The organism is Niastella soli (assembly GCF_017742245.1).
GTDB classification, from domain to species: Bacteria; Bacteroidota; Bacteroidia; order Chitinophagales; family Chitinophagaceae; genus Niastella; species Niastella soli.
The window spans coordinates 1-57671 of the sequence record NZ_JAGHKO010000005.1; the positions used below are offsets into that span (position 1 = coordinate 1).

Annotated in this window: 41 protein-coding genes (1 of these 41 running past the window's edge); 28 read left to right on the plus strand and 13 right to left on the minus strand. The window is 43.9% G+C overall.

Annotated features, from left to right (window positions below):
* Positions 1-481: 481 nt before the first annotated feature.
* The gene (locus J7I42_RS20520; protein WP_209140738.1) at positions 482-1081 is read right to left on the minus strand and encodes a hypothetical protein; all 600 of its coding nucleotides are present in this window, start codon (positions 1079-1081) and stop codon (positions 482-484) included.
* Positions 1082-1638: 557 nt separating this feature from the next.
* Between J7I42_RS20520 and J7I42_RS20525 the strand changes: the two genes are divergently transcribed.
* The 6 genes from J7I42_RS20525 to J7I42_RS20550 all read left to right on the plus strand — a co-directional run bounded on the left by J7I42_RS20525 (position 1639) and on the right by J7I42_RS20550 (position 9602).
* A complete protein-coding gene (locus tag J7I42_RS20525; protein WP_209140739.1) occupies positions 1639-2997 on the plus strand; it encodes a UDP-N-acetylmuramate--L-alanine ligase in 1359 nt (452 codons plus the stop codon).
* A gap of 129 nt (positions 2998-3126) precedes the next feature.
* Positions 3127-3897, plus strand: a complete 771-nt coding sequence (locus J7I42_RS20530; RefSeq protein ID WP_209140740.1) for a 3'-5' exonuclease — start codon at positions 3127-3129, stop codon at positions 3895-3897.
* A gap of 91 nt (positions 3898-3988) precedes the next feature.
* Complete coding sequence (locus J7I42_RS20535) at positions 3989-4789, plus strand: polyprenol monophosphomannose synthase (protein ID WP_209140741.1); 801 nt, start codon at positions 3989-3991, stop codon at positions 4787-4789.
* Between the two features lie 248 nt (positions 4790-5037).
* Positions 5038-5913: a DMT family transporter gene (locus J7I42_RS20540; RefSeq protein WP_209140742.1), complete on the plus strand. Its 876-nt coding sequence runs from the start codon at positions 5038-5040 to the stop codon at positions 5911-5913.
* Positions 5914-5965: 52 nt separating this feature from the next.
* Positions 5966-6433, plus strand: coding sequence for a hypothetical protein (locus J7I42_RS20545; RefSeq protein ID WP_209140743.1), 468 nt, complete (start codon positions 5966-5968; stop codon positions 6431-6433).
* Between the two features lie 154 nt (positions 6434-6587).
* Positions 6588-9602 (plus strand): alpha/beta hydrolase family protein, encoded by a 3015-nt coding sequence (locus J7I42_RS20550; protein ID WP_209140744.1) that lies wholly within the window; start codon positions 6588-6590, stop codon positions 9600-9602.
* Positions 9603-9762: 160 nt separating this feature from the next.
* On the opposite strand, the gene J7I42_RS20555 is transcribed toward J7I42_RS20550, so the two are convergent.
* The 3 genes from J7I42_RS20555 to J7I42_RS20565 form a co-directional block, all read right to left on the minus strand.
* Positions 9763-10479 (minus strand): hypothetical protein, encoded by a 717-nt coding sequence (locus J7I42_RS20555; protein WP_209140745.1) that lies wholly within the window; start codon positions 10477-10479, stop codon positions 9763-9765.
* Between the two features lie 564 nt (positions 10480-11043).
* Positions 11044-12411 carry a dihydrolipoamide acetyltransferase family protein gene (locus J7I42_RS20560; RefSeq protein WP_209140746.1) on the minus strand — a complete coding sequence of 456 codons (1368 nt, stop codon included), beginning with the start codon at positions 12409-12411 and terminating at the stop codon, positions 11044-11046.
* 297 nt (positions 12412-12708) lie between these two features.
* Positions 12709-13965 carry a competence/damage-inducible protein A gene (locus J7I42_RS20565; RefSeq protein ID WP_209140747.1) on the minus strand — a complete coding sequence of 419 codons (1257 nt, stop codon included), beginning with the start codon at positions 13963-13965 and terminating at the stop codon, positions 12709-12711.
* A gap of 354 nt (positions 13966-14319) precedes the next feature.
* Between J7I42_RS20565 and dacB the strand changes: the two genes are divergently transcribed.
* A complete protein-coding gene (gene dacB / locus J7I42_RS20570; RefSeq protein ID WP_209140748.1) occupies positions 14320-15732 on the plus strand; it encodes a D-alanyl-D-alanine carboxypeptidase/D-alanyl-D-alanine endopeptidase in 1413 nt (470 codons plus the stop codon).
* A gap of 79 nt (positions 15733-15811) precedes the next feature.
* On the opposite strand, the gene J7I42_RS20575 is transcribed toward dacB, so the two are convergent.
* Positions 15812-16225, minus strand: coding sequence for an acyl-CoA thioesterase (locus tag J7I42_RS20575; protein ID WP_209140749.1), 414 nt, complete (start codon positions 16223-16225; stop codon positions 15812-15814).
* A 145-nt stretch (positions 16226-16370) separates the two neighbouring features.
* Positions 16371-16778 (minus strand): DoxX family protein, encoded by a 408-nt coding sequence (locus tag J7I42_RS20580; RefSeq protein ID WP_209140750.1) that lies wholly within the window; start codon positions 16776-16778, stop codon positions 16371-16373.
* Between the two features lie 167 nt (positions 16779-16945).
* Between J7I42_RS20580 and J7I42_RS20585 the strand changes: the two genes are divergently transcribed.
* From J7I42_RS20585 to J7I42_RS20600, 4 genes are all read left to right on the plus strand, one after another.
* Positions 16946-19972, plus strand: coding sequence for a tetratricopeptide repeat protein (locus J7I42_RS20585; RefSeq protein ID WP_209140751.1), 3027 nt, complete (start codon positions 16946-16948; stop codon positions 19970-19972).
* Positions 19973-20034: 62 nt separating this feature from the next.
* Positions 20035-21702: a TonB-dependent receptor gene (locus J7I42_RS20590; protein WP_209140752.1), complete on the plus strand. Its 1668-nt coding sequence runs from the start codon at positions 20035-20037 to the stop codon at positions 21700-21702.
* A 172-nt stretch (positions 21703-21874) separates the two neighbouring features.
* Positions 21875-22570, plus strand: a complete 696-nt coding sequence (locus J7I42_RS20595; protein ID WP_209140753.1) for a hypothetical protein — start codon at positions 21875-21877, stop codon at positions 22568-22570.
* Positions 22571-22624: 54 nt separating this feature from the next.
* Positions 22625-23524, plus strand: coding sequence for a class I SAM-dependent methyltransferase (locus J7I42_RS20600; RefSeq protein ID WP_209140754.1), 900 nt, complete (start codon positions 22625-22627; stop codon positions 23522-23524).
* 242 nt (positions 23525-23766) lie between these two features.
* On the opposite strand, the gene J7I42_RS20605 is transcribed toward J7I42_RS20600, so the two are convergent.
* Positions 23767-24597: a glutaminyl-peptide cyclotransferase gene (locus tag J7I42_RS20605; protein ID WP_209140755.1), complete on the minus strand. Its 831-nt coding sequence runs from the start codon at positions 24595-24597 to the stop codon at positions 23767-23769.
* 140 nt (positions 24598-24737) lie between these two features.
* Here J7I42_RS20605 and J7I42_RS20610 point away from each other — a divergent pair, with 140 nt between their 5' ends.
* The 7 genes from J7I42_RS20610 to J7I42_RS20640 all read left to right on the plus strand — a co-directional run bounded on the left by J7I42_RS20610 (position 24738) and on the right by J7I42_RS20640 (position 35872).
* A complete protein-coding gene (locus J7I42_RS20610) occupies positions 24738-24983 on the plus strand; it encodes a hypothetical protein (protein WP_209140756.1) in 246 nt (81 codons plus the stop codon).
* Between the two features lie 289 nt (positions 24984-25272).
* Positions 25273-25857 carry an RNA polymerase sigma-70 factor gene (locus tag J7I42_RS20615; RefSeq protein ID WP_209140757.1) on the plus strand — a complete coding sequence of 195 codons (585 nt, stop codon included), beginning with the start codon at positions 25273-25275 and terminating at the stop codon, positions 25855-25857.
* Positions 25858-26097: 240 nt separating this feature from the next.
* Complete coding sequence (locus J7I42_RS20620) at positions 26098-27234, plus strand: FecR family protein (protein ID WP_209140758.1); 1137 nt, start codon at positions 26098-26100, stop codon at positions 27232-27234.
* Positions 27235-27481: 247 nt separating this feature from the next.
* Positions 27482-30748, plus strand: coding sequence for a TonB-dependent receptor (locus tag J7I42_RS20625; protein WP_209140759.1), 3267 nt, complete (start codon positions 27482-27484; stop codon positions 30746-30748).
* A 25-nt stretch (positions 30749-30773) separates the two neighbouring features.
* A complete protein-coding gene (locus J7I42_RS20630) occupies positions 30774-32390 on the plus strand; it encodes a RagB/SusD family nutrient uptake outer membrane protein (protein ID WP_209140760.1) in 1617 nt (538 codons plus the stop codon).
* A 288-nt stretch (positions 32391-32678) separates the two neighbouring features.
* A complete protein-coding gene (locus J7I42_RS20635; RefSeq protein ID WP_209140761.1) occupies positions 32679-33893 on the plus strand; it encodes a glycoside hydrolase family 88 protein in 1215 nt (404 codons plus the stop codon).
* Positions 33894-34033: 140 nt separating this feature from the next.
* Entirely contained in the window at positions 34034-35872 is a 1839-nt protein-coding gene (locus tag J7I42_RS20640; RefSeq protein ID WP_209140762.1) for a glycoside hydrolase family 2 protein, read from the plus strand.
* A 624-nt stretch (positions 35873-36496) separates the two neighbouring features.
* On the opposite strand, the gene J7I42_RS20645 is transcribed toward J7I42_RS20640, so the two are convergent.
* Positions 36497-37201, minus strand: coding sequence for an NUDIX hydrolase (locus J7I42_RS20645; protein WP_209140763.1), 705 nt, complete (start codon positions 37199-37201; stop codon positions 36497-36499).
* Positions 37202-37453: 252 nt separating this feature from the next.
* A complete protein-coding gene (locus J7I42_RS20650) occupies positions 37454-38332 on the minus strand; it encodes a helix-turn-helix domain-containing protein (protein ID WP_209140764.1) in 879 nt (292 codons plus the stop codon).
* A 230-nt stretch (positions 38333-38562) separates the two neighbouring features.
* On the opposite strand from J7I42_RS20650, the gene J7I42_RS20655 reads away from it, so the two are divergent.
* From J7I42_RS20655 to J7I42_RS20685, 7 genes are all read left to right on the plus strand, one after another.
* Positions 38563-41703 carry a SusC/RagA family TonB-linked outer membrane protein gene (locus tag J7I42_RS20655; RefSeq protein ID WP_209140765.1) on the plus strand — a complete coding sequence of 1047 codons (3141 nt, stop codon included), beginning with the start codon at positions 38563-38565 and terminating at the stop codon, positions 41701-41703.
* Positions 41704-41714: 11 nt separating this feature from the next.
* Entirely contained in the window at positions 41715-43280 is a 1566-nt protein-coding gene (locus J7I42_RS20660; RefSeq protein WP_209140766.1) for a RagB/SusD family nutrient uptake outer membrane protein, read from the plus strand.
* Between the two features lie 23 nt (positions 43281-43303).
* Positions 43304-44404, plus strand: a complete 1101-nt coding sequence (locus J7I42_RS20665; protein ID WP_209140767.1) for an IPT/TIG domain-containing protein — start codon at positions 43304-43306, stop codon at positions 44402-44404.
* The gene (locus tag J7I42_RS20670) at positions 44382-45533 is read left to right on the plus strand and encodes a glycoside hydrolase family 26 protein (protein ID WP_209140768.1); all 1152 of its coding nucleotides are present in this window, start codon (positions 44382-44384) and stop codon (positions 45531-45533) included. Before J7I42_RS20665 ends, J7I42_RS20670 begins: the two co-directional genes overlap by 23 nt.
* A 231-nt stretch (positions 45534-45764) precedes the next feature.
* Positions 45765-47597: a sodium:solute symporter family protein gene (locus tag J7I42_RS20675; protein ID WP_209140769.1), complete on the plus strand. Its 1833-nt coding sequence runs from the start codon at positions 45765-45767 to the stop codon at positions 47595-47597.
* A gap of 23 nt (positions 47598-47620) precedes the next feature.
* A complete protein-coding gene (locus tag J7I42_RS20680) occupies positions 47621-48808 on the plus strand; it encodes a glycoside hydrolase family 130 protein (protein ID WP_209140770.1) in 1188 nt (395 codons plus the stop codon).
* Between the two features lie 36 nt (positions 48809-48844).
* On the plus strand, positions 48845-50038 hold the full coding sequence (locus tag J7I42_RS20685; protein WP_209140771.1) for an AGE family epimerase/isomerase: 1194 nt from the start codon (positions 48845-48847) through the stop codon (positions 50036-50038).
* Between the two features lie 155 nt (positions 50039-50193).
* On the opposite strand, the gene J7I42_RS20690 is transcribed toward J7I42_RS20685, so the two are convergent.
* Together J7I42_RS20690 and J7I42_RS20695 are read right to left on the minus strand one after the other, a co-directional pair.
* Entirely contained in the window at positions 50194-50862 is a 669-nt protein-coding gene (locus tag J7I42_RS20690) for an HAD family hydrolase (RefSeq protein ID WP_209140772.1), read from the minus strand.
* A gap of 177 nt (positions 50863-51039) precedes the next feature.
* On the minus strand, positions 51040-52881 hold the full coding sequence (locus tag J7I42_RS20695; protein WP_209140773.1) for a sensor histidine kinase: 1842 nt from the start codon (positions 52879-52881) through the stop codon (positions 51040-51042).
* Between the two features lie 379 nt (positions 52882-53260).
* On the opposite strand from J7I42_RS20695, the gene J7I42_RS20700 reads away from it, so the two are divergent.
* Together J7I42_RS20700 and J7I42_RS20705 are read left to right on the plus strand one after the other, a co-directional pair.
* On the plus strand, positions 53261-54415 hold the full coding sequence (locus tag J7I42_RS20700; RefSeq protein WP_209140774.1) for an MFS transporter: 1155 nt from the start codon (positions 53261-53263) through the stop codon (positions 54413-54415).
* Positions 54416-54528: 113 nt separating this feature from the next.
* A complete protein-coding gene (locus tag J7I42_RS20705) occupies positions 54529-54933 on the plus strand; it encodes a four helix bundle protein (RefSeq protein WP_209140775.1) in 405 nt (134 codons plus the stop codon).
* 149 nt (positions 54934-55082) lie between these two features.
* On the opposite strand, the gene J7I42_RS20710 is transcribed toward J7I42_RS20705, so the two are convergent.
* Positions 55083-56222, minus strand: coding sequence for an NAD(P)/FAD-dependent oxidoreductase (locus J7I42_RS20710; protein WP_317196257.1), 1140 nt, complete (start codon positions 56220-56222; stop codon positions 55083-55085).
* A 44-nt stretch (positions 56223-56266) separates the two neighbouring features.
* Here J7I42_RS20710 and J7I42_RS20715 point away from each other — a divergent pair, with 44 nt between their 5' ends.
* Positions 56267-57010 carry a DUF4197 domain-containing protein gene (locus J7I42_RS20715; protein WP_209140777.1) on the plus strand — a complete coding sequence of 248 codons (744 nt, stop codon included), beginning with the start codon at positions 56267-56269 and terminating at the stop codon, positions 57008-57010.
* A gap of 381 nt (positions 57011-57391) precedes the next feature.
* On the opposite strand, the gene lpdA is transcribed toward J7I42_RS20715, so the two are convergent.
* Positions 57392-57671, minus strand: partial view of a dihydrolipoyl dehydrogenase gene (lpdA, locus tag J7I42_RS20720; protein ID WP_209140778.1) — the end only. The gene runs 1124 nt beyond the window's last position; only the last 280 of its 1404 coding nucleotides appear in the window; the start codon falls outside the window, past its right edge — the gene reads right to left on this strand; its stop codon occupies positions 57392-57394.

Here is a 57671-nt window from a genome sequence, read left to right on the forward strand (position 1 = left end):
ACCGCCTCTCCAATTAAGCTGCAGCATCTTACTGATTGGCAAGACGTGAAACGTGAAAGGTGAAACATGATACGGCAAACCGGCCTTCGCTGCGCTCAGGTCCGTCAATCGGCAATCGTGAATCGGCAATGGTAATGCGGGATTCGGCTGCGCCTTATGCCCGGAATAAGGATTACGATATTCGGCTTATGCCTCATATTTCCGAACCTGGATTGATTACCTCTTTATCTCTATTACAACATTCGGCTGGCGCCTCATGGCTGAAAGCTGGAACCCGGAACCCGGCTATACTTCCTTCATCTCTACTTGGTAATTGGGCTGGCGACTCATCCTCTGATCTTTATCCCCTCATCTTCTTATTCTCTCCCCCAAGAACGTAATAACCTAATAACTTAATTTATAGTCCAGCATATACAACTCATTGTATAACAAACTTTCCAATCTGGAACCTGCAACCTAAAACCTAAAACCTGTAACCTCCCTACCACTCCTCATCTATGTCATAATATCTCACCAGGCCATTCTCCTCAGGATGATCAATCAGGGATTTCAACCAGGCGGGTAGTACATACTTTCCAAAATAATACTTATATAAAGCAAACCCCGTACGGGTTAACCAGCAATACATTTTACCTTCATACTCTGTAACAATGATGTTTGTAACGTTGCCATAAAAATCTATAGTCAGGTCATAATTATCCGTGGCGTTTTTTTTAATGATCAGTTTGTTGCCAAACCATCCGCAACCTTCCAGTAGTTCTTTGAATTCATTATCCAGCTCTTGTGGGTATTCGCTTTCAGGAAAACTTACCAGCATATTCTTTAATGGCATTATATCCTTTACCTTAAATAAGATGATCCGTTCAGTACTCTGTACCCCTGATACTGGCCCTGATTCTATTACATCGCCCTGATAGAGATAACCTTCAAAAGTGTAAACAGATTTAAACGTAAACCATATATCCTGGTGAAGTCCTTCATCGAGTTCAGAAGTGGTTGTTATACGGTAGGCGGCTCCTTTGATTGGTACAATGTTACCTTCCCAATGGCCTTCATATGCTTCAATACCTGTCATTTGCATAGGCCGAAATTATACAAATAAATAGAGTTTACATACGTATTGGGTATAACGTTTATGTGTATTGTCCAGGCACTTAAAACAACATACAGTAGAAAGTGAAATAGTATGCAAAAAAAAATAGGTTACCGATAAAGTAACCTATTACTCAATATCAGGGTTTAATTAAATGTTAGCGTCCACCATATCCCACATATCCTTGTGTCCCTTTGCATCCTCCACGAGCGCCCCTTGATGCTGCGCAAGAGGTAATAGTTGCGCAAGCGAAAATAACCAGTGCTACGATAACGATAGTCCGTTTCATTTTTGTGATATTTAAAGTTTACAATTGCCTGATGAATAAATAAGGGCGATAACGATCATCAGGTCATTCAAAGGTTAACGGACTTAAGGGAGAGGAAAATTTCGAGAGGATTGGATAATATTTACTGTAAGATGCTCAAAATAACAAATAATATTCGTTAACTGCAAGGGGACGACCAAAATTTATTTGTATGTATATAAAAAGTTTTTGGTAATCGTTTCACCTTAAATACATTTAGCCGTAAATAAGTTGTTGAATGAAAGTACACTTTATAGCAATTGGTGGAAGCGTAATGCATCAATTGGCGCTTGCCTTGCACAAAAAAGGCTACCGGGTTACCGGTAGCGACGATGAAATATTTGAGCCTGCCCAATCGAACCTGCAGAAGGAAGGACTACTACCTGAAACCATTGGCTGGCATCCGGAAAAGATCACCGCGGACCTGGATGCCGTTATCCTGGGTATGCATGCAAAAAACGACAATCCTGAACTGCAACGGGCCCGTGAGCTGGGGTTAAAGATCTATTCCTTCCCCGAATACATATATCAGGAAAGCCAGGATAAAACCCGCGTGGTGGTTGGTGGCAGCCATGGCAAAACCACCACTACCTCCATGATCATGCATGCCCTGCGGAAAGCCGGGAAAGAGTTTGACTACCTGGTGGGCGCCCGCCTCGAAGGGTTCGATCAATCGGTACAGGTTACCCATGCTCCTGTTATAGTTTGCGAAGGCGATGAATATCCCGCGAGTGCCATTGAAAAGCGGCCCAAGTTCCATTTTCTTTTTCCTCATATCGCTATTCTTACCGGCATTGCCTGGGACCATATTAATGTATTTCCCACATTTGATTTTTACCTGGAACAGTTCACCATCTTTATCCAAAAGATTGAACCGGGTGGCCTGTTAATATACAATGAAACCGATGCGGTCTTAAAAAAGCTGGTGATCGAAAACAAACGAAAGGACATTCGTTATCAACCTTACCAGGTTCCTTTTCACACGATTGCCAATGGAAAGACCACCCTCACAATTGACGATCAAACCGGTGAGTTGCAGGTCTTTGGCAATCATAACCTGTTGAATTTGCATGCTGCCTGGTATGTTTGTCGCGACCTGGGTATGAATGCCGCCACTTTTGTAAAAGCCATTTCTTCCTTTACAGGTGCCGCCAAACGGTTGGAACTGCTGGCCCGCAATGAAGAGACCATTGTTTACCGCGATTTTGCGCATGCTCCCTCAAAGGTAAAAGCCACCATAGAGGCAGTGAAACAACAGTTTCCGAATCGTACACTTATTGCGGTGCTGGAACTGCACACCTACAGCAGCCTGAATGAACAGTTTATGAATGAATACAGAGGTGCCATGGACCGGGCCGATAAAGCCGTTGTGTTTTACAGCCGGCATGCCCTGGAATTGAAACGCATGCCCGAACTGCCTGCTGAAAAAGTAAAAGCCGGTTTTGGAAAACCTGGATTACAGGTGATCAATGATAAAGAAAATTTGATGCAATGGCTTCAACAGCAGAATTATAAAAATGCCTGTTTGTTATTAATGAGTTCTGGTAATTATGATGGGGCAGATATACTTACTTTTGCAAAGCAAGTGACCGGCTAATAATAAATTAGCCCTAAATTGTTACCTCTTTATTAGAAAATCTACATTCCGGAAGGGAAAAGTATGAGCATTTTATAATTTTTTACCTATACGCCTAATTTTATAACCATTATCAATTATCATTGTTGAATGTTGCAGTTAAAGAAGCCGCTGGCAATTATTGATCTTGAAACCACCGGGGTGAACCTGAGCTCAGATCGTATCGTTGAAATAGCCATTGTAAAAATTCAAACCGATGGCACCCGTCAGATTAAGCGTAAGCTACTCAATCCTGAAATACCTATCTCCGTCGTTTCGCGCGATTTGCATGGTATAACCAATGAAATGGTTAAGGATGCGCCCACATTTAAACAAGTGGCCAATGAGATCAAGCAGTTCCTTGATAACTGCGACCTGGCGGGGTACAACTCCAACCGTTTTGATATTCCCCTGCTGGCAGAGGAGTTCCTAAGAGTTGGGCTGGAATTCGATTTTAACCACCGCAGACTGCTTGATGTGCAAAAAATCTTCCATATGATGGAGCAACGCACGTTAAGCGCGGCATATAAATTTTATTGTAATAAAAACCTGGAAGGGGCCCATGGCGCTGAAGTAGACGCTGTAGCTACCTGGGAGATATTACAGGCCCAGATTGAGAAATATCCGCAACTGGGAACCAGCGTGGATGCTATAATTACCTGTATTGGCGATGATAATATTGTAGATTTTGCCCGTCGCATGATCATGGAGAATGGGGTAGAAGTATTCAATTTCGGCAAACATAAAGGCCGTTCCGTGGTAGATGTGTTAAAAGCTGAACCTCAGTATTATGATTGGATGATGAAGGGCGATTTCCCCATGCATACCAAGGCCAAACTGACCGAAATATTTAACAGAACCTTGTTAAAGAAGGGATTGTGATTTGCGTTCAATTTATTTACTTGCAAATGTGTATTTTATAATTACACATTTTGAATTATTGTACTTTCGTACTCCAATATCAATTTGAATTTTGGAAAATATCGTTATCATACCGACTTACAACGAAAAGGATAATATTGGTCATTTGATTGATATCATTTTTGCCCAATACAACAATTTTCACGTCCTTGTAATTGATGATGGCTCACCAGATGGCACAGCTGTGTTGGTAAAAGACCGCCAGGCGAAATACGCCGGCAAATTATTCCTTGAAGAACGGAAAGGCAAGCTCGGTTTAGGTACCGCCTATATTCATGGCTTTAAATGGGCCCTGAAAAGAGGCTATTCCTACATATTTGAGATGGATGCCGATTTTTCACATAACCCCAAAGACCTGCAACGTTTATACGAAGCTTGTTCAACAGGTGGCGCAGACCTGGCTGTGGGATCCCGGTATGTGAAGGGTGGCGGCACCATTAACTGGCCCCGGAACCGGATCATGCTGTCAAAGGGCGGGTCTTTATATACGCGCCTTATTACCTGGATGCCTGTAAGGGATACCACCGCGGGGTTTGTATGTTATTCGCGGGAAGTGCTGGAATCTATCAACCTCGACCAGATCCGTTTTCTTGGCTATGCATTCCAGATCGAAATGAAATTTGCAGCCTGGAAACTGGGCTTTAAAATAAAAGAGGTGCCCATTATTTTTGAAGACCGCAAATACGGCGTTTCAAAAATGCACAAAGGCATCGTAAAAGAAGGCATTTTGGGGGTACTTAAATTGCGCTGGCACAGCCTCTTTAAAGATTATCATAACCGGGTTAAAAATACGGGTTCCGCAAACTATTCGACAGTAAGCCAATCAGAAAAAGTGCTGGCAAAAACAAAATAAGATAATAATTTATATTAGTAGGTAGCCTCTTTAAAAATAAAAGTCATCCATTATAAAGTTTTATGAAGTAAGAAGTATGAAGTAGGAGGTGAGAGTTACGAATTATGAGGTAAGAAATTTGAAATTTATTAGGGAGCCCGATTATCGGGCTCTTCTTATTTCTTACTTCCTGCTTCTTACTCCTACTTCGTATTTTGAACTCTCTACCTCGCTTATATTTAATCTCTTTGTAATCTTCATTCTATCCTATGCGTAAAGCTTTTTTACAACTGCACATGGCTGTATTTCTGGCTGGTTTTACCGGAGTGCTGGGCCGGCTGATCACCCTGAATGAAGCCCTGTTGGTATGGTATCGGTTGTTGATAGCTGTAATAGTCCTGTGGGTGATCTTTTTATTGAAACGAAACGCCTCCCGCATTTCAATGGCTGGGATGGCGCGTATAGCAGGCGTAGGCGTTATTGTAGCGTTGCACTGGGTAAGTTTTTATGCCAGTATCAAGTATGCAAATGTATCAGTAGCGCTGGTTACTTTTTCGGCCCTCGGATTTTTTACCGCTATCCTGGAACCACTTATACACCGAAAACCTTTTAATAAGAATGAATTATTGCTGGGTTTGTTAGTGATTGCTGGTATCTATCTCATTTTTCATTTCGACCCGCAATATAAAACAGGGATCATTATTGGGTTATTCTCAGCACTGCTGGCCAGTTTGTTCACGGTGTGCAACGGGTTGCTTGTAAAGCGTTACAAACCTGAAACAGTTACGCTATATCAGTTAAACGGTGGTTTTCTGTTCCTCACTATACTCTTGCCTTTCTATTTGCATTTTGCCCCGGCAGGCCATCTGGTACCAACCCTGGCAGATACCGGCTATCTATTAGTGTTAGCTTTGTTTTGTACCGTGTGGGCATTTAACTTATCAATGAATGCATTGAAAAAGATCTCAGCCTTTACGGTAAATCTTACTTATAATCTGGAACCTGTGTATGGAATAGCACTGGCTTTTCTTCTCTTCAGAGAGGATAAATACTTATCCAGTACTTTTTATATTGGATTGTTTTTAATTATCCTGTCTGTTTTTCTGCAAACCTGGCTGGTATACAAAAGCAGAAAAAAAGGGTAGCATGCAACGATGGGGTTTAATACCATGTCAGTGGTTTAAAATACCTAAGCGTATGAAAACCACCTATAGCTACTTGATAGTTGCTTTAATGGTAACAGCATCGATTGCCTGTAAAAAAGACAAGGACGAAAAGAATTCTAAAGAAGATTTAATAAGTACCTGGGAGCTGGCTCAAATTCAGGCCGGCATGATTGCGGGGAAAACATATGAACCGGGTAATGGGAACCTGTTGACAATTAATGCTGACACCTATGCCTATTACAAAGATGGGCAGGTTATAGAAAAGGGAAATTATACCACGGCAGCAGATAATTCTGTTGAAGAAAACGTTTGTTTAGTTAACGTTAAAGACAGGTACAAAAGAAGCATTGTGTTTACAAACGTTACTCCTGCAAGAACAACCAATAAAACTTTCTATTACATAGAGAACGATAAGTTGTATTTGTTAAGTGGTTGCTTTGCTCTCGATGGAGGAGTTGACGCTGTTTACCGGCGCTCGAATCCGATCCCTGTAGACTAGTAATCAAAAATAATATGGTAGCAAGGACTGTTTCTTATTGTGAGGCAGTCCTTTTTTATATTAAATAAACATATTTAAGAACGGTTAAACGGCGGGATGACATTTTAGAAAAAAGCAGGGTTTGTATTAATTTTATTTTTCAACCGAACAACTCATGAGAAAATTACCCTGCATTTTCTTTTTGCTGCTGGCAGGCTTAGTCGCTACCGCACAAAAAAAGCCCCTTACCCATGCCGTATACGATGGCTGGCAAAGCATCAATGAACGCTACATCAGCAACAATGGTAAATGGGTGGTGTATACTATTACTCCCCAGGAAGGCGATGCCACGCTGGTTATTCAGGCTACTGATAATTCTTACCGTAAAGAAATTCCCCGTGGTTACGCTGCTGAAATAACCGACGACAACCGGTTTGTGATCTGTAAAATAAGACCGCTTTTTGCTGCTACCCGCGAAGCTAAGATCAAAAAGAAAAAGGCCGATGAGATGCCCAAGGACAGTCTGGCCATTGTTGCTGTAGGAAAAGACAGTGTGTTGCGCATTCCCCGTATAAAATCGTTTAAAACGCCTGAAAAGGGCACGGGGCAATGGCTGGCCTATTTACAGGAAAAAGCCCTGCCGGTGCCGCCCATAGTACCACAAGCTGATTCAACTGCCCAACTGAATAATTTGCTGCATATGGCCGACAGCCTTTCCCGCGTGGCCGATAGCCTTCGCAACAAGGCCAATGAAGCAAAAACAAAAGGACTGGCCACGTTAAAAGCGCCAAAGAAAGATGCCAAACCAAAGGCTGGCGACCCCATTGAAGAAGGCACCGAACTGGTACTGCGGAATTTATACACCGGAGAAGAAAAAAAATATCCTCTGGTAAGCGATTATTACTTCAGTGGTCCCGGTAATACCCTCATCATTGAAACAACCCGCAGCAATGCTGATACACTGAAAAAAGCGGCTATAGTGTGGCTCAATACGGCCACCGGAAAAATTGATACCGTCTTCCGTGGCTTCAACGACGCCAAAAGTTTTGGTCTCGATGAGGCCGGCACCCAACTGGCGTTTATTGCCGAACGCGACAGCAGTACCAAAGCCTTGCAGAAGTTCTATAAACTATATTATTACCGCACAGGCATGGACAGTGCCCGGATGCGGGTTGACAGAAAATCGACCGGTATTCGAAATGGATTTACGGTAAGCGAAACAGCGGTGCCTGAGTTTAGTAAGAACGGTCAGAAATTGTTTTTTGGGTTGATGCCGGTACGCAAACCCAAAGACACCACCCTGGTTGATTTTGAAACGGCCCGGCTCGACATCTGGCATTACAACGATGATTACCTGCAACCACAACAGCTGGTACAATTAAATACTGAATTACAAAGAAGTTATAAGGCGGTGTTGAATGGCAATGATGATAAGGTGATTCAATTAGGATCAGAAGATGCCGAGAACATAACGCTGCCAGATGATAACAATGTGGAGTACCTATTGGCCACCTCTACAAAAGGTAATCGGGTAGAAAGCCAGTGGCAGGGGTATGCAAGGACCAACGCTTATCTCATTTCCACCACCGATGGAAGCCGCAAACTGGTGAAAGAAAAACAACGCGGGTTCTTCACCATGTCACCAGCAGGAAAATATGTGATCTGGTACGATGGGGCGCAGAAAAACTATTTCACTTATTCAGTAAGTACCGGCGCAATTATCAATATTACCAAAAACATAAAAGTGCCTTTGTTCGATGAAGATGATGACCATCCGGATGATCCCCCGCCACATGGTATTATGAAATGGCACGAGAATGATAAATACGTGTATCTATACGACAAGTACGATATCTGGCAATGTGATCCTGAAGGGAAAAAAGCGCCTTCTAATTTCACCAAAGGAGAGGGCCGTTTACATAAGAACATATACCGGTATATTCAAACTGATAAAGAAGAAAAATTTATCAGCGATACACAGACCGTAGTGTTTAAAGAGTTGAATGAAGTGAGCAAACAAACCGGATTGAAAATTCATTCAATGGAAGGTGTGTTTTTTGATAATGGGATCTTTGGACCTTATCAAATAGGTTTGAATATTATAAAGGCCAAAAACGGGAATCAATTTGTTTATACAAAGGAAAGCTTTAACCAATCCCCGGTTTTGACAACATTATATGTTGCGACTGAAGAAGATACTGCATATGAGGCGAAAAAGGGAGTAGAACGGGGGACAGTTTTTAGGGATATTAGATCGGAAGTAGCATTATATGCTTCCAATCCGCAGCAAAAAGACTATAACTGGTTAACCTGTGAGCTCGTAAAATGGAAGATGTTCGATGGGAAAATGTCGGAAGGCTTGTTGTTCAAACCCGAAGATTTTGATGCAAAGAAGAAATATCCCATGATATTTTACTTCTATGAAAAATATTCCGACGATCTGTATCTATATCGCCAGCCTGCGCCCAGTGCCTCCACTATAAATATTCCGCTTTTTGTAAGCAATGGGTACCTGGTGTTTGTGCCCGATATCAGCTATAAAAAAGGCGAGCCCGGTGAAAGTGCCTATAATTCAGTAGTATCAGCTGCCAAATACTTTACCCAAAAGCCCTGGGTAGATTCAACAAAAATGGCCATACAAGGGCAAAGCTGGGGTGGTTACCAGGTGGCTTATCTGGTTACCCGCACCAATATGTTTGCTGCCGCTGAAGCTGGCGCCCCCGTATCGAATATGACAAGTGCCTATGGCGGCATTCGCTGGGGAACCGGTATAAACCGCCAGTTCCAGTATGAGCGTACACAAAGCCGTATTGGTTATACTTTGTGGCAACGTCCTGATCTTTACATCAAGAACTCCCCGCTGTTCAATGCCGATAAAGTAAAAACGCCATTGCTCATTACGCACAACGATGCAGATGGTGCTGTACCCTGGTACCAGGGCATTGAATACTTTACTGCTTTGCGCCGACTGGGTAAGAAAGTGTGGTTGTTGCAATACAATGGCGAAGATCATAACCTGGTGGAAAGAAGGAACCGTAAAGACCTGAGTATTCGCCTTTCTCAATACTTCGATCACTTTTTAAAAGGAGCACCCGCACCACACTGGCTGGCAGAAGGTGTACCAGCTACATCAAAAGGAATTGATTGGGGGACGGAGTTGGAGGAGAAGGAAGTAGGAAGTAAGAGGTAGGAAGTAAGAGGGGAGACGTTGCAGTTAACAGGTTGACAAGTTAACAGGGAATACAAAATAGGAAGTAGGAGGTAAGAAGTAGGAAGAACGCGAATATCGTACTTCCTACTTCTTACCTCTTATTTCATAAAATTATATTCCCAATGTATTTCATTAAAGATTAAGCTGCTTTAGAAATGTATCTAACCAAACTGCGTTTTGCTATGGGCAATAATGTCTCTGAGATCGGAAAAGTGAGCTCCGTTTCAATGGAATATACCGCCGGATTAGGCAGGTCGCGCTTGTTGCGCAACAGTTCCGCTTTAATATTCTCATAGGTGTTCACTATGTTACGTTCCCATTCACTCACATACTCTGTTCTGATGGCCCGGTACTTTTCATCGTGCTTTTCAAAAATGCTCAAACGGTACTGGTACACGAGTGTATGACGGAATGAACCTTCACTTAAAAAGAAGTAACCCTCATGCGTATCGAGCGGCACCAGTCCTACAGGAAAGATATTCAGTTTTTCCTCTACAAATTCATAGATCTCAGTACCGCTGCTGATGGCTGCTTTTAATTTATCGGCCGAAAAAGTAATGATGTCTTCCAGTTCCTGCATCAACTCGTCATCTCCAATTATCTGCTCGTACAACAATTGTAGTTTTTCTATTTGTATCCCGGTTAATTTTTTGGGGAATTGTTCCTGTAGGAATTTCTTGTTTTCCTTTAATGCCCGGAGGTTATTGTAATGAAATATTACATCAGATAATTGTGGGTACAATTTTGATTCATTGAAGTATTGGTTCACCTGTTGCAGATAGGCAAGAAGGGTGTATTTCTTTAACTCGAAATCAATATAACCTTCGGCAAACCATGTTTCTGAAAGCGTCTTCATATGATTACGTTTAGGTTTAGAAATGGGTTCCTTGCCGCATTGATAGTGCCAAAACAAATGGTTTTGTCGTTACTATCAATTTACAAAAAATAGACGATGTCCGGAAGGGATGGTTTAACTATTTTCAGTTAAATAGTATGTAAATCAGTGTCGCCTACGCCAAGGCTTGCACATTTGCTAAAGCTTCGGCGACACACGCGGGTGGCAACCGAGGGCAGAGCGTGTGATATTATTCTAAACGCCTGTTTTTCCTGCTTAGTATGTAGAAAAGGCAATAGGAAATGGGCAATAGGCAATGGGCAATAGGCAATGGACAATTATTGCCCATTGCCTATTGCCTCGCCCCAAATGAAACACATAAACCCACCCCTTCCCCCTCCCAGGAGGGGATTTTAATAAACAAGCATTAACTAAACGACATTGAATGGACAATAGGCAATGGGGCGCTTTCTTCAAGAGCTTGCGGCTAAAGCTTCGGCGGACAAGTCGGCGGGCGAGGCAGACGGCAAAAAAAAGCCACACGCTTTTCGCGGTGGCTTTAATATTGTTAGTTCAGATTGGTTGTTATATTGTTCTGTCTACAGAAAAGTTCTCCAATTCCTTGGCTACTGCACCCAGGAAGGTTGAACCCAGTGCACCATCGATAACCCGATGATCGTATGAAAGCGACAGGTACATCATGTGGCGGATGGCAATAAAATCACCTTGTTCAGTTTCTATTACCACCGGTCTTTTTTTGATGGTACCGGTTGCCAGAATAGCTACCTGTGGCTGGTTGATGATAGGGGTACCCATGAGGCTGCCAAAAGTACCCACATTGGTTAAGGTAAAAGTGCCACCCTGGGTATCGTCGGGTTTTAATTTATTATTACGGGCAGCATTCGCCAATGAGTTCACCTGACGCGTGAGCCCAACCAGGTTCAGTTGATCAGCATTGCGTATAACCGGCACTATAAGGTTGCCGGTGGGCAGGGCTGCGGCCATGCCAATATTGATATCTTTTTTTATGATCAGTTTATCGCCATCTACACTGCTGTTAAGCCAGGGATACTTTTTAATACAGCGAATGATGGCTTCTATAAATAATGGGGTAAAGGTGAGTTTTTCCCCTTCTTGTTTTTCAAACTGCTTTTTAACCTTATCGCGCCAGTGTACCATATTGGTAACATCAGCTTCGGTAAAGCTGGTTACGTGTGCACTGGTATCCTGACTACGGATCATGTGCTCAGAGATCATTTTGCGCATGCGGTCCAGTTCAACGATCTCCACATTACCGCTGTAGGATTGAATGTGCTGTTGTGGCTGCGGTTCAGGTTGTCTGACCTGTGGCAGAATAGTAGGCGTAGATTCTGCCTGCCGGTGAGCAGGGGTGGCCGTAACTGTAGCTGATGCAGCAGCGGGTTTGCCCGCTTTCTTATTGTTTACGTATTGCAGAATGTCTTTTTTGGTAACGCGGCCTTCGATCCCTGTACCTGGAATGTTTTCCAGCTCGCTAAGGCTTACGCCTTCACTGGTAGCAATATTCAGTACCAGGGGCGAATAAAAACGGCCTCCGTTCTGTGTCACGGGCTGGTGGGTGAACGACTCGCTGGTAACCGGTTTATGGTATGAATCTGCTGCCACAGCACGGTTCTCGGCTATTTCAACAGCCGGGCTGGTAACCGGCGTATGGGTGGTTGCTGGTTCTGCAGCATTTGACCTGATGCGGGCCAGCACTGTACCTACAGGCACCACATCATTTACATTGAAAAAGGTTTCTTCTAATACGCCTTCGGCAGTAGAAGGTACTTCACTGTCCACCTTATCGGTGGCTATTTCGAGTACCGCCTCATCCATCTTCACTGTTTCTCCGGGATGTTTAAACCACTTTAAAATAGTGGCTTCTGTAATACTTTCACCCATTTTAGGCATCACCAGGTCAACTAGAGCCATATGCAATTGCAGATTTTATTTCCCAACCAGAGGTCAGGAAGGTTTACGATTTCCTTTGACCGCCGTAGCTTTATGCGAAGGCGGTTTAGTCTTGTAAGGGTAACGATCGGTCCGCCTGCGCTGTTCGGCTGCCTTAGCCTTGACGACGGCAGCAGGGTTTCGGCGGACATCCGCCTACGCTAAAGCTTTGGCGGACAATGACGGATTAAAGACTGAAGCTGCGAACTTATTAATTAATAAGCAAACCGCAACATCCTGTCGGCGCGAAGATAATAATTTATACTAACAAGTGTTTGCTTAGGCGTTTTCCACTATAAATTTCCGCAAAAGATTCAGTGCCTGGGTCGCCGTCATTTCAATATTCCGGTCCCTGTCGAACCGGAACTGGAACTTTTGGGTCACCAGTTTGTGTTTGTCGCCGGCTGCCACCCAAACGGTGCCTACCGGTTTTTCGGCCGAACCTCCATCTGGCCCCATAATACCAGAAACAGCTACTGCATAATCAGTGTTCAATTTGGCCAAAATGCCGGCTGCCATCTCCGTCACCACTTCTTCGCTCACGGCTCCCATTTTTTGCAAAATAATGGGCGATACCTGCAGCTGGTTGATCTTTACTTCATTGTCGTAACTTATGATGCTGCCTTTATATATGTTACTTGCACCTGGTATGGCTGTTATAAGATGTGCAAGATACCCACCCGTACAACTTTCTGCGGTAGCCATGGTTTTGTTCTTCGACCGCAACAGTTTACTCAGTGCCATAGGCAGGCTCGCATCCTCGTCGATAACAAGCCATTCCTGTACCAGTTTCTTTAATGTGGCAAATTCGGTATCCAATTCCATTTCCAGTTGGGCCTTGTTGGTACTCCACCCGGTGATGCGCAACCGTACCATCCCATAATTGGGCAGGTAGGCCAGCTTCAGGTGGGCTGGCAGTTTTTCTTCCCAATGTTGAATGGTTTCAGCAAGAAACGATTCGCCCACACCGGCCGTAAGCATGGTCCTATGCCCGATAAACGGCATTGTAAAGCTTTGTTGCAAACGGGGTAATACCTCGGTGGTGATCAACCCCTTCATTTCATGCGGCACACCTGGCAGGGAAACATATACTTTGCCTTCTTTTTCAAACCACATGCCCGGCGCTGTGCCGCGGGCGTTGGGAAGCACCGTACAAACATCGGGCACCTCTGCCTGTTTCAGATTGCGATCGATCATGGGGCGGCGGAATACCTGTTCAAAAAGATAAACCACGTGTTTGCGTACCTCTTCATTCATCACCAGTTTGCCGCCGAAATATTCGGCCAGTACTGGTTTGGTTATATCGTCGGCGGTAGGCCCCAATCCCCCCGTCATTATAATTATGTTTGTATCCTGGCTTTCCTCTTTAAGGGCGCGAACAATTTCTTCCTTGCTATCACCCACTGCCACTCTTCTTTTAACCCACACCCCGATCTTGTTCAGTTCCTGAGAAATAAAAGCGCTGTTTGTATCTATTACCTGGCCTATCAGCAATTCATCACCAATGGTTATTATGGAGGCGACTATTTTTTCCATAGCTAATTATTCGGGACAAATGTAAGTTAAATTGTCAGTTGTGAGTTGTCAGTTGTGAGTAGGTTCCCGACTTTTCGGGCATCTGCATTTTTTGCCGGCTTACTCATCACTCACGTTTTCTCCGCCGGTTGGCGGATCAACACGCTAATTTTTACAGCTTATCAACCCCTGCGAGTGGGGCAGGTGCTGTCAACTTGTTAACTGGTCAACCCGATCCCACTTCTTATTGCCATTATCAACCCTATCAACCTGTTAACTTGTAACCTGAAGCTGTGAGTTGCTGTTTTATGCAGCAATGTTCTTAATTAAGCTTCCCCACTTTTCACTAATTTCCCCAAATCAAATAACTGATCCATGAAGAAGCTACTGTTGCTCCTTTTTATTACTACGAATATAAGTACAGGCAGATCACAAACTATTTCGGTAAAACTGGCGAATGCAATAAAGAAAATGGAAGCAGATTCCCAATTGCGACATGGCATTATCAGTTTATATGTGACCGATGGACAAACCGGGAAAGTAGTATTTGAACACAATGCACAATTAGGGCTGGCTGCTGCCAGTACCCAGAAACTGTTTACCAGTGTAGCTTCTTTTGACCTGCTGGGTAGCGATTACCGGTACAAAACAGTGTTGGGGTATGATGGCAGCATTGAGAATGGGGTGCTGAATGGCAACCTGCACATTAACGGCTATGGAGACCCTACACTGGGCAGCTGGCGTTGGAGCAGTACCAAAGAGGAAGTAGTGTGTAGAAAAATAAGCTCCGCCCTGCTAAAAAGCAACATTACAAAGATCAATGGGAATGTATTACTGAACGATTCGGCCTTTTCCATTCAACCTGTTCCCGGTGGCTGGATCTGGGACGACATTGGTAATTATTATGGGGCAGGTTGTTGGGCAATTAACTGGCGCGAAAATCAGTACGACCTGCAATTGCAGCCTGGACTAAAAGAAGGAGATCCGGCAAGAATTGTAAAAACAACTCCCCAGTTACAGGGAGCATTGCTTACCAATCAGATCACAACTGGAAAAAAGGGGAGTGGCGACAATGGCTATATATACCTGGCCCCTTATTCAACAAGCGGGTTCACCGCGGGAACCGTGCCGCCAGGCAATGATCCGTTTGTGATCTCGGGTTCTTTTCCCAATGGCCCTTTGCAATTTTCCAATGCCCTGGAGGAGTTATTTAAAAAGCAAAATGTTTCCGTATCCGGACGCTTTAAAGACTATGCGGAAAGTAAAATGAATAAAGAAAGCTGGCCGGCCATGCAACAGGAATTAATTACGCTTTTATCGCCACCAGTTGATAGTATAAATTACTGGTTCCTGCGCAAAAGTATTAACCTGTATGGAGAAGTGCTGATAAAGACCATAGCCTGGGAAAAAAACGGGTTGGGCTCAACGGAAAATGGGGTGGAGCTGGTACGCAATTTCTGGAGTGAACGGGGGATTGATAAAGGCGCCGTGCATATGATCGATGGCAGCGGTTTATCGCCCCAAAACAGGGTTACCGCCCATGCTGAAGTGAAAGTACTGGAATATGCCAAAACACGGTCCTGGTACCCCGCATTTTACAATGCCCTACCAGAGTACAATGGGATAAAAATGAAAAGCGGTTCTATTGGTGGTGCGCGTGCCTTTGCCGGTTATCACACCGCAAGTGATGGCAAACAATACGTTTTTTCTATCATCGTGAATAACTACGATGGATCACCGGTGGAGATTGTGAAGAAGATGTATACGGTGTTGAATGTGTTGAAGTAGGAGACAAGAGGTAAGAAGTAGGAAGTAGGAGGTACGAAGCTTGCGAATTTTCTTACTTCGTACGTCTTACTTCGGCCTCTTAGGATTCGAAAAAGGGCTTCAGTTTATCGTACAACTGCACCGGCATCGTCGTCTTCTGCATGCCCTTTGCCGTAACGAAAAACAGTACCACGCGTCCAACTGTTAATAATTTCTTGTTTTCATTGAATACCTCTACGTGAAATTCAATTTTATGATCGGTGGGTAATTCCTTCAGGGTGGTTTTAATGGTCAACAGGTCGTCGTAATGAGCCGTACGCAGGTAGCGGCAATGCATTTCAACTACAGGCATAATAACACCCATGGCTTCCATGTCTTTATAGGTAAACCCCAACTGGCGGATCGATTCTGCACGACCTACTTCGAAGTACTGGGCATAATTACCATAGTATACTACATTCATCTGGTCGGTTTCGGCATAACGAACACGGATCTGTGTCTCGGAAGAAAACATAGTAGGTCTATTGGGAGGTAAATTGGAACCTCTGATTTTGAAAGTTTATTTATCGGCAATCGGCAAAAAAATCCGGCGGCGCAAGTTCGTGTATTAATCTGAGCAATCGTGAACCGTTCACGATTCACGATTGCCGATTCACGATTTATTTTCCCATCGCTCCATCGATGCTGTATTTGCCGGGACCCATTAGCAATACGCTAAAAAAGGCGGCTAAATAGAGTACACCGGTTTCAGCGGGGCCCGTATAACCTTTATTAACAATAAAGACAATTACGGCAAAATTGATCACAACGGGAATAGCCATAATTCGTGTAAACAGTCCCAATACTATAAATACAGTACAAAACACTTCCGCAAAAAGGGCCAGCATAAGCGTAGGCATATGCCCAATATGCAATGGATCGGGAAAGCTGCTTTGTTTTTCGGCGAAATGCTTCAGTTTGTCAATTCCATGATTCATTAGGAGCAGTAATCCGAAAGTTGCCCGTATAATCAATACGGCGATGTTAAAAGCCGTTTCAGAACAAGCGGTGCTCAATAGTCTTTTCATGAGTTCGTTTTTAAGGTAGCTCAAAAATAGGGTATTTGTTTTTTTCACATTTAGTATTAAAAAGAATTGTTAATCTGGCTACTTATCCACAACTGTTTGGAACGATGTTTGGTTTAAGGTAAAATATTTAGAACCTTTACCAAGTCTATCACCTTAAGGACACTGGAATGAAACAAACGACAGCCTTCATAACCCTTTTAGGTCTTTTTCATTTTTCCTATGCCCAGCAAACCCGTGTAATAACTGATCCCCAGGCAACTTTCAAGCAAGCTAAAGAGTTCTATCAGCGGGAACAATACAGTCTGGCATATCCCTTATTAAAAGACCTTCAATTACAGCAAACTTCTGCGGATCGCAGTAATCAGACTATTAGTTATCAGGAGATAAAGTATTATTCAATCGTTTGTGCGTTGAAGCAAAATGAGGAGGGCGCGGTATTGCAGGCACGAAAATTTATGGAAACGGAAGATAATGCGCCCCGGGTACAAATGATGAGCTTTCACCTGGCGGAATATTATTTCCGTAATGAAGATCTGCCAGCGGCGGGTTCTTTATACGAAACCACCAGTATCGCCAATTTAAATAATCGTGAAGTGGCCGACATGAAGTTTCATCTCGGTTATGTATACTTTACGTTTAAACAATATGACAAGGCCAAGCCCCTGTTTGATGCCATCCGGCAGATGAAGGATGACCCTAATTATGCCGATGCCAACTATTATTATGGCTTTATTTGCTTTTATGAAAAGCGCTACAATGATGCGCTAACTGCCTTTTCCGTGGTGGAAGACCATCCCACTTATGGCCGGGTAGTGCCTTTCTATATTGCCGGTATCAGGTATTCGCTGGGACAAAAAGAACAGGCCCTGCAATATGCCGAGGCAAAATTGAAAAGAGGTAACCTGTCTTATGATAATCAAATGCGCCAGATGGTGGGGCATGCCTATTTTGAGAAAAAGCAATTTGATAAAGCGCTGCCTTACCTGGAGACCTATGTTAACAAGGCCGATAGCATAAAAAGGGAAGATATTTACGAATTATCATATTGTTATTATGAAGCGAAAAACTGGAATAAAGCAATAAACGGGTTCAAACAGATCAGTGGAAAAGAAGATTCGCTGGCGCAGAATGCCATGTACTTGTTAGGGGATGCTTATTTAAGAACAGGACAAAAGGCCAATGCGCGTAACGCATTCCTGATGTGTGCCCGCAACAGCAGCAACGCAAAACAACAGGAAGTATCGCAATATAATTATGCAAAACTCTCTTATGAGCTCGGTTACCAGGACGTAGCCCTGTCTGAATTTCAGGAGTTTTTGACCAAATACCCGCAATCAGAATACAGCAATGAAGCCAAGGAGTTACTGGTGAACATGCTGGCCAATACCAACAATTATAAAGACGCCCTTACCTTACTGGAAAGTGTAAAGAACCCATCGGCCAATGCCAGAAAATTGTACCCTGTCGTATTATACGGCCGGGCCACTGAATTAATAAACGATGGTATGCTGGTAAGCGCCAATGACCTGCTTAGCAAAGCCGAGGCCGATGCAAATAATACAGGTGTATTACCACAAATACAGTTCTGGAAAGGGGAGATCTCATACCGGTTGAACAAACTGGATGATGCCATCCGTTACTTTTTCGAATACCTGAAACGGCCCATTTCTTATATAGAGATAAATCCCGCCAATGCCAATTATAACCTGGGGTATTGCTTTTTGAAAAGAGAGAACTATAACCAGGCGCTGGGATTTTTTGAAAAGGTGGTAAAAGACCCGAAGATCAATGCCAATCCGCTGGAACAGGATGCTTATGTGCGTAGCGCCGATTGTTATTATATGAACCGCGATTTCAAAAAGGCGCTGGCGATGTACGACAAAGTGATCAGTTATTCGTGGGCATCGGGTGACTATGCAACGTTTCAAAAAGCCATGATCACCGGGGTTAGCAATGAAAAAGAGAAGATCAACCTGCTCTCGACCATCAGCCGGCGTTATCCGCAATCGAATTTATCGGCCGATGCCAATATGGAAGTGGCCATGACCTATGTAGCGGCTGAACAGTTCCGCGAAGCCCTTCCTTATTTAAAGAATGTGATCAGCGATCCACTTTCATCGTTAAAGCCAAAAGCTTATTTGAAAATGGGTATCGCTTACTATAACCTGAACAATGACAATGAGGCGCTGAAACAATATACTACCGTACTGCAACAGTTCCCCAATTCACCGGAAGCAGATGCCGCATTGGAGAACGCGCGTATTATATATGTAGAACAGGGTAAAACAAGCGAATATGTAGCCTTTGCCCGTTCTATGGGTAAGGAAATTACCAGCAACCAGGAAGATGAGCTGATGTACCAGCAGGCAGAAGTGCAATTCAATAATGGTAATTTCCCCGTTGCAGCTAAGAAATTTGAGGAATATCTTACCCGATTCCCCGATGGCAAATTTGCCCTGGAAGCATTGTACTACAAGAGTGAAATTTATAATAACCAGAAAGATTACGCAAAAGCAGCCGAAGGATATGAGAAGTTATCTGACCTGGTGCCCAATAAATTTGGTGAAAAAGCTTTGTTGAATGCCGCGCGGTTGAACTTCTTTGAAGTGAAGAACTATGAGAAATCGGAGAAGTATTTTTCCAAACTGAAAGAGTTTGCCACTTCCCAGGAAAACAAACTGGAAGCCATGCGCGGATTGCTTCGCAGTCAGTTTCAGCTACAAAAATGGACTGATGCGGTTACCAATGCAAAAGACCTGTTGACTCAGAAAGGTATTGGTTCCGATGATAAAGTGATCGCGAATATGGCTATTGCCAAATCGTTCCAGACTTCTAGCCAGTACGATCAGGCAATAAGCTATTACCGCCAGGTTGTTTCACTGAACAAATCGGCCTATGGTGCCGAAGCGCGGTATGAAATTGCTAATTGTTTCCTGGTGCAGAACCGCCTGAGCGATGCAGAAAAAGCGGCGTTTGAAGTGGTGAACAAATCAGGCTCCTACGAAACCTGGGTTACCAAAGCCTATTTGGTATTGGGTGATATTTATCTGAAGCAAAAGGATTATTTCAATGCCAAAGCTACTTTCCAAAGTATTGTAGATAATGCCAAGCTGGAAGACCTGCGGCAGGAGGCGGATCGCAAGTTGAAACAAACTCAGGAAGAAGAGAGAAAGAATAGTAAGGTAGGAGGTTAGTTAACCAGTTGATCAGTTGACAAGCACCATTCACCAAACACAAACAAGCACATTGTTTTCAGATGAATAAACAACTTATAACAATAATTTTCTTAAGCGGTATCCTGGGCGCTGCACGCGTGCAGGCGCAGGAGCCTAATAAAGGAAAGACCATTGATGTAACTTCTCAATTTAAACCGGTATTGCGGGAAGCGTCAAAGATCAATTTTAATGCAACCGAGCCAGCGGTAGATACTACCAAACCCAGGCTCAATTATAATATTCCTGCACAGAATTTATTTTTCAGTTATCAGCCCGCAGGCGTAAATCCGGTTGCATTGAAAGTAGATTCACTCAGCTCCTGGCAATACAGCAATTTTATAAAAGCGGGTATAGGTAATATTCATCAGCCCTATGTAAAAGCAGGCTTTAGCTTTGGCGATGGCAAGCAAACCTTCTTTAATCTTTTTGCCAATCACTATACGTCAAAAGGGGACCTGCCTTATCAAAAGAACAGTCAAACCAGTGTGGGCGCCGCTGCTACCTATAAAACCACTAAAAACGTAGAATGGAATGGTAGTTTGGGTTTCCGCAGCGACGATTATTATTTGTATGGCTACAAGCCAGATACCCTTAAGACATTCTCGAAGGATGATCTGAAACAGCGTTTTCAAACCATTGAAGGTAAAGTTGATTTCCGTAATATGGCGCCCACCGAGTATGGGTTGAATTATCACCCAAGCATAAAGGTGAGCAGCTTTAATGATAACCTCAGCAATGCACCCAAAGGCAGTGAAATAAATACGGTAGTGAACCTGCCACTGGAAAAAACATTTGATGAGAAGATCGCATTTGGTATAGGCGCTACCGCTGATCTTACTAACTATAAGTTCGGTGATAAGGGCAATAAAACAACTATCCAGAATAATTTATACCAACTCGCAGCAGCCCTTTCGGTTAAAACCGATAACATATATCTGCATGCCGGGATCTCGCCCATCTGGGACCAGAAGAAATTTCACATGCTGCCCGATATCATGGCCGACATTTCTACCAACGATAAAAAACTTACGCTGCAATTGGGTTTTGTAGGTGGATATCAAAAAGGTTCTTACCAGCGTATGGCAGCTATCAATCCCTGGTTGGCGCAGCCCGATACCCTGATGAATACCCGTTCCATTGATCTGTACGGAGGAATAAAAGGTTCGCTGGGAGATCATTTTACATATGCAGCAAAACTGGGCCTGGTTACTTATCACAATATGCCATTGTTTGTTAATAATTACGTTACTGACTCTACTGGTAAAAACTTCCTGATCTTTTATGAACCCAGGATGAATAATCTGCAATTGCATAGTGAAATCGGCTATACTATTGGTGAAACGTTCAGTGCTACAGCCGGGTTAACCTGGAATAATTACTATAACCTGGAAAAGGCAAATGGCGCATATGGGTTAATTCCCATGGAATTCAATGCCGCGGTGCGTTGGCAAATGATAAAAGACCTGTTCTTTTACAGCGAACTGTTTACCTGGACAAAACCCCGGTACCTTTCTAAAAATGGCGAAAGCTACAAAGGAGATGACGCTTTTGACCTCAATGCAGGCGCCGAGTTCCGAATCACAAAGAACTTTAATTTGTGGATCCAGCTTAATAATTTGTTAAATGATGAGTACCAGCGCTGGAACCAGTACCAGGTATTTGGATTCAGTTTTATGGGTGGTATAACTTATTCATTTAATACGAAATAGGCCGAACGCCGAACGCTCAACGCGGAACGCAGGACTGTCCCAAATGGCAGCTTTGGCGTTAAGCGTTGAGCGTTTTGCTTTTAGCGTGAATGGGGATAAAGGTTTTATGAAGTTTGTGTTTCCATTACCGGAAAATTTTTGTTCTTTGCAGAAGTAAACAAAGGATATTATTATGAATAATGTGCTGGTAAGTTATCTGCTTCAACATAAAAGCATCAGTATTCCCGGGTTGGGTTCCATGTACATTGAGCGCATCCCGGCGCAAACTGACTTTGTAAACCGTCGAATTTTGCCCCCTGACTATCATTTTCGTTTTGATAAATACTTTGATGCCCCGGATAAAGATTTCTTCACCTATCTGGCCAAGCAACAGAACATTGCCGATTATGAAGCCATAAAATGGTATAATGAATGGGCCTATGAATTGCGAAACAAACTTCGCGAAGGGCACCCTGTTGAATGGGCAGGCATAGGGACCCTGAAGAAAGACATCTCAGGAGAAATAGTATTTGAATCAGCTGGCCGTATTCCCAGCTTACAGGAACCAACGCCGGCCAACCGCGTAATTCACAGCCACTCCCAGCATACCATGCTGGTGGGCGATCAGGAAGTGACCCGTAAGATCTCTAATATAGATAGTCCGGCAGAAACAAATGAGAATAATGTTGTATCTGGTGAGGAACAGCAACAGGCTCCGTCTGAACCATATCATTATCCATGGGAAGAGGAGAAGCCCAAAAAGAAATGGTGGTTATTTGCCCTGCTTATAGCCGCGTTGGCGCTGAGTGTGATCTTTTTCAGGGTGTATAAAAGCGGATTTGTTACCTCCGCGGCAGGAAACCATCAGCCGATCAACGCAGCACCTTAATTTTCTTTTAAACTAATAGGATTCTTTCTTTTCTTTGCAGGCCATAAACACCTGATGTCGTCACCTATACATTATACTACCTGCCCTGCCTGCGATTCGTCAGACATTCATCGCGTACTGGCAACCAAAGATCATACGGTTTCGCATAAAATATTTGAAATTTGGGAGTGTCGCCGTTGCACCATGCGATTCACCCAGGATGTACCCCAACAGAATGATATAGGCGCTTATTATCAGTCAGACGACTATATTTCACACAGTAATACCAGCAAGGGACTGGTGAACAGGTTATACCTTAAAGTGCGCGAACGCAGTTTGAAAAATAAAAGGAAACTGGTACAGGGTTATACCAATGCGGAAAGCATGCCCCGGCTGCTGGATGTTGGTTGCGGTATTGGTGCGTTTATGGACCATATGCGGCAACATGGCTGGCTGACAGAAGGGATTGAGCCCAGTGAAGTTGCCCGGGAAAATGCCGTAAAACAGTACGGTCTGTATGTTTACCCACCCGATAAATTCTTTGATCCTACTTTAGGCAATTTTGATGTGATCACCATGTGGCATGTGCTGGAGCATGTACACCTGCTGAATGAATATATGTTCCGGCTGAAAGAATTGCTGCGTCCGCAAGGCACCCTCTTCATTGCTGTGCCTAATTATACCAGCCTCGACGCTTCAAAGTACCAGGAAAACTGGGCTGCATACGATGTGCCCCGGCATTTGTATCATTTTTCGCCAGAATCCATGCGGTTACTGCTCGAAAAACATGGACTTGTTTTACGTTCGGTAAAACCTATGTGGTTCGATAGTTTTTATGTAAGCATGTTGAGTGAAAAGTACAAAACAGGGAAAGAAAGTGTGCTTAAAGGCGGTATTATGGGCTCCATTTCGAATTTGAATACCCTCTTTCATAAAGAACAATGCAGTTCGTTGATCTATGTGATTGGCAAGTAAATCTCGGCAATCGTGAATCGGCAATCGTGAATCGGCAATCGGCAATCGGCAGTCGGCAATGGGCCACTAAAGTTCGAGACTCGCTTATTAATGCGTGAAACGGCAATGGCTCACGAAATCCGGGACTCACTTTCCGCAATCGACGGTGTCGGCAATCCATCTTCGCCAAGACGAGTCAGCCCTTGTGATCGGCAACCGGGACCTGAAATGTAATCGCCAATTAAGAAACTGGCGAACCTATTTTACTGGATCTTTATTTCATAAATAAATGGCCATCTTTTGCCGGTAACCAACAGTTGACCGGTTTCTTTATTATAGGCTATCCCGTTCAATACATCAGCACCAGGACGCAGCGAGGCCGCTTCTTTCTGCAAGTTTTCCAGGTTGATCTTTCCCACCACATTACCCGTTTCAGGGTCAATTTTCAGGATATAGTTTGTTTCCCACTGGTTGGCGTAAATAAACCCGTTTACATACTCCAACTCATTGATATTGGTCACCGGGCCGTTGTTATCTGTTACCCGTTGAATGTAAGCCAATTTAACAGAGTCGGGGCTAATGTAATAGAGGTTGCTGCTGCCATCACTCATGATCAGGTGGGTGGAGTCGTGCGTAAGGCCCCAGCCTTCCTGTGCAGGGATCTTGAATTCCTTGATCAGTTTAAACGTATTGGCGTCGTATACAAAACCAACATGGCTGGTCCAGGTGAGGTGATACAGTTTATCGTTAAAAAAAGTAATGCCTTCACCAAAATACTTTGTTTTATCCAGCTTTACTTTTGAGGCTACTTTACCGGTTTTCAGATCGGCGATACCAAATTCAGAGGGGTAAGGGCTTTCATCTGCATTACCGCCCGAACTTTCGAATAATTGTCCTTTATAGAATTCCAGTCCTTCCGTAAAATAGGACGTATCATGGGGGTATTTATTTACTACAGCGTATTGAATGACCGGAGGGGCTGCGTTTACGTTATTGTTGGAATCACCTGCATTATTGGCGCTGGCATTGTTATTACCGTTACAGGCAGCCAGGGTGGTCAACAAAGCGGTAGCCGCAAAAAGTAATTTCTTCATAATATCATGAATATATGGACGTAAGCTATAAAAATACGATCGGAAAGATAAGTAAAGCTAAAAGAATAATTAATTTTTGGATTTATGGGGAGATTTTATAGTATTAGCATTTGGAACCCGTTCCTTAACTAGTTGAAAAAATGGAAGAACTGGAATTACCGCCATCAGATGAGACATTCTTAACAAAGTATGGCAAAATCATTGGTTTTATCATTTTCCTTGTAATTGCTATTTACTATTCAAAGAGCAAGACAGACAGGGTCGAAAAATATGGTGTTATTACAGTTGCCAAAGCAATAGAATATGAAGCGGCGGAGCAAGGATCAAGTACATTTATTCATATTTATTTGGGGAATAAAATCATTTCAAACTCATGTTACCTCTAGTTGTTATTATTGCGTTGGGAAATTTTACTTTATTAAGGTGTTGAAAGATGATCCGGATGATCATCCTTTGATTTATATGGATAAACCTGTGCCTGACTGCATAATTGAGAATGTTAAATACTTTGAAGGATGGAATGAATTCCCTACCTGTGATAGCTTAAAATAAAATTTGCAACTGTATTTATGACCTTTTATCACCAGCTATATAAAAAACAACTGCTAAATTTTTTGCAGATGTAATTTTTTTATCTGAAATTAGGATCGCGATATAAAACCAAAACTTGCCATTTTGAATGATCCTAATCATCTCAGATCACTTCAGGAGCGTATTGCTTTGTATGAAGATATGCAGGCTTATCACGAACTGTACAATCTTTTCTTTCACAATCTTCATCGTTTTTGCTTCTCTTTTGTAAAGTCGGCAGAAGCCGCCGAGGAAATTGTTTCTGATGTATTTATCAAACTATGGCAGATCAGGAACAAGCTGCCGGAAATAACCAACCTGAAGGTATATCTGTACCAGATTGCCAAGAACTTTTGCCTTAATTATATAACCCGTCATTTCAAAAACCCCGTAACAAGTCTCGACGAAATAAATATTGAGACAGTTATCAGTCTCGATAATCCCGAAGAACTTTGTATTTCTGCCGATCTCATCAACACCATTCAACAGACCATCAGGCAATTGCCACCGCAATGCCGGCTCATCTTTCAAATGGTAAAGGAGGATGGTATGCGCTATAAAGAGGTGGCCGATGTACTGCAGGTTTCTGTGCTCACGGTGCGTAATCAGGTTGCTATTGCTACGAAGAAAATTGCTGAGACCTTGCCTGCTTATATAGGCCAAAGGCAAAGGGCAGAGGGTAAAAGATAGTCGGCAATCGGCAATCGGTCTCGGCTCAGCCGAGAGCAATCGGCAATCGATTTTTGGCGCCGCAAGGTAATTATTAATCTCAACAGTCGCGAGTCCACTCACAACTCACAACTCACAACTCACAACTCACCTCTTGAGACTTGCTCTCTTTTTCACCTCCATCACCCCTATTAACTTTTTTTCTCCTCCTTTGGTACATCTGCAAACAAACCCTTGTCTTAAGAGATACAGCCCATTATTATGAATGAAGAAAGAGCCTGGTATCTGTTAAGTGTTCAGCTTTCCGGGGAAGCTACTCCCGAAGAAGGGGAGGAGTTACATGCCCTGTTGTCGCAGCATCCCGAATGGGGTTTGCGCGCCGATATCATTCGTAACATGTGGAATAACAGGCAGGTATCAAGGCCAGTAGCGCCCGGTCATTTCGATAAACACCTGCAACGGCTTAGCAATCACCTGGCCCAGCCGGCCTTACAGTTCGATTCAGAAGGGGTGGAAACTGGAACGCCGGTAATGGAAGAAGAGAGCCATCGAACGAGGTTACGCTGGTTGTGGGGTACAACGGCAGCCGCGGCCTGTCTGTTGATCTGTTTCCTGGTATTTTGGCCGCCAGCAAAAAAGCCGGTGAAACCGCTTGCCAGTAACACCATCAGTACCCGACCGGGTTCCAAATCAAAAGTGGAGTTACCTGATGGTACCCAGGTATGGCTGAACGCAGACAGTAAAATAACCTATGGCCAGAACTTCTCCGGCAATACCCGCGAAGTGGTACTCACCGGTGAAGCGTATTTCGATGTGGCCCATGCCACCTCTGTAGAAACTGGACAGCGCATTCCCTTTATCATTCATACCCCGTCTATCGACATAAAAGTATTGGGCACGGCTTTCAATGTTAGGTCCTACCCCGGTGAAAGCACTACAGAAACCGCCCTGATCAGGGGCTCTGTTGAGGTGACCCTTCATGACAATCCCGATAAAAAAATAGTCCTGAAGCCTGATGAAAAGCTGATCGTCCGGAACGACAACGCTACTGTTGTTGGCATGGAGAACGAAAAGAACGACGGCATTTCCAATGCGGCTAATAATGTCCCCATGATGATGGTAAGTAAATTACGCGCCTATAAACAGGATACCGGCAGCCATTATGAAACCATGTGGGTGAAAAATAAATTGGCTTTTGAGAATGAATCATTCGACCGGATGCTGCCTGAGATTGAAAGGTGGTACAACGTAACCATACAGTTAAAGAACGGATCACTGAACAACCTGCATTTTACCGGTGTGTTTGAAAACAAATCACTGGCCGAGGTAATGGAAGCATTAAGCCTTTCCCGGGGTTTTCATTACGAAATAAATGGCGCCCAGGTAACTATATGGTAAAGTACGAACACTGTATATACGCTATAATAACGATTGTGTAACCAAAACGATTTGCAATGAAATACCTAACCTGACTTCGTAAAAACAAAAACGGAGAATGTTGGCGCATTCCCCGTGGATGTTAAAATCAGAAAATCTTCTTGCTTCAGGAAATTCTCATCCTTTAACACTTCAAAACTAAGTTATGAAAAAAATTGGATGTAGGGTATTCGCATGCCCTGCCCCTGTTATCAAATGCTTGCTGCTGATGAAATTGACTGTTCTGCTTATTTGTTTTTTCTCTTTTCAGTCTATTGCGCATGTTGGATTTGCCCAGGAAAAAGTTACGCTAAAGCTGGCAAATGCGTCATTAAGAACTGCGTTTAAAATAATTGAACGGCAAACCTATTTCAGGTTTGTATACAATGAAGAAATATTGCCGGCCGAGCAAAAGATCAATATCAATGTCCAAAGCGAACCGGTTAGCAATGTGTTGAAACAATTGTTGAATAAAACGACGCTTACTTTTAAAATTGTCGGCAACGACCTGATAGTAATTTCCACTGAACAAAAGGATGCGGCGGAAGAACGTACGCCACTGGCATTTGAGGTAACAGGCCGCATCAGTGATACGCGCAACAATCCATTGCCCAATGTAACGGTACAGGAAAAAGGTACCAGCAATGGAACGTCTACCAAAGAGCATGGCACTTTCTCCATAAATGTATCCGGCGAAAATGCAGTACTGGTAGTAAGTTCTGTAGGTTTTCTCGATCAGGAGATCCCGGTAAAGGGCCGGCATAATCTCGAAATAGTGTTGCAGGAAAACGTAGCCGATCTGAGCCAGGTGATAGTAGTGGGGTATGGTACGCAAAAGAAAGCCGATGTTACCGGTTCGGTAGTGTCGGTGCCAAAAGCACGGTTGAGTGATCTGCCGGTTACCAATGTTTACCAGGCTATGCAGGGTTCGGTGGCTGGATTGAATATAACGCAAAACTCATCAGTCCCTGGCAGCGGCGCTACGGTTACTGTACGGGGTGTCAATTCTGTGAATGCCAACAGAACGCCTTTTATAGTAGTAGATGGTATTCCTTTTAGCACCACGGGTGGCAATATCAACGACATCAACTCAAATGACATAGCCTCCATTGAGGTATTGAAAGATGCATCGGCGGTGGCCATTTATGGTACGCGTGGAGCCAATGGCGTCATTCTCATTACCACCAAAAGAGGGATCACCGGCAAACCGGTTATTCGTTACAATGGGTACGCCGGTATGGAAAACCTGGCCCATGTAATGGAGCCAAACAGTCCGGAAGGGTATGTGCAGAAGTATGCGGATTGGTATAAACAGGTGAACCCTACTCAAACGCAAACCCAGGTGCTGCCCAATGCCTATGAGGTGGCTAATTATAATGCCGGTAATACGGTTGACTGGATAAAAGAAATAACCCAACAGGGCATTATCCAGGACCATAACCTAAGCGTATCGGGTGGAACAAAAGATGTAAAATATTACCTCTCCGGCGAATACCTGAATCAGAAAGGGGTAGTGGAAGGTTATCAATACCGTCGCCTCAGCGTTCGTTCTAACCTGGATGTAAACCTGACTGATTTCCTGACAGTGGGTACGTCTTTATTCTATGCCAATAATAACTATGATGGTGGCCGCGCAAACTTTTACCTGGGCGCTATTATGAGTCCGTATGGCACCTTGCGCAAAGCCAATGGCGATTATGAGATTTATCCCATGAACCCCGAGTTGTTGTATACAAACCCCTTGCTTGGTTTATATACCGACCGTACCAACCGTGGCAATAACCTGAATGGGACATTCTACCTCGAGTTAAAGCCTGCCATTATACCTGGTTTGAAATACCGCGCCAATGCGGCCTGGTCGTACCTGCCGCGTGACAGTTCCAACTACGTAGGCCGGAAAGCCAATGACCAGTTGGGAACGGCTACAGTAAGCAATGCCTATAACAAGAACTGGCTTTTTGAAAATATTTTAACCTATACCAAAGACTGGGGCAAACACCATATTGACTTTACCGGTTTATACAGTGCGCAACGGAACGATTTCTTTGGAAGCAGTTCCGTAGGCACCGGTTTTGTGAATGATGACCTGTCGTACAAAAATATAAGCGCCGCGGCCACGCTGAGTGCGGGCTATGTTGGTTACTTCAACGGCGCCAACGTATACGGGTCGTATCAGACAAAAAGTACGCTGATCTCGCAAATGGGCCGCTTGAATTACAATTACGACAGCCGCTATCTGGTAACAGTTACAGCCCGCCGGGATGGCTATTCCGCCTTTGGCGCCAATACCGACAAGTATGGGTTGTTCCCTTCTTTTGCATTGGGCTGGAACATCAGTAATGAAAAATTCATGCACCCGGTTTCCTTCATAAATAACCTGAAACTCCGGGTGTCATATGGTAAATCGGGTAACCAGGCGGTAGATGCCAACGGTACGGCTTTCACCGATGCCTCGGTGCGGGTGCCATACAACGGCGTTAGTACGGTTGGGGTAATTACCAGCAATACCATGGGTAATAAGGACCTGCACTGGGAAACCACAAAAGGATTTAATACCGGTATCGACTTTTCTGTATTGGACAACCGTATTACAGGTACCATTGAATATTATAGCACCAGAACAGAGGATATTCTGTTGAAACGTAACCTGCCTGCTGCTAACGGTTATGCAAACGTATGGGATAACCTGGGGCAACTGGCCAATCATGGTATTGAAATAAGCCTGAGCACCATCAATGTAAAAGCCGGGGATTTTAAATGGGAAACCATGGTGAACTTCTCCCGTAACCGGAATAAGATCCTTGATCTGTATGGCGATAAAAAAGACGACCTGGGCAATCGCTGGTTTATTGGCCAGCCCCTGTTTGTGGTGTACGATTATGTATTGGAGGGAGTTTGGCAGCAAGGCGAGGATGCTTCTTCGCAAGATCCTGGCGTTAAACCCGGCGATCTGAAGTTTGCTGATGTGACTGGCAGTAAGACCATTACCGCGGATGACAAACGTATTCTGGGTTCCACTCTTCCTAAATGGATCGGCGGGCTTACCAATACCTTCCATTACAAGAACTGGCACTTTAATATTTTTATACAAACCTTTCAGGGTGCTACAAAAAATAACGTGAACCTTACCTGGGCCGATGAAGCCGGTCGGATGAACACCCCTAAAGAGATCGGCTATTGGACGGCAGAGAATAAAAGCAACTCACGGCCCTCGCTGGCTTACACCAACAGCCGTGGGTATGGATATGCTTCAAACAATAGTTATACCCGCATTAAAGACGCTACCCTGAGTTATACAACGCCGCAACGGTTGTTAACCAAAACAGGCCTGGGCAGTCTTACATTTTATCTAAGTGGTCGTAACCTGTATACATTCACCAATTGGGTTGGCTGGGACCCTGAAAATGATTTCACTTTCAGGGGAAGTGGCGGTTGGGATAATAACTACCCGCTGGTAAGGTCATTCATTTTTGGTGTTAATGTAGGACTTCGTTAATTGATCAACTTAAACATTATTACAAATGAAAAAGCATATATTCCTTATAGTTTGTGTGTATGGGTTATTGCAGGGGTTGTATTCATGCAAAAAAGAATTCCTCGACGAAAAATTATATTCCAACTATGCGCCCGAAACCCTTACCGATTCACTGGGTTTTGATGCAGCGGCTATCGGCCTGTATTATCAGTTGGGGCTTTTCTTTTCAAAGAGCGATGCGCAAGGGTGGCCCAGCGTATGGAACGCCGGTACCGATATTGCCTATGTGCCACCGACCCAAAAACAGGGGATTGAAGTGCCGTACTACGATTATACCCAATTGATCTCAACAGATGGTGCTGCCAGTTTTACCTGGCAATGGGCATATCAGTTGATCAATAATGCCAACAACATAATTGCAAATGCCGAGAACCCGGCACTCACCAAGGTTTCGCAGGGCGGTAAAGATGTCTTTAATGCCGAAGCCCGTTTTTTCAGGGCCTATGGGTATAATATGCTGGCTACATTGTTTGGTAAGGTGCCTATTATTACTGTTCCACTTACCAAGGCAAAAACAGATTTTGTAAGGGCATCGCTGGATGAGGTAAATGCTTTAATAGTGGCCGATCTCACCTTTGCGGCTGATAAACTGCCAACCATCGACAATGTTAAGTCGAATGCCAAGGGGAAGTTGTATGGCAGGGCAAACAAAGCCATGGCGCAGCAACTGCTGGCAGAAACATATTTGCGTATGGGCAAGAATGATCTGGCCGAAACACAATGCAAGGCGGTCATTCAGAGTGGTAAATTCAGTCTTACCTCGGCCCGTTATGGAATAAGGTCCAGTCAACCCGGCGACCCCTTTTCCGACATGTTTATATTTGGTAACCAACGGTACGCACAGGGTAACAAGGAAGCCATCTGGGTATTTGAGCTGGAGAATATCAGTTCGGTGGTGGGTGGTTATAGTGGCGCTCCGCAACAACGCCGTAACTGGGGAGCTGCGTATTACCAGATCACTGATATGACCATTTGCGATTCACTGGGCGGCAGAGGCATTGGCAGAATGCGACTGACTGATTGGGTGGTATATGGGTTGTACGGTTCAGGCGATATGCGAAATTCTGAGTACAATATTCGTCACAAGTTTTATTACAATACGGCGGGGAAGTCAAACTATGGCCAACTGATCCCTTACGCTGGGGCTGATACTGTATTTAAAATTGCGCCGCATACAACCAAGTGGTATCAATATGATCCTAATGATGTATTTGGGTTTGCCATGATAAAGGATTTTATTTTAATGCGTTTGGGGGAAACCTATTTATTGATGGCGGAAGCCCAGTTTAAACAGAACAAACTGGCCGACGCCGCGGCATCGCTGAATGTGGTCAGGGCCCGGGCAAATGCAACGCCGGTGGCAGCGAATGACGTAACAATGGATTTTATACTGGATGAAAGAGCCCGCGAGCTACTGGCTGAGGAAAACCGCCGGATGACTTTGATGCGCACTAAAACACTGGTTGACCGAACAACTAAATACAATACCCAGAAAATTAATCCGGTGTTGGGGATAGCCAGCAAAAACCTGCTGTTGCCCATCCCTCAGTCGGAAAGGGATTTGAATAAGGATGCAGTGCTGGAGCAGAATGATGGTTATTAGGATAAGTTGACAAATTGGCAACATAACAAGTTAACAAGGATGTGGAATGTAAGAAGTTGAAAAGTAGATAAGGGCCTGGAAGCCGGTAACTGGTAACGGTTTTCCCTTGTTAGAAAAGTCGCCTGATACAACAAACAATACCAGGCCCCTTCCTTGTAAGTGGCCTGGTATTGCCTGTTGTTTTCTACTTCAATTCTACTACATGCTCATTTACACCCTAAAAGAGGCCAATTTACCCCCATAACCTTGAGCCATTTTTAATATTTTCGATAGAAATTTATTCCCTTCATGAATAGAACAGCTTTTTGTTCGGCGATGCTTTGCTGTATGTTGATTGCAACTACCGTTTGTTTAGCTCAGAAGAAATCGCCCACTCATCCTCAGACAAAATTATCGGGCATCATCCAGGACAATTTTGCAGATGGCGCAAAACAGTACAAAGTATTAAAGGCAACCTTGCCGCCCGACCGTTTCCCCAAAACTTATTTCCCGCAAACCGGTAAATCCGAAACCAGCAATTCTGGCTGGTGGTGCAGTGGTTTTTATCCCGGCACCTTGTTATACCTGTATGAGCAAACCGGCGATACGGCATTGTATAATGAAGCTGTTCGCACCCTGGGCATATTACAAAAAGAGCAATTCAATACAGGCACCCACGACCTGGGTTTTATGATGTATTGCAGTTTTGGGAATGCCAACCGCATTAAGCCATCACCAGAATACAAGGAAATATTGCTAAACAGCGCTAAATCGCTCAGTACCCGGTTTAACCCAACCGTAGGCTGTATAAAGTCATGGGATTCTAAAAACCCATCCGACTTCCTGGTGATCATCGATAATATGATGAACCTGGAATTGCTGTTTGAAGAAACAAAGGCAACCGGCGATTCTTCTTTTTATAAGATTGCTGTTACGCATGCCAATACTACCATGAAAAATCATTTCCGGCCCGATTACAGCTCGTACCATGTATTGAATTACGATGTGAACACCGGAGGGGTAAAAGAAAAGAAAACTGCACAGGGCTTTGCGAATGAATCAGCCTGGGCCCGTGGACAGGCATGGGGTTTATATGGTTATACCGTGTGCTATCGTGAGACCAAAGATGTGCGTTACCTGCAACAGGCGAAACGTATAGCTGAATTTATTTTAAAGAATCCTAATCTGCCTGCCGATAAAATTCCTTATTGGGATTTTAATGCCCCCGATATTCCCAATGCGTTGCGCGATGCGTCGGCTGCCGCCATTATGGCCTCAGCGCTTATTGAGTTAAGCCAGTATACAAAAGGTAAGGAAGCCAAAGGATATATGCAGATCGCAGAAACCATTATTAGGAATTTATCGACCCCAACCTATAAAGCTGCCGAGGGCACCAATGGTGGATTTATTCTGCAACACGGGGTTGGACATAAACCTGCCAATTCTGAAGTGGATGTGCCGCTTACCTATGGAGACTATTATTTCATTGAAGCCTGTAAACGGTATAAGGATTTGGTTAAGTAGTTCTGAGTTTACAATTACTGCTTCTGGATTCTAAGATTATTAAGTTTGTTAGTTCTTTAGTTTGTTAGTTCTTTAGTTCGAAACCATATAAACTACGAACTAAAGAACTAATAAACTAACAAACTCCGCAGTTTCATCATATGACACCAAAATATCTATTTGTTGCAATAGCAACTTGTATAAGCATAACGAGTTTCGCCCAAACTCCCCTTATAACCGACATCGGGGCCAGAAAAACGACCAGCCTCAATGGTAAATGGCAATATATAATCGATCCGTATGGAACGGGTTTTTATGATTACCGATATCAGGAGCGTAAGGAGAATGACCGGGAAGCCTACTGGACAACCGATGAGCCGGTTAATAAAACTGATCGCAAGGAACACAAATTCACCGATGCCTACACTTTGCAGGTACCGGGCGACTGGAACTCACAAGCTGAAAAATTCCTGTATTACGAAGGTATTGTATGGTATAAGAAATCGTTCGACTTTACTAAAAGCAATCCCGCCAATAAAGTCTACCTGTATTTTGGTGCCGTGAACTATGAAGCCGATGTATACCTGAACGGTAAGAAGTTAGGAAAGCACAAGGGTGGATTTACACCCTTTAATTTCGAGGTGCCCGATTCGGTGCTGAAAAGTACCGGTAATTACCTGGTTGTAAAAGTAGATAACACCAGGCATAAAGATGAGGTACCTACCGTAAATACCGACTGGTGGAACTATGGCGGCATTACCCGTGATGTACAACTGGTGGAACTGCCACCCGCTTTTATCCAGGATTACAGCCTTAACATAAAGAAAGGCGCTTCCCTGAAAACGGTAAAGAATATTCCGGTAGAAGGCTGGGTACAGCTCAATGAATGGCAAAACGCCAAAGAAGTGGTGGTAGAGATACCCGAGCTGAAGATCAAAAAGACATTTCCGGTAACAGGTAATAAAGTAGCGCTGCAATTCAATTTGCCGGCAGTACAGCTCTGGTCGCCCCAAACGCCCAAACTGTATAACGTCGTTATTAATACCAGTACCGATCGTATAGACGATAAAGTGGGTTTCCGTACTATTGAAACCGCAGGCAAAGAGGTGTTGTTGAACGGAAAGCCGTTGTTTATGAGGGGTATTTGCATCCATGAAGAAAATTCCCTGCAGGGTCGCCGGGCATACAGCAAACAGGATGCGCTGCAATTGCTGGGTTGGGCCAAAGAACTGGGATGTAATATGGTGCGCCTGGCGCATTACCCGCATAATGAGAATATGACCCGGACAGCTGATTCGCTGGGCATACTGGTATGGTCGGAGATCCCGGTTTACTGGACGGTAGATTTCTCCAGCACTGAAGTGTTTGAAAAAGCCCGTACCCAGCTAACCGAAATGATCACCCGGGACCATAACAGGGCCAGCATCATTATCTGGTCTGTAGGTAATGAAACACCGGTGAACCCTGTACGAACTGGTTTTATGCGTAACCTTATTGGGGCTGCTCGTTCGCTCGATAGTAGCCGGCTGGTATCTGCCGCGTTGGAAGTGAACTATCAACCCGGCGTAAATAAGATCGATGATCCGCTAGGGGAGTATGTTGACCTGGTATCGTTTAATGAGTACCTGGGCTGGTATTCCGGTTTGCCCGATAAATGCCGGTCAGCCAATTGGGAAATTGCCTATAACAAGCCATTCTTCATCAGTGAAACCGGTGCTGAAACGCTGTATGGGTTTCATGGCGATTCTTTAACGCGCTGGAGCGAAGAATACCAGGAATGGTATTATCGCGAACAGGTGGCCATGTTAAAGCGCATGCCTGATAATTTTGCGGGTTTGTCGCCCTGGATCCTGTGCGATTTCCGTTCCCCCCGCCGTAATAACCAAACCTTCCAGGAAGGCTGGAATAACAAAGGGCTTATTGATCAAAAAGGCCGTAAAAAGAAAGCGTTTAATATCCTAAGGGAGTATTACGAAGAGAAGGCTGCCACTGCTAAGTAAGTAGAAAGTTATTGGGTTTGTAAGTTATTGAGTTATTAAGTTGTTCGGAAAACTACGAACTAAAGAACTTAATAACTCAATAACTAATGAACCAGACCTATGGGAAAAATAAATATCTTATTCTAACCATTGCCTAAACATCGATCAACCTCAATTTGGCATGGTTCTTTCACATGTACTACGTGTTCCTGTTATCCAGCTCTTGAGCCATTCATGATGATCTTTGTTGGTCGTATCTTTTATCCCGGCTATATCCCTACGGCTTTTTCCGCCCGTATTTACGCACTATTATAATCTGATGTTTATATAATATAGACCACTCATGGGGTAGGCATTGCCTATTGCCAATAAAGAAAGCAAGCCACAACCTTCACAACCAGTGATCATTGTTATAAGCAACAGAAAGGTTTATACGAAAAGGCACACGGTCTCGGCTGAGCCGAGAGCAGTTGGTATAGCAACTCTCACCAGTTATGTCCTGTTTTTTAAGGTGGTTCCTCCTCCGGGGAACCGCCTTTTTTACTCGGCGGAGCTTTAGCGTAGGCGAGTTTTACCCGCCGAAGCTTTAGCGTAGGAGGGTTTTATCCGCGGATCGCGTGCGCCGAGGCTACTGCTTTTGGCGAATTATTTCAGATTATCAGGATTGGGAATGAAGTTTAGGAAGGAGTGGAATTGCGAATCGTACCGGCGCTTGTCCAGTTTATAATAAAAGGCGCCTTTTTTAGAACCCTCTTTTTCCTTTTCTTTTTGTTTAACGAGTAGTTTGGTAGAAAGGATCTTACGGGTAAAATTACGTTTGTCCAAAACGGTGTCATACACGCCGGTATACAGGTTGTATAACTGGGGCAACGTAAATTTCTCAGGCATCAGCTCAAATAAGATAGGGTGGAAAGCTGCCTTGTAGCGAAGCTTTTCCTGCGCCATTTTTACCATACGGGTATGGTCGAAGATGAGCTTGGGTGTTTTTTTCAGGGAGAACCATTCGGCGTGGAAGTCGTCGCTTATTTGTTTTTCGTATTTACCAATATCGATCAGGGCAAAATAAGCCACGGAAACAGTACGTTCTTCAGGGTCACGGTTAGGTTCGCCGAAGGCATATAACTGTTCAATGTATACATTCTTAAGTCCGGTAAGTTGTTTGAGGATGCGGTTGCCTGCCTGCTCAAAATCCTCATCAGGCTGAACGAAACCACCCATCAGGCTCCATTTATCTTTTTCAGGTTCAAATCCTCTCTTTATCAGCAGTAATTTTAGTTCGTGTCCGTCAAAACCGAAAATGATAGAGTCAACCGCAACAAGCATGCGTTTTTGCTTGGAATAATGTTTCATATGAAAGTGAATCGGTCCATTTTTACTATTAAAATCTGAAATTAAAATAGTGGAAACGGATAGAATTTTGGGTTAAAGTAATAAGAAAATCTGAACAATAGTGTAACCGGGTGATGAAGATAGCTATTTTTTTTAAATAGGCCACGCCTGTCAGTTCAACTGCATAACCATTGCCAATTCCTGGCAATGCCGTAATAGCGGCCGGAACAGGCTTTTGAAGATACTACCGATATAGAGATATGGCCTTACCGCTTATATAAAGATGCGGGTGCCGGAAAAGCTTTCCCTGAAATCTTTGGGCGTACAGCTCTTCTTCTTTTTGAAAATTCGGTTGAAGTTGGAAATATTATTAAACCCGCAGTGATAAGCCACTTCGGCTATAGACTGGGTGGTGTCTATCAGCATCCGGGAAGCATGCCCCAGCCTTATCTCGGTAAGGCTGTCGATAAAGGTATTGCCCGTACGTTGTTTAAAAAAGCGGCTGAATGCGGCATCCGACATATTTGCCAGGCGCGCTACTTCGTTCAGGGTAATGGGTTTGTCGAAGTTATGGTTCATGTATTCCAGCGTTTTTTCAATGCGCCGGCTGTTATAAGTGTATTGTTCGGTATTGTTGAATGAGGCATCGGATAGAATGCGCATATTACGCGAAATAGATAAATCGTGTAGTATTGACATTAATTCCAGGACAGAATCAAATCCCTGTTTCTGGTTTAGATCCATAATGCGGGGCGCCAGTTGCTGGGTGGTCTCTTTAGAGAAGAGGATGCCCCTCAAAGATTTATCCAGCATGGTGCGAATAAAACTCAGCTGGTTCCGGCGTAGGAATTTTTCATCGAAAAGGTCTTTATGGAACTGGATGGTGATCTCTTTGATCTCTTTGCTTTTGCATTGGTGGGTGAACCAGGCATGCTGCAGGTTACTGCCTACTAATACCAGTTCCATTTCATCGATATCTTCAATGTGATCACCTATTACCCGCCTGGCGTTTTTGGCGTTTTGAATAAAGTTCAGTTCGAATTCTTCATGATAATGCAGGGGAAAGTCGAATGCGGATTTTACCCGGGAGAACAGGGTAAAACAATCGCTTTGAGTTAATGGGGTAATTTCCCGCAATAAATTGTTCTTCATTTGCTGGCAATTGTATCGTTAGGCTGATCAAATTTATACAATAACCTGTATAATTAATATCATAGTTTTACTATTCTGAGTTTTGACGAAATCCATTGATTTCAACGATTTAGCAACGATATATTAATTTTTGAACAGATTTGTTATTGAAAATAATATGAAAATAGGTCAATATAGTATTATTTAGCAAGCATAAATCAAGCATACATTTGAATCAAATTGATTGCTGTATGAGAAAAAAAGTATTCTGCCGGGTACTCATAATTGTTTTATGGGTACTGGCACAAACCTCTCCTGCGCATGCCCAAACCAAAACGATCTCGGGCATCATCTCCGACCAAAATGGGCTTCCGCTTGAAAAAGCGACCATAAAAGCCAAGGGCGCAAAATTTCAGACTGTTACCGATGCAAACGGTTCATTCAAGATCACCATCCCAGAGAAAGCCACCTCGCTGGAAGTATCGTATGTTGGCATGAAGCCGGTGACGGTTTCTGTAGACGGAAAGCAAACGATACTGGTTACCCTGAATGTTGCCGATAGCAGGCTCAATGAAGTTGTTGTTATAGGTTATGGAACAGCCCGCCGTAGCGATGTATCATCGGCCGTTTCTTCTATTAAAACAAAGGACCTGAAAGACCTGCCAGTGGCAGGTATCGACCAGGCTTTGCAGGGAAAAGTAGCTGGCTTAACGGTTATCAATAACAGTGGCCAGCCGGGCGGCGGCGTGTCTGTTAAAGTGCGTGGTGTTACCACCATTAACAGCAACGATCCCCTGATCGTAGTAGATGGCGTTCCCTTTTTTACCAATACCAGGTCTACTACCGGCTACGCCGGTTTGGGCGGTTCCGACGGACAAACCGGTAACAGTGTAATGGCGTCTATTAACCCTGGCGACATTGAGGCCATCGATGTATTAAAAGATGCATCTGCCCAGGCTATTTATGGTTCACAGGCTGCTAATGGAGTTATCATGATCACTACTAAAAAAGGAAAGAACGGTGAAGGGAAAATAAATTATGAAATGTATTACGGGCAGCAGCAGGTGCAAAAAAAGCTGGATCTGATGAACCTGCAACAGTTTGCCCAATATCAGAACGAAGTAGCGCCCATTTTGGGTTTAAAACCTTCTGAAGAGTTTAAAGATCCTTCTCTATTAGGCCCTGGTACCGATTGGCAGGAAGCCATGTTCCGGCATGGTAAAATGCAAAATCACCAGCTAAGCTTTTCAGGCGGAAAGGATAAAACATCCTATTACCTGTCGCTGAACTATTTTAACCAGGAAGGTATTTTAATAGGGTCCGATTTTAAACGGTATACCACCCGCTTTAACCTCGATCATCAGTTGAAGAGCTGGTTGAAGATCGGCTTTAGCACCAATGCAACAAGGAATATTCAAAACGTAACGCTGGCCGATGCAGCAGAAGGTACCATATGGTGGGGCGCTGTACAAAGCCCCCTGATCCCGGTTAAAAATATCGATGGGACCTGGGGCGGTGGTACAACCGTTGGCGGTTTTCAATACAGTCAGGATAATCCTATTGCCCGGGCTAACTACAGGGGCAATAAATCAACCAACTGGCAGGTGTTTGGTAGTACCTATGCCGATCTGCAGTTAAGAAAAGACCTTAGCTTTAAAACAGAGTTTGCCTATTCGTTGAGCCTGAATAATAATACCGCCTTTCAAAACGCAGGCGCTATTGGTCCCAATAAATTGCAAAGCCAGTTATTCGATAAACGGCAGAATGGCTATTACTATGCCCTCAGAAATTACCTCAACTATAATAAATGGTTGAATAAACACAGTATTTCAGCAACAGTGGGGCATGAAGCACAGTATTCTTATTACGAAAGCATCGATGGAAAAAAGGTAAATCTTGCCAATAATATCCTGGACCTCACCGCCGGTAGCAGCGATAAAACTACCTGGCAGCTGGGTGGCGGAAAAGGTAACTGGGCTATGGAGTCGTGGTTTGCGCGGGGCAGCTATACATATGACGACCGCTTTTCGCTTTCATTAAGTTTCCGGGCCGATGCCTCTTCTAATTTTGGACCCAACAACAGATGGGGATATTTTCCCGGCGCATCATTGGGCTGGACGGTTACCAATGAACGCTTTGCTGATCCTGTAAAGAAGGTAGTGAACTATCTGAAATTACGGGCGGGTTATGGTGCTGTAGGTAATCAGAATTTACCAAGTGGAGCGCCTTCACCCCCCTATACGTCTGTTGTTTCGTTCTGGCCTGGTCCCGTTGGCTTTGGCGATGCCAATTTTTTGAAGGGTATTGCCAACCCCGATCTGAGCTGGGAATCAGTGGTAACAAGAAATGGAGGGCTCGATGCTTCTTTCCTGAAGGGCAGGATTGATCTGAGCGTAGATGTATATAAGAAAACAACCACCGATATGCTGTTGTTCCTTACCGGCCCCCGGGTAATAGGGGTGGGTGATCAGTGGGACGATTTGGCCGCACCTATTGGTAATATGGGGCGGATGAGCAATACCGGTGTCGATATCAGCCTTACCAGTAACAATATCAAAACAAAAGATTTTAGCTGGAAGACCAATGTGATTGTGTCGCAATTTAAAAACAAGCTCGATAACTTAGCCGCTTCAACTTCCGGGTTAACCGGCAAGGTATATTACGATAATTACGTAATAACCTATACGAAACCAGGTTATGCAGTTGGTTCGTTTTTCGGACTAAAAACCGATGGCTTGTTCCGTTCCAAGGAAGAGCTTGATAATAGCCTGCCGCAATTTGGTTACACCATCGACAACACACATACCTATTATGGCGATGTTCGCTTTAAAAATGTAAATGGCGATAATAAGATCGATGCAGATGACATCACCTTTATAGGTAGCCCGCTTCCTAAATTTACTTTTGGCTTTACTAATACCTTCCAGTATAAAGATTTTGATTGCAGTATATTTTTGCAAGGGAGTCAGGGGGCCAAGATCTTCAATTTTCTTCGCTGGCAGTTAGAGAAATTGGACAACGCTTTTTATAATCAACTTGCCACTGTAACAGACAGATATACTGAAACAAATACCAACGGAAAATTACCCCGGTTTACAAACACCAATTCCAATAACGTATATATTTCTGACCGCTATGTAGAAGATGGTTCCTATGTGCGTATCCAGAATATCAGTTTGGGGTACAGGTTGCCAAAAAATATTTTGGATAAAGTGAAGGTTAGTAGTGCACGGGTATATGTAACAGTGCAGAATTTAAAAACCTTTACCAATTACAGCAGCTATGATCCTGAAGTAGGGGCCTTTAATAATAACATTAAACTGATGAATGTTGACATGGGGCACTATCCCAATCCACGCACCTTTACAATTGGTGCAAGCCTTGAACTTTAAAACCTATTACCATGAAACGACTTTCTATATATACTTTTTTAGGAGTACTGATGGTATTGGCATCCTGTAGTAAAAAATATACTGATAGGCCTTCTTTAGATGCTACTACCTTACAGAACTATTATAATACTGCCGATGAAGTGCGGGGGCTTACCAGTACTTTATATGGACTGCCCTGGGCGGGTTATGAGAACAGGGCAATGGATGCCATTGGCGATGTAATGTCTGGCAATGAATATTCAGGTGGAAATGACGATCCGCCGTTTTCCAGTTTTTCTTTTGCGTCTACCTCGGTTCGTATAGCCGATGCCTGGAAGGTGTTTTATAAAATTGGTGGTTGGACCAGTCAATATATGATAGCGCTGGAGCAAAAGAAAGGGATGGGTGGCAATAAAAGCTTTATCGATCCGGCTATTGCTGAATGCCATTTCTTCAGAGGGGCTGTCTATTTCTATATTGGCCGTTTATGGGGCGATGCGCCTATTGTAACCGATCCGGGTAAAGCTGCATTGTCGGGTAATTTCAATATTCCCCGGTATTACCAGAAAGACGTGTTACGTTTTGCCCTGGAAGAATTGAAATTGGCCGAAGCAGGATTGCCTGAAACCGATCCACAACCTGGGAGATTAACCAGGTATGCAGCCAAAGGCATGATGGCCAAATTGTACCTGTATAATAAGGATTATGATAACGCAAAAGCAAAAGCGCAGGAAGTGATCAATTCCAAACAATATGACCTGATAGATGATTATGCCGGCATGTTCAATTCGAGCAAATATAACAACAATAAAGAATCTTTGTTTTCCATTCAACACCAGCTTACAACCGATCCCTGGGGATCGGGCAACCAAAAGAACCCCGACCGGGGGCCTTCCAATTTACAAACAGATGAAGCCAGCATGTGGCAACTATACATTCCTTCTATGGACATCCTGAGCGCTTATGAAACGGGCGATCTGCGTCGTAAAGGATCTGTAATGGAACAGGGCTGGACCAAGCCTGATTGGAAACCAAAGAACGCCAATTCAACCTACAACACCTTTATGGCTGCCGGTTACAAATACGATACGGTGCAAAAAGATGGTGATGGGGGCATAAAGAATACTACCCGGTCAAACATTGCCAAATATGTTGTAGGGCCTGGCAAAACCTATGGTGGTGAAACGGTACTTGGCGCGAACTCAGGTATAAACACGATGCTGTTGCGATATGCAGATATCTTGCTTATTTATGCCGAAGCTGTTATTGGTGCCGGTGCTTCTACCACCAATGCAGAGGCCCTGGCTGCCTTTAATAAAGTAAGAACAAGAGCTGGTCTTGCTACCAAGTCAACTATTACAAAAGACGATATCCTGCAAGAGCGTCGCGTTGAATTTGCTTTTGAAGGCGATTACTGGTTCGATCTGCAAAGACAGGGATTTGACAAAGCCAAACAGATCATTGAAAAGCAGAACAGAGGTACGGCTGACGTGGCGTCATACCCAAAGTTTACCAAAGAGTATATGTATTTGCCCGTTCCTGCCGGTGAAATATTGCAGGACCCCGAGTTGGCAAAAGAACCGGTTGGTTATTATTAATCATTCTAAACGTGATTGCTATTATGAAAAAGTTCATTCATTATAAATTTCCGGTGATCTGTTTTATAGCAGCCACCGTAGTAGTGACGTTATATGCATGTAAAAAAGATAAGGATGGCAGTCCCGATACAAAAGCGGGGAACCCCGTTGCCACCAGTTTAACCCCTTCTACCGCAGCTGGTGGTACCCTGTTAACGCTTACAGGCACAGGTTTGGGCCAGATGCAAAAGATCGTATTTGACCGGGATAGTGTGCCTGCACCTTTTTATTCAACCCTTAATACAGAAAGCGCTGTCGTATTCAGAGTGCCCGATACCATATCAGGTGGGCCGCAGAATATTGTACTCACCAATAGTGACGGTAAAACATTGTTGGTGCCCTTTACCGGTTTGGCTTATCCCAAAGTCCTGGAGGTATCGGATTATGGTTTTGCAGCCGGAACAAATCTGGAATTGACGGGGGTGAACCTGGAAGATGTGAACAAAGTGGTGATAGAGGGTACTACCGATGCAGCAACCATTGTATCGAAATCCAAAAAGAAACTGGTGATCGCCATGCCGGCAACATCAATTGTACGGGCAAAGCTGGCAGTCTCTAACCCAACCGGTACCACCATTACCACCCATGAATTTGTATACAAACCCAATAACTTTATAATATTCGATGATGATTTTGGAACGGCTGCTGCCTACGGTGGTAATATTCAGTCGTGGAGCTGGGATTGTAATCCCGTCAAATCAACCAGCATAAAAAGTAGAGGGGGCGCAGCTGTAATGCAAGCCGAATACACAAAAGCAAACGGCGGGTTAAGTTTGTTCCTTGGTTGTAACTGGAAAGATCCCAACAGTACATTTAATATGTTTTTCCCAGCCACTTTTTTAACCTTCTGGGCGTATACTGAAGGGGACGATGCAAAAATTAACATCATGCCGGATGGGCCCTGGTCGGGCCCTAACAAAGCGGCAACGGCATCAGGGAAATTAAGTATAACGGTGCCCAAAGGTAAATGGACTTATTTCAGATTACCGGTTGATTTTATTAAAGGCGATTATAGCCGGTTAAACCTTCAAATAGATGGCGGGCCTAAAACTGTTTATTTCGATGAAATGCTTATGGTTAAATAATAAAATGTTTCTGGGTTTCATCGTATTGCTTCTTCTATGTAGTCAACTGATGGCCCAGGACCAAACACCTTGCGATTCAGCTGCCACCCAACAAACAGTTGCGTTGTGCAGAAATTTAAAAAAGCTGGCTGCAAAAGGTTTTATGTTTGGCCACCAGGACGACCTGGCATATGGGGTAAACTGGCGATATGAGCCCGGTAAAAGCGATGTAAAAGAGGTGACGGGCGATTATCCTGCTGTGTATGGCTGGGAGTTAGGTGGCCTGGAAGCCAACGAGGAAAAGAATCTCGATGGTGTACCATTTAAAAAGATGCGCCAGTTTATAAAAGAAGGATACGAGCGGGGTGGCGTGATCACCATCAGTTGGCATGCCCGTAGTCCCTACGGTGCGCCAAAAGGCGCCTGGGATACTGCGTTTGGCACCGTGGCCTCCATCTTGCCCGCTGGTGTTAATCATGCACTTTTCAAGACCTGGCTCGATGAACTGGCGAAATTCTTTTTGTCATTAAAGAACAGTCATGGTGAAGCCATACCGGTATTGTTCAGACCATATCACGAACTAACAGGCAATTGGTTCTGGTGGGGCCGCAACGCCTGTACACCCGATCAGTTTAAAGTGTTGTGGCGGTTCACTCAGTATTACTTGCAGAAAATAAAGAAGGTTCATAACTTGTTATACGTGTACAATACCTCCGCAGATTTTAAAACGAAAGAGGAATTTCTGGAACGCTATCCTGGTGATGATGTGGTGGATATGATCAGTTTTGATACTTATCAGTATGACGATCCTGCGAAAAGCGACTGGTTTGTAAAAAACACCGGGTTTCAACTGGGGCTTATTGATGAGATAGCCGCGAAGAAAAACAAACTGACCGCCATTGCCGAAACGGGATATGAACAAATCCCCTTTGCCAACTGGTGGACGGACGTTCTTTCAAAAGCAATAGGTCAGCATCCGATCTCGTATGTACTGGTTTGGCGCAATCACGGATATAATGAATGGATGAAAAAGATGCATTACTATGCGCCGTACAAAGGTCAGGTGTCATCGGCGGATTTTATTAGATTTTATCAACAGGAGAATACATTGTTTGAACAGGAAGTAGCAAGGGAGAAGGTGTATGAGTAAGTTGACCAGTAGATCAGTTGACGAGTTGATCAGTTAACAAGTTGGTTGATAGAGGTGACGGAGTTGATAGGGTTGATAAAGGCAAGTTATTGAGTTTGTTAGTTATTAAGTTCTTGAGTTATTAGGTTCTTGAAAAATAGAAGTGAGGCTCGAATTGCGCGAACAATTGCCGATTGCCGATTCACGATTGCCGTTTCCCGTTTCCGATTGCCGTATCACGAAATAAGCATAATGAAACTAACGATTTTAGACGTAAGCATTGTCATATTATACCTGGCTACAATGGTAGTCATCGGTTGGTTGTTACGTAAAAGAGCACGGAAAAATAAAGAAAGTTACCTGTTGGGGGGGAAGGTGCTGCCCTGGTACATGCTGGGGTTGAGTGATGCCAGTGATATGTTTGATATCAGTGGTACTATGTGGATGGTGGCGCTGTGTTTTGTATATGGTATGAAATCGATCTGGATCCCCTGGTTATGGCCTGTGTTTAACCAGGTGTTTATGATGATGTTCATTTCGAAATGGGTGCGCCGCTCCAATGCCAGCACCGGTGCCGAATGGCTGGTTACGCGATTTGGCACCAGTGGCAAAGGCGTAAAAAGCTCTCATAATGTAGTAGTGGCATTTGCACTGCTAAGCTGTTTTGGCTTTCTGGCATATGGCTTTGTGGGGCTGGGTAAGTTCATAGAAATATTTGTTCCCTGGCATTTAATATCGGCCTACGTGCCGTTTAAAGTGGCACCAGCGTATGTGCCGCATTTGTATGGAATTGTGTTTACATTATTTGCTATGTTCTACTCCATATTGGGTGGCATGCACAGTATTGTACTGGGGGATGTGATCAAGTACGTGATCATGACAATAGCCTGCATTTCCATTGCAGTTATTGCCATGCTGCGTTTACATGCACCCGGTACCCAACTGGCTGTGCCTGCCAACTGGACCAATCCTTTTTTCAACTGGCAGTTGAACCTTGATTGGAGTAAGCTGATCCCCGATGCCAATAAGAAGATAGCTGAAGATGGCTTTGGTTTGTTTGGGTTTTTCTTTATGATGATGTTGTTCAAGGGCATCTTTGCCAGCCTGGCCGGCCCTGCACCCAACTACGATATGCAAAAGGTTTTGTCGACCCGCTCACCAAAAGATGCCAGTAAAATGTCGGGTTTTGTTTCTATAATTTTATTGCCCGTGCGTTATTCAATGATCATAGGTCTTACCGTGCTGGCATTATTGTATTATAACCAGCTTGATCTGCGCACTGCCTCGGGTACCGATTTTGAACGGATCTTGCCGGCAGCCATCAATGATTTTTTACCTGCGGGTATCCTGGGATTGGTGCTTACCGGACTATTGGGCGCTTTTATGGGCACTTTTTCAGGTACGCTGAATGCTGCACAGGCGTACATCGTCAATGATATCTATTTGAAATATGTTGATCCGCAGGCCAGCACTAAAAAAATAATAAGGGCCAATTACCTGGTTGGCATTGTAGTGGTGGCTATTGGAGTAACGCTGGGCTTTTTTGCAAGAGATGTGAACAGTGTGTTACAATGGATCGTTAGCGCTTTGTATGGTGGTTATATTGCCGCCAATATGCTAAAGTGGTATTGGTGGCGGTTTAACGCCAGTGGCTTTTTCTGGGGTATGGCCAGTGGTATAATAGCTGCGCTGGTATTCCCTGCAATTTTTAAAAATACCCTATCCCTCTATAGCTGGCCCCTGCTGTTCCTGATCTCGCTGGCCGGTTGTTTTATCGGTACCTGGTTAACTCCCCCCACGGAAGAAACCGTATTAAAACAATTTTACAAAACAGTAAGACCATGGGGCTTCTGGAAACCTATACAGGTTAAAGTAATGCAGGACGACCCTGCCTTCGTTCCTAACAAACGATTTAAACAGGATATGTTCAATGTGGTTTTAGGAATTATTGGGCAGTGTTGTTTAACCATTCTGCCAATGTATGTTGTATTATGGTTGAAGGCGCCCTTACTGATCACTGTTGCCATACTGGCGGTGATTGTGATGGTGCTTAAACGAACCTGGTGGGATAAACTTGAAAACTAAACAGACTCTAAAATTGAAATACAATGGATAAGAATTTTTTGGAACGGCTGGAAATGCTCGAAAAATCACATGAGAAATTAATTAACCGTCCTAATGAAAAGGCAGCCGAGGAGAATGGAATTTATTGCCGGTATAAGAACCCGGTATTGACCGCCAAACATGCACCCTTGTTCTGGCGATATGACCTGAATGCGGAGACCAATCCGTTCTTAATGGAGCGGATCGGGATCAACACGGTACTCAATGCCGGTGCCATTAAATTGAATGGAAAATATCATTTGATTGCACGGGTTGAAGGTGCCGACCGGAAATCTTTTTTTGCTGTGGCGGAAAGCGCTAATGGTATCGATGGGTTTAAATTTTGGGACTACCCCATCATGATGCCCGAAACAGCGGTGGAGGATACCAATATTTACGATATGCGCGTAGTGCAACATGAAGATGGCTGGATCTATGGTTTGTTTTGTACGGAGCGTCGTGATCCACAAGCATCACCGGCCGATCAGTCTTCGGCTGTTGCCCAATGTGGTATTGCCCGTACAAAAGACCTGGTAACCTGGGAGCGGTTGCCCGATCTGAAAACACCATCCCCGCAACAACGGAATGTGGTGTTACACCCGGAGTTTGTTGACGGGCAATATGCTTTTTACACCAGGCCACAGGATGGATTTATTGAAGCTGGTACTGGTGGCGGCATTGGATTTGGCTTAAGCAGTTCAATGGAGAACGCCGTTATACACAAAGAAGTAGTGATTGATAAAAGAGTGTATCACACCGTTTCTGAATTAAAGAATGGGTTGGGCCCTCAGCCGATAAAAACAAACCAGGGTTGGTTGCACCTGGCACATGGGGTGCGTAATACGGCTGCAGGTATGCGCTATGTATTGTACCTGTTTATGGCCGATCTGGCCGACCTTACTAAAATAATATATAAACCCGGTGGTTATTTTATAGCGCCCGAAGGCGAAGAACGGGTAGGGGATGTATCAAATGTAGTATTTGGCAATGGCTGGACTGTTGATGACGATGGGCGGGTGTTGATCTATTATGCCTCGTCAGATACGCGGATGCATGTGGCGGAATCAACCGTTGAACGGCTGCTTGACTATGTAATGAACACGCCTGCAGATGGCTATACTTCCGCCGCCTCGGTACGTACCTTGTATAATATGATCGAAAATAACAAAATCGCACAACAGCAGGATATTTAACAGCCGCCAGACCAAAAAAAGTGGTATAATCGTTACATGAACCTGGAACTTTTCAAAACCGAATTGCAACAGGAGCTGCTTGCTATATTGAACTTTTGGCTGCAACACACCATTGATGAAAAGCAGGGTGGCTTCTATGGCCGAATAGATAATGACAATACCAGTTATCCCGACGCGCCAAAGGGCAGCGTATTGAATGCGCGCATTTTGTGGACGTTCTCCGCTGCCTATAACTTAACAAAAGATCCCCGCTACGCCACTGCGGCCGATCGCGCCTTTGCATACATCCGGGAACATTTTGTCGATTCCCTGTATGGAGGCGTTTACTGGAGTGTGACCAGTAACGGCGAATCGTACGATACCAAAAAGCAGGTATATGCCCTGGCGTTTGTATTGTATGGTTGCAGCGAATATTATCGTGCTTTTAAAAATGAACCAGCCAAAGCATTGGCTGTTCAGTTGTATGAAGTAATTCAACAAAAAAGTTTTGACCGTACGCAGGGCGGTTATTTTGAAGCCTTCGACCGGCATTGGAAAGGGATGGATGATCTGCGGTTGAGCCATAAAGATGCGAATGAAAAGAAATCCATGAATACCCATTTGCATATTCTGGAAGCATATACTTCGCTTTATAAAATATATCCCGATGAAATACTGGCAAAACACATTGCTGCCTTGCTTACCAGTTTTAATGATCATATTATCAATCAGCATACCGGTCACCTGCACTTGTTTTTTGATGAGCACTGGAGTGTAAAATCCGATACGGTGTCTTATGGTCATGATATAGAAGCAAGCTGGTTGTTGCTCGAAGCGGCTGAAATAATTGGTGATCAAAAGTTGATTGAACAAATGCGGGCCAATGCTATTAAAATGGCTGATGCGGTGGTCATTGGGCTCGATACCGATGGCGGTCTCTGGTATGAATATGAAGCGAAACAAAACCGGTTGATAAAGGAAAAACACTGGTGGCCACAAGCCGAAGCGCTGGTGGGATTTTACAATGCCTGGCAAATAAGTGAACAGCATGAATATCTGCAGTATGCCTGTAATATGTGGGCATTTATAAAGCAGTATATCCGGGATAATAAAAACGGCGAATGGTTCTGGGGGATAAACGAAGATCACTCCATAATGCAGGGGCATGACAAAGTAGGGTTGTGGAAATGCCCTTATCACAATGGCCGGGCCTGCATTGAATTAATACAACGAATTGAAAAAGACCTGTAAGGTCCATCATTGGATCTTGCACTTTCAATCTGACGTCTTGGACCCCGCAAAGCGGGGCAGGCTCTGACAGGTTTGGACTATAAAAGCCAGGCCTGTCAGGGTCGCATCAATCCTCTAATTATTCAGAACCCAATGGCGCACAGGTCTGGATTATCTTATATTGCCTTTGACCGCACCAGGTCGGCAGGCGACAAATGCGTATAATCTTTGGTGTAGGTGATAATGTTGTTGTATACCGCAAACTCTTCCTGCTCATGCATGGTGGTTAACACTACCGCGGGCATGCCGGCGTTTTGGGCCGCTTCCACACCTTTGGGCGCATCTTCAAATACCAGACAACTGGCCGGATCAACGCCTAACAATTGCGCACACTTCAGAAAAGTTTCGGGATGCGGTTTGCTGGTGGCTACATCATCAGCGCTTACAATAGCTTTAAAGTAATGGCGGATATTCAGGTTGTCGAGCACAAAATCAATATTGAATGGAATGGCCGCAGAGCCAATAGCCATCGGAATATGTAAAGCGTGTGCTTTTTCAAGAAATTGCTGTAACCCGGGTATCAGCTTCAGGTGTGGTTTAAACTCCTGCTGATAACGTTTTTCTTTTTCAATAGAAAGCCGCTCCATTTCTTCCGGTGAAAACCGATCTTCCCCAAATATGCGGATCAATAACTCACTGTTTTTGCCATACATGTGGCTCTTGGTTTCTTCCCAGCCCAAATTGGCACCCAGATCATCATTTAAAATATGGTACCATGCCTTTAAATGAAACTGCATATCATCGATCATGGTGCCGTTCATATCGAACAAAAAAGCCTTATCCATAGGAATCTCCCTGTGCATTTAATAAAAAAACACCGCAAAAATAAGGCATCAACCTCGTTTTACGGTGTAAAACAACAAAACACAGAGTTATCGCTCCCGACATTTTACTCAAAGCGTTGTATTACAGTCCTGAGCGCTTCGCTCACCGAAGCCTGGCGTAGGAGAGGAGTCGAAGGGTCAAATAGTAAAACTTACCTGCATGCGGCATCCCTTGCCAGGTGATGATTCAATTTTAACACGGCCATTAAATAATTCTGTACGGCTTATTATATTGGTAATGCCAATACCGTTGCGTTTGTGTGAGGGGTCGAATCCCTTACCATCGTCGGCAATGGTGATCAGTAATTGCCGTTTTTTTTGAACAATGGCCACCTGTACTTCAGAGGCGTCGGCATGTTTAATGGTATTATTCAATTGTTCCTGTACGATGCGGAAAATGGTCTTTTTTAATTTATCATCCAGGTTTGGTTCATCTGGAACGGCGAAGTACAGGGAGATCGTGAATGGCTGTGCCAGTCGAATTTTTTCAATAAGATCGTTCAGTGAAAATTCAAGCCCTACTTCTTTATGAAAGGTTTCGATCATGGATTTTGACAATCGCCGTATTTCCTCGATGGCATTGGTAATGGAATCGCAGCTTCGTTTGATCATGGCTTCCTGTGTAGCAGGTGAGTCTTTTGCGCAATTGAGATACAGCCGGGCGGTGGTGAGTACCTGGCTGATGTTATCGTGCAATTCGCGGCCAAGGGCTTCCCGTTCTTTTTCCTGTGCGTCGATCACCGCTTTGGCTACTTCCTGTTGCCTTTGGATCTTTTCTTCAACCAGCTGATTTTGCAGCTGGATCTTTTCTGTAATATCGTTGCCCAGGATCAATAAGGCACTCCGCCCTTTATAATTAATAGCATGCGCCCACACTTCAACAAAGATGGGTTCCTTGTTCTTTTTAATGTGTTTGCGTAAGATGGAAGGCTGGTTGGGATTGTCCTCTTTTGACAACACCTGTGGTAATTCGGGTTCCTCTGTTGATAAGATGGCCCTGCCTTTCATTTGCATAAACTCTTCCCGCGAATACCCATATAGTTGTATGGTAGCTTCATTTACTTCCAGAAACTGCATAGTTTCGGCATCACAAACAGCTTTCGGGAGCGGACTGTTATAAAAAAGATTCCGGTACAGGTCTTCCGATGCTTTTAATAATTCTTCTGCTTTTTTTCGTTCGGTAATATCCCTGAAGTTACCAACCAGTGCATTGATGCCCGGTCTTTGCAACATATTCGATGCCAGGCCCTGTACCCATCGTTCATTGCCTTGTTTGTCATAAACTTTCAGGTCAATGGTATACAGCTCATTTGGATGTTGCATAAGGTTTTGGACCAGATCACCCATGGCGGGCAAACTGTCGGAATGTACAAACGAACACACATGGCGTCCTATATAATCGGCTTCTTCGTACCCGAATACAGTTTTCGCAGAAGGAGAACTGTAAAAAATATTTCCATCCTCATTGGCCATGAGTATGATGTCGGTACTGTTTTCAATAAGCGATCTGAATTTCAATTCGCTTTGCCGCAATCCTTCCTCGGCTTTTTTACGTTCGGTAATATCCTGGGCAGAACAGGAGAGCGCGATGATCTTATTGTCTTCTCGCACCGGGGTTATCGTAATATCGAAGAAAACAGTGTTTTGTTGAATGGAGCACGAGTGGGCAAATCGTTGGGCGGTACCATTAAAAGCTTCCTGGTAAATGGCTGTCCAGGACAGTTGGTGGGTGTCGTCGAGCAGGGCCATACAATCAATAACCTCATCGCCGGGCAAAACGTCTTTGCCGGATAACTGTTTTATGGTATTGCGAAGGTGCCGGTTGCACACGATGTAATGCAGGTCTTTATCAATGATCCAGGTATATCCTTCGGTGTTTTCAATTACACCATTCAAAATGGCAGCAGCTATGGCATTGCGCTTTGGGCCAGTCGTTACATGCATAGCATCATCGCTATGCGAAACAGATGAGGTTTGCATAAAATTGAAGTATTAAAAACGTCAATAAGACACATTGTTTCCGTGACAAGTCAGGAAACAAATCCTTGTTTGGATGGTTAATTGCTACTAGCCAGAGAGATTATGTATTGGCGTACTGGTTGGAAAGTCACTGAGCCTAATCAATAACGTGTAAAATGAGCCCGTTGTGTAAATTTAAAGAAATATATGAATCAGACTGTATTAACGCTTATAAATCTTATCTATTGTCTTAACTGGTTGATTTGAAATGTTATCCGTCTGTTAAACACAGGCACTTTACAATTAGAATACGTAGGCAGTCGCAGGAAGGTTGTTTGTTTTGATGAAATTGCTGCAAAAATGTTTTTGTGATGCCTTTTAGCCCACTAATTTTGGCGCCATGGAAAGTATGTTGGTGCAGCCGCAGGTGTCAAAAAGAGCGGCTCGGTTATCAATAGGGGCATTTTTCTTTATTGCCGGTTTATGTTTTGCAAGTTGGGCTTCTCGCATTCCCGATATAAAACAGCACCTTCAGTTGAGTGATGGCGGTCTGGGTGCGGTTTTGTTTGCTTTACCCGTTGGGTTAATGGTGTCTTTACCCTTTTCAGGCTGGCTGGTACATCATTTTGGAAGCCGGAAAATGGTTTTACTGGCTGCTATATTGTATCCACTTATTTTATGCAATATCGGGCTGGTACAGGAAACCTGGCAACTGGTGGTGGCTTTGTTTGCTTTTGGTCTTATGGGCAACCTGTTCAATATTTCGGTAAATACCCAGGCCGTAAGTCTGGAGGTGTTGTATGGCCGGTCCATCATGGCCTCTTTCCATGGTATCTGGAGCCTGGCTGGGTTTACCGGCGCTTCTATTGGTACCCTTATGATCAATTTCCATTTAAATCCCTTCATCCATTTTTGCATAATTGCAGGTGTCGCCTTTTTGATGATGGCACTGTTATATCGCAACTCATTACGGCAGGATATAAACGCCGATGATGATCGTCCGTTGTTTGCCAAACCCGATGCTACCTTGTTAAAGCTGGGTTTAATTGCTATGTGCTGCATGGTGTGTGAAGGTGCTATGTTCGACTGGAGCGGGGTGTATTTTCAAAAGGTAGTGGCCGTATCAAAGGGGATGATCCCGCTTGGTTATACGGCATTTATGTGTACCATGGCAGGCGGCCGATTCGCCGGTGATAAACTGGTGACCCGGTTGGGTACACTGCGCATGTTGCAAATAAGTGGGCTGGTCATTACAACAGGACTGGTGATCGCTATCGCATTTCCTACATTGGTAACCGCTACGTTGGGTTTTATGCTCGTTGGAATTGGCGTTTCATCTGTTGTACCTCTTGTTTATGGGGTAGCAGGTAAATCAACAGTATTCTCACCTGGAGTGGCATTGGCAGCCGTTTCTACCATAGGATATCTCGGCTTTTTAGCCGGCCCGCCAATGATTGGGTTTATAGCACAGGCAGCTAGTTTAAGAATATCTTTTGCGCTTATTGCAATATTAGGCTTTACTACTACCATTATTTCTTCGAAGACGAAGTTTTAAGTTATTAAGTTATTAAGTTAGTAGGTTGTTGAGTTAAAATAGAAGAAAATTTATTATAATTATTCATTACGGCTTTGGATAGTGGCATATTCATTTACTTAATTAAATGCTATATGGCTACTTTTACCTGTTTTGAGGATATTAAGACCTGGCAAAAGGCAAGGGAGCTTTGCTCAAAAATATATTTACTCTCTACAACTACCGATCTTGCAAAAGATTATAAATTAAGAGATCAGATAAATCGTTCCAGTGGTTCAGTTATGGATAACATTGCTGAAGGTTTTGGAAGAGGAGGAAATAAGGAGTTTGTACAATTTCTTGAGATTTCACATGGTTCTGCTTGTGAATGCCAATCACAGTTATGCCGGCTTTTAGACCGGGAATATATTTCTAAGAAAGAATTTGATGAACTCTATCTCTTGTGTGGTCAAATCAGAGGCATGATAATAAGTCTAATTAACTACCTCCAAAAATCAAGTTTCAGGGGTATAAAGTTTCTGAACCGTGAAATGCCTTAGCTAAATTGAACCTACTAACTAATGAACCCAATAACCCAATAACTTAATAACCCAATAACTTAATAACCCAATAACCCAATAACCCAATAACCCAATAACCCAATAACTTAATAACCCACGAACTTAACAACTTGCGAAATCAAAAGCAACTAACTTAATAAACTGGCAATCTGTTCCCCAATAACAGGCGCTAAAGCAACCCCCATTCCACTCATCCTCACGGCGCAGAAAACCTGTGGAGAAACTTCTTTAACTATCGGTAGTTTTTCATTGCCCATGCCCATGATGCCGCTCCAGCGATCGGTGATGGTATAGGTATAGCCGGGAAGAATGTAGGTGTCAAGAAAATACTCCAGCTCCTGTTGAATGGTATCGGTGATGGTAAGTTCGGTGGTGGCTTCTTCTTCAAAAGCTTTATTACGCGCACCACCCAATAACACGCGATTCCCCAGGTTACGGAAATAGTAATACCCGGCATCAAAATGGAAAGTCCCTTTGAGTTTCAGACCGTCAATAGGAGAGGTAACCAGTACTTGTCCTCGTGCAGGAATAATATCCAGGTCAGGTAATAATTGCCGGGCAAATGCATTGGTGCATATGAGCACTTTGCCGGCTTTAAAGTTTACAAACTGGTTGGTGTATAATTCAATCTGATCATTTACTTTTTCGAACCCGCTTATTTCGATCGCATTCAATACGGTTACGCCCATGGATTGTACGGCCTGTAGCAATGCCTGGCATAATTTGCCAGAGTGCAGATAGCCTTCCTGTTTATTCTCTATCAAATGCTCTACTTCGTGTAACCCCAGGGCATCGATCTTGTCATCAGCCTGTTTAAATGTTCTCTTTTTCCCGGTTATATCCTGCAGTAACGTATTTAATCGCTCTGTTTGATAGGCCAGTACGGGGATTTTTTCCATGGCTATTTCATGAAATAATTCATACCCGCCGCACAGTTCAAAATCAATAGCCGACTCCTTAAATACTTTGCGGATGCGTTCCAGTCCTTTATAGCGCATTTCAACCAGTTGCAACATCTTGTCTTCCCCAAAGCGTTCGGCATCTTCTGCCAGTTCGGTAACGCTGCCAAAGCAGGCAAAACCGGCATTGCGGGTACTGGCTCCTGTAGGAATGATCCCTCTGTCTATAATGGCAACGGAAAGGGCAGGATCATTTTTTTTGAGATGCCAGGCGCACCAAAGACCTACCAGTCCACTGCCCACGATGATCACATCTTTAGGTGCATAAAAACTTTCTTTTTCCCAAACTGATATTTGCATTTTTATAATTTTACGGCTTAATCTTGCAAAAAATAATCAGTAAACTATTGATGATGAAAAGAACTATCCAATTACTATCCTGTGTATTACTACTTTCTGTGCTCTCTGGATGCGAAAGTACGCAGCAGATCCTGAAAACCATTGAACAGAATTATCCTGCGGCCGCCGGGACCGGAGTATTGAGCACCGCTGACATTGCAGCCGGTTTAAAACAGGCCCTGGAAGTGGGCGCCCAGAATTCTGGCAATCAATTGTCTGCTCTCGACGGATTCTTTAAAAATGCCGCTATTAAGATATTATTACCTGAAGAAGCCCAGAAGGTTGAAAAGACGCTGCGGGACCTGGGTATGGGCAGCCTGGTGGATAAAGCCGTTTTATCACTGAACCGGGCCGCTGAGGACGCTACCAAATCTGCCGCACCTATTTTTGTAGATGCTATTAAGACCATGACCATTCAGGATGCCCTCGGTATTTTAAAGGGTGGGGATTTTGCGGCTACCAATTACCTGAAAACAAAGACCACTTCCGCGCTGACTTCAGCTTTCAAGCCTGTTATTCAGCAGTCACTGGATAAAGTAAGCGCTACCAAATACTGGTCAGATGTGTTTACTACCTACAACAAGTTTGCAACCAATAAGATCAACCCCGATTTGAGTGGTTTTGTAACCGATAAAGCTATTACCGGTATCTTTTATCAGGTAAGCCTGGAAGAACAAAAGATCCGCAAAGATCCTGTTGCCCGGGTAACTGATCTGTTGAAGAAGGTTTTTGGAAGCAAACAGGCCCAGGGAAGCTAGTTGAGCGTTGACTAGTAGTTGATATTGTTGATAGGGTGATAAGGGAAGTATGAAGTATGAGGTAGGAAATTGTGGGGGCTGCCACTGGCGAAGAGCAAGTGAAATGAACGAGGTTCGAGCCGTAGGCGAGATAGCGAAATGCGTCTGCCGTTTGCCGTCTGCCGTCTACCGTTTGCCGTTTGCCGTCTGCCGTCTGCCGTCTGCCGTTTGCCGTTTGCCGTCTGCCGTCTGCCGTCTGCCGTCTGCCGTTTGCCGTTTGCCGTCTGCCGTCTGCCGTCTGCCGAGATTATTCAGGTTTCAACAATAAGGACTTTCACGTTTCACGATAAAAAAAGGTGCTTCTGAATTCAGAAGCACCTTTTTTATAATAAAGCTTTCTTATTAAATGTGAATTGCTTCACCATAAGCCACTTCAATAGCTTCCTTGATGTTCTCACTCATGGTTGGGTGAGGATGGATGCTATCCAGTACTTCATGGTAAGTAGTTTCCAGCTTACGGGCTACTACAGTCTCAGCGATCATTTCGGTAACATTGTAACCGATCATGTGAGTGCCCAGCCATTCGCCGTATTTAGCATCAAAGATAACTTTTATGAAACCTTCGTTATGTCCGGCAGCAGTAGCTTTACCAGCAGCGCTTAATGGGAATTTACCTACTTTG

Bases quoted from the DNA above. Each gene is read 5' to 3' on its own strand.
- J7I42_RS20520 (WP_209140738.1), bottom strand. From the start codon at position 1,081: ATGCAAATGACAGGTATTGAAGCATATGAAGGCCATTGGGAAGGTAAC.
- J7I42_RS20525 (WP_209140739.1), top strand. From the start codon at position 1,639: ATGAAAGTACACTTTATAGCAATTGGTGGAAGCGTAATGCATCAATTG.
- J7I42_RS20530 (WP_209140740.1), top strand. From the start codon at position 3,127: ATGTTGCAGTTAAAGAAGCCGCTGGCAATTATTGATCTTGAAACCACC.
- J7I42_RS20540 (WP_209140742.1), top strand. From the start codon at position 5,038: ATGCGTAAAGCTTTTTTACAACTGCACATGGCTGTATTTCTGGCTGGT.
- J7I42_RS20545 (WP_209140743.1), top strand. From the start codon at position 5,966: ATGAAAACCACCTATAGCTACTTGATAGTTGCTTTAATGGTAACAGCA.
- J7I42_RS20550 (WP_209140744.1), top strand. From the start codon at position 6,588: ATGAGAAAATTACCCTGCATTTTCTTTTTGCTGCTGGCAGGCTTAGTC.
- J7I42_RS20555 (WP_209140745.1), bottom strand. From the start codon at position 10,479: ATGAAGACGCTTTCAGAAACATGGTTTGCCGAAGGTTATATTGATTTC.
- J7I42_RS20560 (WP_209140746.1), bottom strand. From the start codon at position 12,411: ATGGCTCTAGTTGACCTGGTGATGCCTAAAATGGGTGAAAGTATTACA.
- J7I42_RS20565 (WP_209140747.1), bottom strand. From the start codon at position 13,965: ATGGAAAAAATAGTCGCCTCCATAATAACCATTGGTGATGAATTGCTG.
- dacB (WP_209140748.1), top strand. From the start codon at position 14,320: ATGAAGAAGCTACTGTTGCTCCTTTTTATTACTACGAATATAAGTACA.
- J7I42_RS20575 (WP_209140749.1), bottom strand. From the start codon at position 16,225: ATGTTTTCTTCCGAGACACAGATCCGTGTTCGTTATGCCGAAACCGAC.
- J7I42_RS20580 (WP_209140750.1), bottom strand. From the start codon at position 16,778: ATGAAAAGACTATTGAGCACCGCTTGTTCTGAAACGGCTTTTAACATC.
- J7I42_RS20585 (WP_209140751.1), top strand. From the start codon at position 16,946: ATGAAACAAACGACAGCCTTCATAACCCTTTTAGGTCTTTTTCATTTT.
- J7I42_RS20590 (WP_209140752.1), top strand. From the start codon at position 20,035: ATGAATAAACAACTTATAACAATAATTTTCTTAAGCGGTATCCTGGGC.
- J7I42_RS20595 (WP_209140753.1), top strand. From the start codon at position 21,875: ATGAATAATGTGCTGGTAAGTTATCTGCTTCAACATAAAAGCATCAGT.
- J7I42_RS20600 (WP_209140754.1), top strand. From the start codon at position 22,625: ATGTCGTCACCTATACATTATACTACCTGCCCTGCCTGCGATTCGTCA.
- J7I42_RS20605 (WP_209140755.1), bottom strand. From the start codon at position 24,597: ATGAAGAAATTACTTTTTGCGGCTACCGCTTTGTTGACCACCCTGGCT.
- J7I42_RS20610 (WP_209140756.1), top strand. From the start codon at position 24,738: ATGGAAGAACTGGAATTACCGCCATCAGATGAGACATTCTTAACAAAG.
- J7I42_RS20620 (WP_209140758.1), top strand. From the start codon at position 26,098: ATGAATGAAGAAAGAGCCTGGTATCTGTTAAGTGTTCAGCTTTCCGGG.
- J7I42_RS20625 (WP_209140759.1), top strand. From the start codon at position 27,482: ATGAAATTGACTGTTCTGCTTATTTGTTTTTTCTCTTTTCAGTCTATT.
- J7I42_RS20630 (WP_209140760.1), top strand. From the start codon at position 30,774: ATGAAAAAGCATATATTCCTTATAGTTTGTGTGTATGGGTTATTGCAG.
- J7I42_RS20635 (WP_209140761.1), top strand. From the start codon at position 32,679: ATGAATAGAACAGCTTTTTGTTCGGCGATGCTTTGCTGTATGTTGATT.
- J7I42_RS20640 (WP_209140762.1), top strand. From the start codon at position 34,034: ATGACACCAAAATATCTATTTGTTGCAATAGCAACTTGTATAAGCATA.
- J7I42_RS20645 (WP_209140763.1), bottom strand. From the start codon at position 37,201: ATGAAACATTATTCCAAGCAAAAACGCATGCTTGTTGCGGTTGACTCT.
- J7I42_RS20650 (WP_209140764.1), bottom strand. From the start codon at position 38,332: ATGAAGAACAATTTATTGCGGGAAATTACCCCATTAACTCAAAGCGAT.
- J7I42_RS20655 (WP_209140765.1), top strand. From the start codon at position 38,563: ATGAGAAAAAAAGTATTCTGCCGGGTACTCATAATTGTTTTATGGGTA.
- J7I42_RS20660 (WP_209140766.1), top strand. From the start codon at position 41,715: ATGAAACGACTTTCTATATATACTTTTTTAGGAGTACTGATGGTATTG.
- J7I42_RS20665 (WP_209140767.1), top strand. From the start codon at position 43,304: ATGAAAAAGTTCATTCATTATAAATTTCCGGTGATCTGTTTTATAGCA.
- J7I42_RS20670 (WP_209140768.1), top strand. From the start codon at position 44,382: ATGAAATGCTTATGGTTAAATAATAAAATGTTTCTGGGTTTCATCGTA.
- J7I42_RS20675 (WP_209140769.1), top strand. From the start codon at position 45,765: ATGAAACTAACGATTTTAGACGTAAGCATTGTCATATTATACCTGGCT.
- J7I42_RS20680 (WP_209140770.1), top strand. From the start codon at position 47,621: ATGGATAAGAATTTTTTGGAACGGCTGGAAATGCTCGAAAAATCACAT.
- J7I42_RS20685 (WP_209140771.1), top strand. From the start codon at position 48,845: ATGAACCTGGAACTTTTCAAAACCGAATTGCAACAGGAGCTGCTTGCT.
- J7I42_RS20690 (WP_209140772.1), bottom strand. From the start codon at position 50,862: ATGGATAAGGCTTTTTTGTTCGATATGAACGGCACCATGATCGATGAT.
- J7I42_RS20695 (WP_209140773.1), bottom strand. From the start codon at position 52,881: ATGCAAACCTCATCTGTTTCGCATAGCGATGATGCTATGCATGTAACG.
- J7I42_RS20700 (WP_209140774.1), top strand. From the start codon at position 53,261: ATGGAAAGTATGTTGGTGCAGCCGCAGGTGTCAAAAAGAGCGGCTCGG.
- J7I42_RS20705 (WP_209140775.1), top strand. From the start codon at position 54,529: ATGGCTACTTTTACCTGTTTTGAGGATATTAAGACCTGGCAAAAGGCA.
- J7I42_RS20715 (WP_209140777.1), top strand. From the start codon at position 56,267: ATGAAAAGAACTATCCAATTACTATCCTGTGTATTACTACTTTCTGTG.